The organism is Brevibacterium sp. HMSC24B04 (assembly GCF_001806835.1).
Lineage (GTDB): Bacteria > Actinomycetota > Actinomycetes > Actinomycetales > Brevibacteriaceae > Brevibacterium > Brevibacterium ravenspurgense.
Genome location: NZ_KV786094.1, coordinates 1 through 55,301 on the forward strand (window position 1 = coordinate 1; position 55,301 = coordinate 55,301).

52 protein-coding genes are annotated in these 55,301 nt (G+C 63.3%); 34 read left to right on the forward strand and 18 right to left on the reverse strand.

Annotated features, from left to right (window positions below; genetic code table 11):
• Window positions 1–43 precede the first annotated feature (43 nt).
• Window positions 44–652 (forward strand): amino-acid N-acetyltransferase, encoded by a 609-nt coding sequence (locus HMPREF3092_RS06950; RefSeq protein WP_083274310.1) that lies wholly within the window; start codon window positions 44–46, stop codon window positions 650–652.
• Here the strand turns inward: HMPREF3092_RS06950 and HMPREF3092_RS06955 are convergent.
• Entirely contained in the window at window positions 615–1,658 is a 1,044-nt protein-coding gene (locus HMPREF3092_RS06955) for an HhH-GPD family protein (RefSeq protein ID WP_070424342.1), read from the reverse strand. The two genes, HMPREF3092_RS06950 and HMPREF3092_RS06955, sit on opposite strands and share 38 nt — an antisense overlap.
• Before the next feature lie 61 nt (window positions 1,659–1,719).
• Here HMPREF3092_RS06955 and HMPREF3092_RS06960 point away from each other — a divergent pair, with 61 nt between their 5' ends.
• Entirely contained in the window at window positions 1,720–2,418 is a 699-nt protein-coding gene (locus HMPREF3092_RS06960; RefSeq protein ID WP_141737982.1) for a hypothetical protein, read from the forward strand.
• Window positions 2,419–2,519: 101 nt separating this feature from the next.
• On the forward strand, window positions 2,520–3,038 hold the full coding sequence (locus tag HMPREF3092_RS06965; RefSeq protein ID WP_061940773.1) for a gamma carbonic anhydrase family protein: 519 nt from the start codon (window positions 2,520–2,522) through the stop codon (window positions 3,036–3,038).
• 78 nt (window positions 3,039–3,116) lie between these two features.
• Here HMPREF3092_RS06965 and radA read toward each other — a convergent pair whose 3' ends face one another.
• Entirely contained in the window at window positions 3,117–4,466 is a 1,350-nt protein-coding gene (gene radA / locus HMPREF3092_RS06970; protein WP_070424344.1) for a DNA repair protein RadA, read from the reverse strand.
• A gap of 183 nt (window positions 4,467–4,649) precedes the next feature.
• On the opposite strand from radA, the gene HMPREF3092_RS06975 reads away from it, so the two are divergent.
• Together HMPREF3092_RS06975 and HMPREF3092_RS06980 are read left to right on the forward strand one after the other, a co-directional pair.
• Entirely contained in the window at window positions 4,650–6,656 is a 2,007-nt protein-coding gene (locus HMPREF3092_RS06975) for a BCCT family transporter (RefSeq protein WP_070424345.1), read from the forward strand.
• A 120-nt stretch (window positions 6,657–6,776) separates the two neighbouring features.
• Window positions 6,777–7,490 carry a GOLPH3/VPS74 family protein gene (locus HMPREF3092_RS06980; RefSeq protein WP_070424346.1) on the forward strand — a complete coding sequence of 238 codons (714 nt, stop codon included), beginning with the start codon at window positions 6,777–6,779 and terminating at the stop codon, window positions 7,488–7,490.
• Window positions 7,491–7,499: 9 nt separating this feature from the next.
• On the opposite strand, the gene HMPREF3092_RS06985 is transcribed toward HMPREF3092_RS06980, so the two are convergent.
• Complete coding sequence (locus tag HMPREF3092_RS06985; protein ID WP_070424347.1) at window positions 7,500–9,095, reverse strand: cation:proton antiporter family protein; 1,596 nt, start codon at window positions 9,093–9,095, stop codon at window positions 7,500–7,502.
• Window positions 9,096–9,319: 224 nt separating this feature from the next.
• Here HMPREF3092_RS06985 and HMPREF3092_RS11510 point away from each other — a divergent pair, with 224 nt between their 5' ends.
• The gene (locus HMPREF3092_RS11510; protein WP_083274305.1) at window positions 9,320–9,943 is read left to right on the forward strand and encodes an NINE protein; all 624 of its coding nucleotides are present in this window, start codon (window positions 9,320–9,322) and stop codon (window positions 9,941–9,943) included.
• A 192-nt stretch (window positions 9,944–10,135) separates the two neighbouring features.
• Here the strand turns inward: HMPREF3092_RS11510 and HMPREF3092_RS06995 are convergent, their stop codons facing one another.
• Genes HMPREF3092_RS06995 through nadC form a run of 3 tightly spaced genes read right to left on the reverse strand, consistent with a single transcriptional unit; the run spans window position 10,136 to window position 12,303 of the window.
• Window positions 10,136–10,777, reverse strand: coding sequence for a hypothetical protein (locus HMPREF3092_RS06995; protein WP_070424348.1), 642 nt, complete (start codon window positions 10,775–10,777; stop codon window positions 10,136–10,138).
• A 46-nt stretch (window positions 10,778–10,823) separates the two neighbouring features.
• A complete protein-coding gene (locus HMPREF3092_RS07000) occupies window positions 10,824–11,360 on the reverse strand; it encodes a DUF4916 domain-containing protein (protein ID WP_019174565.1) in 537 nt (178 codons plus the stop codon).
• Window positions 11,361–11,400: 40 nt separating this feature from the next.
• On the reverse strand, window positions 11,401–12,303 hold the full coding sequence (nadC, locus tag HMPREF3092_RS07005) for a carboxylating nicotinate-nucleotide diphosphorylase (protein WP_070424349.1): 903 nt from the start codon (window positions 12,301–12,303) through the stop codon (window positions 11,401–11,403).
• 247 nt (window positions 12,304–12,550) lie between these two features.
• Between nadC and HMPREF3092_RS07010 the strand changes: the two genes are divergently transcribed.
• The 5 genes from HMPREF3092_RS07010 (at window position 12,551) to HMPREF3092_RS07030 (ending at window position 18,173) form a co-directional block, all read left to right on the forward strand.
• Window positions 12,551–14,047, forward strand: coding sequence for an MmgE/PrpD family protein (locus tag HMPREF3092_RS07010; protein ID WP_070424350.1), 1,497 nt, complete (start codon window positions 12,551–12,553; stop codon window positions 14,045–14,047).
• Window positions 14,048–14,152: 105 nt separating this feature from the next.
• Entirely contained in the window at window positions 14,153–15,058 is a 906-nt protein-coding gene (gene prpB, locus HMPREF3092_RS07015; RefSeq protein WP_019174568.1) for a methylisocitrate lyase, read from the forward strand.
• Complete coding sequence (locus HMPREF3092_RS07020; RefSeq protein WP_019174569.1) at window positions 15,055–16,176, forward strand: bifunctional 2-methylcitrate synthase/citrate synthase; 1,122 nt, start codon at window positions 15,055–15,057, stop codon at window positions 16,174–16,176. The genes prpB and HMPREF3092_RS07020 overlap by 4 nt, the downstream gene beginning before the upstream one ends.
• Window positions 16,177–16,279: 103 nt before the next feature.
• Window positions 16,280–17,071, forward strand: a complete 792-nt coding sequence (locus HMPREF3092_RS07025) for an enoyl-CoA hydratase/isomerase family protein (RefSeq protein WP_070424351.1) — start codon at window positions 16,280–16,282, stop codon at window positions 17,069–17,071.
• 196 nt (window positions 17,072–17,267) lie between these two features.
• On the forward strand, window positions 17,268–18,173 hold the full coding sequence (locus HMPREF3092_RS07030) for a polysaccharide deacetylase family protein (RefSeq protein ID WP_062022048.1): 906 nt from the start codon (window positions 17,268–17,270) through the stop codon (window positions 18,171–18,173).
• A 13-nt stretch (window positions 18,174–18,186) separates the two neighbouring features.
• On the opposite strand, the gene HMPREF3092_RS07035 is transcribed toward HMPREF3092_RS07030, so the two are convergent.
• Window positions 18,187–18,390, reverse strand: coding sequence for a hypothetical protein (locus tag HMPREF3092_RS07035; protein ID WP_070424352.1), 204 nt, complete (start codon window positions 18,388–18,390; stop codon window positions 18,187–18,189).
• Window positions 18,391–18,427: 37 nt separating this feature from the next.
• Here HMPREF3092_RS07035 and HMPREF3092_RS07040 point away from each other — a divergent pair, with 37 nt between their 5' ends.
• Genes HMPREF3092_RS07040 through proC form a run of 3 tightly spaced genes read left to right on the forward strand, consistent with a single transcriptional unit; the run spans window position 18,428 to window position 21,251 of the window.
• Entirely contained in the window at window positions 18,428–19,435 is a 1,008-nt protein-coding gene (locus HMPREF3092_RS07040; protein WP_070424376.1) for a Ppx/GppA phosphatase family protein, read from the forward strand.
• 48 nt (window positions 19,436–19,483) lie between these two features.
• Window positions 19,484–20,395: a sugar phosphate isomerase/epimerase family protein gene (locus tag HMPREF3092_RS07045; RefSeq protein WP_070424353.1), complete on the forward strand. Its 912-nt coding sequence runs from the start codon at window positions 19,484–19,486 to the stop codon at window positions 20,393–20,395.
• Window positions 20,396–20,423: 28 nt separating this feature from the next.
• Window positions 20,424–21,251: a pyrroline-5-carboxylate reductase gene (gene proC / locus HMPREF3092_RS07050; RefSeq protein ID WP_070424354.1), complete on the forward strand. Its 828-nt coding sequence runs from the start codon at window positions 20,424–20,426 to the stop codon at window positions 21,249–21,251.
• Window positions 21,252–21,309: 58 nt separating this feature from the next.
• Here the strand turns inward: proC and HMPREF3092_RS07055 are convergent, their stop codons facing one another.
• Window positions 21,310–21,987, reverse strand: coding sequence for a potassium channel family protein (locus HMPREF3092_RS07055; RefSeq protein ID WP_019174580.1), 678 nt, complete (start codon window positions 21,985–21,987; stop codon window positions 21,310–21,312).
• The gene (locus tag HMPREF3092_RS07060) at window positions 21,980–23,386 is read right to left on the reverse strand and encodes a TrkH family potassium uptake protein (RefSeq protein WP_061940717.1); all 1,407 of its coding nucleotides are present in this window, start codon (window positions 23,384–23,386) and stop codon (window positions 21,980–21,982) included. The genes HMPREF3092_RS07055 and HMPREF3092_RS07060 overlap by 8 nt, the downstream gene beginning before the upstream one ends.
• Window positions 23,387–23,492: 106 nt before the next feature.
• Between HMPREF3092_RS07060 and HMPREF3092_RS07065 the strand changes: the two genes are divergently transcribed.
• The 13 genes from HMPREF3092_RS07065 (at window position 23,493) to ccsB (ending at window position 37,162) form a co-directional block, all read left to right on the forward strand.
• A complete protein-coding gene (locus HMPREF3092_RS07065; protein WP_070424355.1) occupies window positions 23,493–24,689 on the forward strand; it encodes an acetoin utilization protein AcuC in 1,197 nt (398 codons plus the stop codon).
• A 172-nt stretch (window positions 24,690–24,861) separates the two neighbouring features.
• Window positions 24,862–24,960: a 30S ribosomal protein bS22 gene (locus HMPREF3092_RS11000; protein WP_019174583.1), complete on the forward strand. Its 99-nt coding sequence runs from the start codon at window positions 24,862–24,864 to the stop codon at window positions 24,958–24,960.
• A 130-nt stretch (window positions 24,961–25,090) separates the two neighbouring features.
• Window positions 25,091–25,357: a glutaredoxin family protein gene (locus HMPREF3092_RS07070; protein ID WP_061940711.1), complete on the forward strand. Its 267-nt coding sequence runs from the start codon at window positions 25,091–25,093 to the stop codon at window positions 25,355–25,357.
• Between the two features lie 102 nt (window positions 25,358–25,459).
• Window positions 25,460–27,946 carry a glutamyl-tRNA reductase gene (gene hemA, locus HMPREF3092_RS07075; RefSeq protein WP_083274306.1) on the forward strand — a complete coding sequence of 829 codons (2,487 nt, stop codon included), beginning with the start codon at window positions 25,460–25,462 and terminating at the stop codon, window positions 27,944–27,946.
• Window positions 27,933–29,540 carry a bifunctional uroporphyrinogen-III C-methyltransferase/uroporphyrinogen-III synthase gene (locus HMPREF3092_RS07080; RefSeq protein WP_231863945.1) on the forward strand — a complete coding sequence of 536 codons (1,608 nt, stop codon included), beginning with the start codon at window positions 27,933–27,935 and terminating at the stop codon, window positions 29,538–29,540. Before hemA ends, HMPREF3092_RS07080 begins: the two co-directional genes overlap by 14 nt.
• Entirely contained in the window at window positions 29,540–30,535 is a 996-nt protein-coding gene (gene hemB, locus HMPREF3092_RS07085) for a porphobilinogen synthase (RefSeq protein ID WP_070424356.1), read from the forward strand. The genes HMPREF3092_RS07080 and hemB overlap by 1 nt, the downstream gene beginning before the upstream one ends.
• Window positions 30,532–30,993, forward strand: coding sequence for a MarR family winged helix-turn-helix transcriptional regulator (locus HMPREF3092_RS07090; protein WP_070424357.1), 462 nt, complete (start codon window positions 30,532–30,534; stop codon window positions 30,991–30,993). The genes hemB and HMPREF3092_RS07090 overlap by 4 nt, the downstream gene beginning before the upstream one ends.
• The gene (gene hemL, locus HMPREF3092_RS07095; protein WP_070424358.1) at window positions 30,993–32,330 is read left to right on the forward strand and encodes a glutamate-1-semialdehyde 2,1-aminomutase; all 1,338 of its coding nucleotides are present in this window, start codon (window positions 30,993–30,995) and stop codon (window positions 32,328–32,330) included. Before HMPREF3092_RS07090 ends, hemL begins: the two co-directional genes overlap by 1 nt.
• Window positions 32,327–32,989, forward strand: a complete 663-nt coding sequence (locus HMPREF3092_RS07100) for a histidine phosphatase family protein (RefSeq protein ID WP_070424359.1) — start codon at window positions 32,327–32,329, stop codon at window positions 32,987–32,989. The genes hemL and HMPREF3092_RS07100 overlap by 4 nt, the downstream gene beginning before the upstream one ends.
• The gene (locus HMPREF3092_RS07105; protein WP_070424360.1) at window positions 32,986–33,621 is read left to right on the forward strand and encodes a TlpA family protein disulfide reductase; all 636 of its coding nucleotides are present in this window, start codon (window positions 32,986–32,988) and stop codon (window positions 33,619–33,621) included. Before HMPREF3092_RS07100 ends, HMPREF3092_RS07105 begins: the two co-directional genes overlap by 4 nt.
• A 2-nt stretch (window positions 33,622–33,623) precedes the next feature.
• Window positions 33,624–34,430, forward strand: a complete 807-nt coding sequence (locus HMPREF3092_RS07110) for a cytochrome c biogenesis CcdA family protein (RefSeq protein ID WP_256174399.1) — start codon at window positions 33,624–33,626, stop codon at window positions 34,428–34,430.
• Window positions 34,430–36,037, forward strand: a complete 1,608-nt coding sequence (locus HMPREF3092_RS07115; RefSeq protein WP_070424361.1) for a cytochrome c biogenesis protein ResB — start codon at window positions 34,430–34,432, stop codon at window positions 36,035–36,037. Before HMPREF3092_RS07110 ends, HMPREF3092_RS07115 begins: the two co-directional genes overlap by 1 nt.
• Window positions 36,038–37,162, forward strand: coding sequence for a c-type cytochrome biogenesis protein CcsB (gene ccsB / locus HMPREF3092_RS07120; protein ID WP_070424362.1), 1,125 nt, complete (start codon window positions 36,038–36,040; stop codon window positions 37,160–37,162).
• 350 nt (window positions 37,163–37,512) lie between these two features.
• Here ccsB and HMPREF3092_RS07125 read toward each other — a convergent pair whose 3' ends face one another.
• Window positions 37,513–37,950, reverse strand: a complete 438-nt coding sequence (locus HMPREF3092_RS07125) for a PLD nuclease N-terminal domain-containing protein (protein WP_176745707.1) — start codon at window positions 37,948–37,950, stop codon at window positions 37,513–37,515.
• Between the two features lie 44 nt (window positions 37,951–37,994).
• On the opposite strand from HMPREF3092_RS07125, the gene HMPREF3092_RS07130 reads away from it, so the two are divergent.
• Window positions 37,995–38,261 (forward strand): DUF4229 domain-containing protein, encoded by a 267-nt coding sequence (locus HMPREF3092_RS07130; RefSeq protein WP_070424364.1) that lies wholly within the window; start codon window positions 37,995–37,997, stop codon window positions 38,259–38,261.
• A 25-nt stretch (window positions 38,262–38,286) separates the two neighbouring features.
• Here the strand turns inward: HMPREF3092_RS07130 and HMPREF3092_RS07135 are convergent, their stop codons facing one another.
• From HMPREF3092_RS07135 to HMPREF3092_RS07145, 3 genes are all read right to left on the reverse strand, one after another.
• A complete protein-coding gene (locus tag HMPREF3092_RS07135; protein WP_070424365.1) occupies window positions 38,287–39,225 on the reverse strand; it encodes a 1,4-dihydroxy-2-naphthoate polyprenyltransferase in 939 nt (312 codons plus the stop codon).
• Window positions 39,215–40,384 carry an AMP-binding protein gene (locus HMPREF3092_RS07140; protein ID WP_176745708.1) on the reverse strand — a complete coding sequence of 390 codons (1,170 nt, stop codon included), beginning with the start codon at window positions 40,382–40,384 and terminating at the stop codon, window positions 39,215–39,217. Before HMPREF3092_RS07140 ends, HMPREF3092_RS07135 begins: the two co-directional genes overlap by 11 nt.
• Before the next feature lie 204 nt (window positions 40,385–40,588).
• Complete coding sequence (locus tag HMPREF3092_RS07145; protein WP_070424367.1) at window positions 40,589–41,506, reverse strand: 1,4-dihydroxy-2-naphthoyl-CoA synthase; 918 nt, start codon at window positions 41,504–41,506, stop codon at window positions 40,589–40,591.
• 87 nt (window positions 41,507–41,593) lie between these two features.
• On the opposite strand from HMPREF3092_RS07145, the gene HMPREF3092_RS07150 reads away from it, so the two are divergent.
• Window positions 41,594–42,760, forward strand: a complete 1,167-nt coding sequence (locus tag HMPREF3092_RS07150) for an o-succinylbenzoate synthase (protein ID WP_083274308.1) — start codon at window positions 41,594–41,596, stop codon at window positions 42,758–42,760.
• 41 nt (window positions 42,761–42,801) lie between these two features.
• Here HMPREF3092_RS07150 and HMPREF3092_RS07155 read toward each other — a convergent pair whose 3' ends face one another.
• The 3 genes from HMPREF3092_RS07155 to HMPREF3092_RS07165 all read right to left on the reverse strand — a co-directional run bounded on the left by HMPREF3092_RS07155 (window position 42,802) and on the right by HMPREF3092_RS07165 (window position 46,081).
• Window positions 42,802–43,467: a hypothetical protein gene (locus tag HMPREF3092_RS07155; protein WP_070424368.1), complete on the reverse strand. Its 666-nt coding sequence runs from the start codon at window positions 43,465–43,467 to the stop codon at window positions 42,802–42,804.
• Window positions 43,468–43,484: 17 nt separating this feature from the next.
• Entirely contained in the window at window positions 43,485–44,981 is a 1,497-nt protein-coding gene (locus HMPREF3092_RS07160) for an alpha/beta hydrolase (RefSeq protein ID WP_070424369.1), read from the reverse strand.
• A gap of 131 nt (window positions 44,982–45,112) precedes the next feature.
• Window positions 45,113–46,081 (reverse strand): CPBP family intramembrane glutamic endopeptidase, encoded by a 969-nt coding sequence (locus HMPREF3092_RS07165; RefSeq protein ID WP_070424381.1) that lies wholly within the window; start codon window positions 46,079–46,081, stop codon window positions 45,113–45,115.
• A 34-nt stretch (window positions 46,082–46,115) separates the two neighbouring features.
• Here HMPREF3092_RS07165 and HMPREF3092_RS11515 point away from each other — a divergent pair, with 34 nt between their 5' ends.
• Window positions 46,116–47,990, forward strand: coding sequence for a thiamine pyrophosphate-binding protein (locus HMPREF3092_RS11515; RefSeq protein WP_070424370.1), 1,875 nt, complete (start codon window positions 46,116–46,118; stop codon window positions 47,988–47,990).
• A 47-nt stretch (window positions 47,991–48,037) separates the two neighbouring features.
• Here the strand turns inward: HMPREF3092_RS11515 and HMPREF3092_RS07175 are convergent, their stop codons facing one another.
• Window positions 48,038–49,381, reverse strand: coding sequence for an isochorismate synthase (locus HMPREF3092_RS07175; protein WP_070424371.1), 1,344 nt, complete (start codon window positions 49,379–49,381; stop codon window positions 48,038–48,040).
• A 98-nt stretch (window positions 49,382–49,479) separates the two neighbouring features.
• On the opposite strand from HMPREF3092_RS07175, the gene HMPREF3092_RS07180 reads away from it, so the two are divergent.
• The 3 genes from HMPREF3092_RS07180 (at window position 49,480) to HMPREF3092_RS07190 (ending at window position 52,657) form a co-directional block, all read left to right on the forward strand.
• Entirely contained in the window at window positions 49,480–50,187 is a 708-nt protein-coding gene (locus tag HMPREF3092_RS07180; RefSeq protein ID WP_062022121.1) for a demethylmenaquinone methyltransferase, read from the forward strand.
• Complete coding sequence (locus HMPREF3092_RS07185; protein WP_062022124.1) at window positions 50,184–51,506, forward strand: geranylgeranyl reductase family protein; 1,323 nt, start codon at window positions 50,184–50,186, stop codon at window positions 51,504–51,506. Before HMPREF3092_RS07180 ends, HMPREF3092_RS07185 begins: the two co-directional genes overlap by 4 nt.
• A gap of 80 nt (window positions 51,507–51,586) precedes the next feature.
• Window positions 51,587–52,657: a polyprenyl synthetase family protein gene (locus tag HMPREF3092_RS07190; RefSeq protein WP_070424372.1), complete on the forward strand. Its 1,071-nt coding sequence runs from the start codon at window positions 51,587–51,589 to the stop codon at window positions 52,655–52,657.
• Between the two features lie 29 nt (window positions 52,658–52,686).
• On the opposite strand, the gene rarD is transcribed toward HMPREF3092_RS07190, so the two are convergent.
• Window positions 52,687–53,742, reverse strand: a complete 1,056-nt coding sequence (rarD, locus tag HMPREF3092_RS07195) for an EamA family transporter RarD (RefSeq protein ID WP_070424373.1) — start codon at window positions 53,740–53,742, stop codon at window positions 52,687–52,689.
• A 119-nt stretch (window positions 53,743–53,861) separates the two neighbouring features.
• Here rarD and HMPREF3092_RS07200 point away from each other — a divergent pair, with 119 nt between their 5' ends.
• Complete coding sequence (locus HMPREF3092_RS07200; protein WP_256174400.1) at window positions 53,862–55,250, forward strand: FAD-dependent oxidoreductase; 1,389 nt, start codon at window positions 53,862–53,864, stop codon at window positions 55,248–55,250.
• Window positions 55,251–55,301 lie beyond the last annotated feature (51 nt).

Genomic DNA, 55,301 nt, shown 5'->3' on the forward strand with positions numbered 1-55,301 from the left:
CCGCGAACGGAACACCGTTCGCGGGCCCTTCTACACTGAGAGCATGTCCGCCAACGCACCCGCAGACCCCATCGCCCGGCAGCTGTCAGCCGCCTATTCGCCCATTCGGCTTGAAAGCGGCCTGTTTCTGCGCCGGGCACGCACTACTGACGCCGCGAAGATCAATGCGCTCACCCTGCCTCTGGTCGATGAACGCGTCCTGGTGGCAAAGGACATGGTCAGCTACTTCGAAGCGCTGCAGCAGTTCCGGGTGATTGTCGACATTGCCGAAGACGGCACGGAAACCCTCGCAGGCTGTGCTGCCCTGCACGTGTTCTGGGACGAAATCGCAGAGGTTCGCACGGTTGCAACGAGTCCGGACTACCGCCGCAGGGGAGTGGGCCGCACACTCATCACGACCCTGCTGGAAGAAGCCCGCATCATGGGCATCAAAAAGGTCTTCTGCCTGACATTCGAAACCGAGTTCTTCACCAGCCTCGGCTTTGAGCAGATTTCGGGCATCCCCGTGTCTCCGACCGTGTTTCAGGAGCTCCTGCACTCAACTGACGAAGGAACCGCCGAGTTCCTCGATCTGGCCCGCGTCAAACCCAACACCCTGGGCAATAAGCGCATGATCATTGATCTGACGGAGACTGCGCCTGCGGAAGCGTAAGAACGCTGCCGCGCTCTCCTGACTGCTCTGCCGTCTGACGGCACAGCAGCCCATCGGCCTCAAGGTCATCTACGAGGCGCGCAATCCTTTCACCGTCAGCCAGCCGACGGACCTTCGCTATGCCGTCCTGCACTTTCTCCGGCAGCAGGGCGGCCGCATCCACATCGAAATCCACGGTGTCCGCAACAAGCAGATCCGCTCGCACCGGTGTGCCGTGAGAGGTGCGCAGCAGACCCATGATTGCCCCGCGCAGCTGACGGTCCGTGCCATGCCAAGCCTGCGTTTTCGGTTTGCGTTCGGGGCTTGCGGGTTTGCCCGCAGCAACCCACGCGCACTGAGCCAGCAGCGGACACTCGTCACACCGCGGATTGCGGGAAGTGCACACCAAAGCGCCGAGCTCCATGGTCCCCGCGTTCCAGCGGACCGAACGCTGCGGTGATTCCGGCAGCAGTTCGCGGGCCCACGCTGTTTCGGTTTTTGTCGCGTTGCCGGGGTGTTCGTGGCCGTCGACTGCGCGGGCAAGAACCCTGCGGATGTTGACGTCCAGAATCGCTGTGCGCGCACCGAAGGCGAATCCCGCAACGGCAGCCGCCGTGTACGCCCCGATCCCGGGCAGGCCCAGCAGCACCTCCTCTTCGTGCGGCACCCGGCTGCCGTAATCGGCGACGATTGCCTGAGCGCACTCCTGCAGCCGCAGAGCACGCCGGGGGTAGCCGAGCGTGCCCCAGGCGACCAGCACATCCGCGGTCGAGGCGGATGCCAGATCCGCTGGGGTGGGCCACTTCCGCATCCACTCGGTCCAACGAGGTGCCACTCGGGACATGGGGGTCTGCTGGGACATCACCTCGGACACCAGAACACCCCAGGCGGAGGTGCCCGGCTTCCGCCAGGGCAGGGGGCGTTCGTGCTGGGCGAACCAGTCGATGACAGCGGTGTGCAGAGCCTCGAGATCGGCCGGTCGGCGGTGTGTCCCACGGACGGAATCGGTGTGGCGACGTACGCTCAAAGGGATGACTCCTTCCAATGCTCCGAGGCCGGCAGCGCCTGTGCGCCGCCATCCTCCCGAAGTGTACCGACGCCGCCGAATGACGGTGCTGGGCTTGGCTGTGCTCATCCTCGCCCTGTTCATCGTCGGAATCGTTCTGCTCGTGCAGGCTCTGTCAGGTTCAGGCGAGCAGACCGCCAAACCTGCCGACCAGCAGGAAGCGGCTGCTGGGAAGGCCGAAGAGGAACAGCAGGAGCAGGCTCCCGGGCCCGAAGGCGATGAGGCCAGCGGCACGTGTCCTGTCGACCAGGTGACTCTCGCTGCGGGAATGGACAAAAAGGAGTACAAGCCCGGCGATAAAGCCACCATGACTCTCAACGTCAAGAACGAACACTCGGCCGCCTGCCAGATTGAGGTCGGTTCTGCTTCGCAGCAGTTCATCATCCAGCAGGATGACAAGACAGTGTGGGATTCAGCGTGGTGCTCCTCTGAAGGGCAGGACGAACAGCGTGTGTTCGCGCCGGGAACCGCGAAGAACACCACTCTGTCCTGGTCGCTGGTGCCCACAGACAAGAACTGCAACAAAACCGCCGACAGCTTTGAACCCGGCGAATACCAGTTGGTTGTGAAACTGGGTGAAGTCACAAGCCCACCGCACCCCTTCACCGTCATTGACGAGCCCGAAAAGGACAGCGACGAAGACGGCAAAGACGATAAAGCCGACAAAAAGGACGGCAAAGCCAGCAAGAAAGACAACAAGGCCGACAGCAAAGACAGCTGATTCTGCTGTTGCCGCTGACGCTGTCAGCTGATCTGGAAGACACGTGACCGAAAGGCACGTGTCTTTCTGCTTCTGTGCTCGCGTCTGGCTAGGATGGTGACATGGCACACATCATTCCTCTGGACAATGGCGTCCCGAAAGCTGACGACGCCGCATTTCTCGCTCCCACGGCCACCCTTTCCGGTGACGTGATCATGGCTGAAGACTCCAGCGCCTTCTACGGGGTTTCAGTCCGCGGTGATACCGCGACGATTTCGGTAGGAGAGCGCACCAACCTGCAGGACAATGTGGTTCTGCACGCTGACGAAGACTATCCCTGCACTGTGGGCAATGACGTCACGGTCGGCCACAGCGCGGTGGTTCACGGCTGCACAATCGGTGATCGCACGCTCATCGGCATGTCCGCCACCATCATGAACGGGGCAGAGATCGGCAAGGACTGCCTGGTGGCCGCCGGTGCGCTGGTTCTGGAAGGCACCAAGGTTCCCGATGGGTCGCTTATTGCGGGTGCTCCCGCCAAGGTTCGCCGTGAACTGACCCAGGAAGAGCTCGACTTCCTGCCGCAATCAGCCGCGCACTACGTGCAGACTGCCCGCCGTCACGCGAAGGCGATCGACTGACAACACCGACACTGTGACGCCGGCAGGCAGTGTTCACTCCTGCCGGCAGCATGCACAAAAGGCTCAGCGCAGCCGCGCTCAGCTGTAGGCGATGTCGACAGCATCGCGAAGCGAGGTGCATTCTGCGACGCGCATGCCCTGCGGCACAGTGATGTCAGTGAGTGATCCCTTTGCGACGATGGCGCGGCTGAAGCCCAGGCGGGACGCTTCGATCAGTCTTTGCTGAATTCCGGGAACCCGCCGAATTTCACCGGACAAGCTGATTTCACCCACCGCGACCAGCCTGTCTTTGGGCGGCTGGCCCGCGTATGCGCCTGCCAGGGCCAAACAGACCCCGAGGTCGACTGCGGGCTCTGACAGTTTGATGCCGCCGACGGTCGACACATAGACGTCGTGGCGGCCGCTGATGCTCTGTTCCAAACTGCGGCCGACAACAGCGATGTTCATAGCCACGCGGGAAGAATCGAGTCCGTTGACCACCCGGCGGGGCGAGCCGCCGCCCTCCTGTGGGTCGACGAGAGCCTGGATTTCCACGATCATGGCGCGTTTGCCCTCAAGCGCAACCGTCAGGCACGTGCCGGGCGAGTTCGATGATCCGACGAACATCTGGGCCGGATCGACAACACTGCTGATGCCGGTTTCGTCCATGTCGAACAGGCCGACCTCGTCAGTGGTTCCGTAGCGGTTCTTCAGGGCGCGCAGAATTCGCATGCGCGAATGCCTGTCGCCTTCGAAGCTGCACACGACATCCACCAGGTGCTCCAAGAGCCGCGGCCCGGCAACATTGCCGTCCTTGGTTATATGGCCAACAAGGATGGTGGGCAGTCCGCGCACTTTGGCTTCGCGGATCAGGGACGCCGCGACTTCCCGAACCTGGGTGACGCCGCCGGGAACACCGGACACTTCTGATGAACCAACCGTCTGCACGGAATCGACGATCAGCAGGTCAGGGGAAACCGCTTCGATTTGGCCCAGCACCGTGGCCAGATCGGTTTCTGCTGCCAGCAGGAGGTGCTCCTGCACCGCACCGATTCGCTCAGCGCGACCGCGCACCTGCCCCTGCGATTCTTCGCCCGTGACGTAGAGGACCCGCTGCCCGGCCGCCGCGGCCTTGCCGGCAACATCGAGCAGCAGAGTGGACTTGCCGACGCCGGGTTCTCCGGCCAGCAGAACAACCCCGCCGGGAACAAAGCCGCCGCCGAGCACACGATCGAGCTCATCTACCTGCGTGGAGCGCGCACGGGCCGAGGCGGGGTCGATTTCAGTCATGGGCTTAGCAGCTGTCAGCGCTGTGGGCTTAGCCGCTTTCGTCTTGGCAGAGGCTCCCAGCTGGACAGCTTCTTCCAAAGTTCCCCATTCCCCGCACTTGGGGCAGCGGCCCAGCCATTTGGGGCTCCGGTAGCCGCAGTCCGTGCATTCGTAAGTCATATGCACAGCGTGCCATGAGGCACTGACACAGAGGGAATCAGACCGGCCTGACCTCCACCTCGACAGCGGCCGGAAGCCGGGTTGTTGTGCCGGGATGCGTCGCTTTGCAAAGACCCTGCGAAATCCGTGTGTGTAGTGTGGATATCTGACCAGTCACCAGTTGACAGCAGAGGAGAACGAAGGATGACCGCCGACAACTCGGCCAATCCGACACCGGACGACTCCACGGCTTCGGATCGCTCAGCGGATTCCACACGGCCAGATCAGTCCGACGGCCCAGCCGGATCAGTCCGATCTCATGATCGAGTTGCGCTGGAGGACCGGCTCAGCGAATCTCAGAACGCAGCGCTGGTCGACCCGCTTGACCCGGAAGCGGGCGAAATCCGTCCCATTGACAACGAGGCCGCCGACCTGCGAATCTTGGGTCAGCTTCGCGCACAGGGCGTGAAAATCGGCCGCGGCTTCATCACCCCGCGCGTCTTCTGGCCCTCGCTCATCATCACAGCAATCATCACGATCGCCGCGATCGCCCTGCCCGATGTCACCGGCACTGTTCTGACCACCGCGCAGGAGTGGATCGTCAGTGCGCTCGGCTGGTGGTACATGCTCGTGGTGGCCATCTTCATCGTCTTCGCCCTGTACTTCGGGCTGAGCAAGTACGGCGGAATCAGACTGGGACGAGACAACGAAGAACCCGAGTTCGGCTTGATCCCCTGGTTCTCCATGCTCTTCGCAGCGGGCATGGGTGTGGGCTTGGTGTTCTACGGTGTGGCTGAACCGCTGATCTACGCGACATCAGACCCTAAGCCCGGCTGGGAAGGCGGGCCCGAACAGCTGGCCAAACACGGCATGGCCCAAACCTTCATCCACTGGGGCCTGCACCCGTGGTCGATCTACGCCATCATCGGCCTGGCCCTGGCCTACGGCATTCACCGCCGCGGACGCCCCGTGTCGATCCGCTGGGCACTCGAACCGATCCTGGGCAAGCGCGTCCACGGCTGGCTGGGCGATGCCGTTGACGTCGTCGCGGTCATGGGAACCATCTTCGGCGTCGCCACGTCGCTGGGACTGGGCGTCCAGCAGATTGCTGCTGGTGTGCAGTCGATGGGGCTGATCAGCGAGGTGAGCGAAACGCTGCTGGTCGTGCTCATCGTGGTCATCACCCTCCTTGCTACGACATCCGTGGTCAGCGGCCTGGGCAAGGGCATTAAGTGGCTCTCGACCGGAAACCTGACCCTGGCCGGAGTCCTGCTGATTTCGATCATCATTCTGGGTCCGACCGTGTTCATCTTCCGCAACCTGGTGGAATCACTCGGCTTCTACCTGGCCGATTTCTTCAACATGACGATGGACACCGCCACCTACACCGGCGATGACGGGCAGACCTGGGCTTCCTCCTGGACCCTGTTCTACTGGGGCTGGTGGATTTCGTGGGCACCCTTCGTCGGTGTGTTCATTTCCCGCATTTCTCGCGGCCGCACAATTCGCGAATTCATCATGGGCGTCATCTTCGTGCCCACAGCGGTCGGCTTCCTGTGGTTCTCGGTGATGGGTTCGACCGGCATTTTGCGCCAGCTGACGGTCGGCGACCTGTGGGATAAGGCCTCCGGCGAAGGCGTTGTGGCCGAAAGCGCGCTCTTCCAGGTGCTGAACACGCTTCCGCTGGGAAGTGTGCTGTCGGTCATCGCGATCATTCTGGTGACGATCTTCTTCATCACCTCCTCAGACTCCGGTTCGCTGGTGGTGTGCATGCTGTGTTCGGGCGGCCACCCCAACCCGAAGCTGTGGACGCGTGTCCTGTGGGCGTTCCTTGAAGGTGCGATCGCCATCGCCCTGCTGCTGTCCGGCGGTCTCGAATCGATTCAGGCGGGTGCGCTCGCCACCGCTCTGCCGTTCAGCATCATTCTGCTGCTGATGTGCTTTGCCACCCTGCGTTCGCTCAAGCTCGACCAGAAGCTGGTCGAGCGTCAGCGTCTGCTTGGCCGCGCGCAAGCACTCACCGAGCACGTGCGTGAGGCTGTTGTCGACGACCTTTCCGAAGGCGGACTGGTGCCGGACGAAGACTGGTCTGACCGTATGCGCCGCGAATGGGAAGAGAGCCTGGACAACCGGATTGACTACCGGATCGAGCGTACGGCACCTGCTCTGCTGCCCATGCGCAAAAAGAATCCGCCGCAGTCCGAGGACTGACGACAGGAGCGGAAGTCATGAGAAAAGGCACGAGGGTCAGCTCCACCTCGTGCCTTTTCCTCATCCGGGTCTTCTCTGAAGACCCCTGTTCTTTTGAGCTCAGCTGAGTACAGTTGGAACATGAGCCTGCTCGTTGATGACCTCATTGTTCTGCTCAGCAAACCTGAAGGCCCCGTGGCCGTTGGCAAAGATGTCGATGCGATGCTCGCCGGGGCGGTGTTCTCTGATCTCCTCGTGGCTGGTGCTGTGGCCGTGCCGGAACCGGACCAGAAGAAACCGCGGGTGGAAATCATAGACGGCGCGGCACCCGCGGATCCGTTTCTTACGGCTGCGCTTGCCCGACTGACGGAAGCGCAGGACAAAAGCACAAAGCCGCTGACCACGCAGAAGGCAATTGAAGCACTCACCAAGGACCTGCACGGTTCGCTCATGGAGCGGCTGCAGAGGCAGGGGACTGTGCGTTCAAAGCAGAAGAAGTTCCTGTTCATTCCGGCCGGCACCGCGTGGCGGTTGGCTGATGGGGTTACGGGTGATGAGCTGCGGCAGTCAATTACACGTCAGCTGGACACCGGGCCCATTGCCACTGCACCGAAAGTCGATGAACACACGGGCGCGCTTCTGGGGCTGCTGGCTGCAGGAAAGAAAGTGGACCACGCGATAGACGGCTCTGCCCCGAACCGCAAGGAGCTCATCAAGCAGGCGCGGGAAGCCGCAGAAAAGTCAGCCGCCGACAGTGCGGTGCGCAAGGCCATCAAGAAGGCCGCAGACGAAGCCGCCATTGTGGCAGCCAGTGCCGCCATTGCAGCCTCGACCACCGTGGTCACCAGCTCCTGACTCCCGCTGTCACTGCTCCTTGGTGCGGGCGTGCGTGATGAGGGTGCGTTCGGCAAGGCTTTCACCGGCGCCGTCCTGCAGGTGGACAACCACGTCGAGGCCCAGTTCGTTGAGCTCTTCTACATCTTCGATGTACATGGCCACCGATGCGATTGTGGTGTCCTCAGTGTCAACGTGAGAAGCGTGGATTTCCTTCACGGCGTCGACATTGGCGTGCTGTGCGGGCATGGCGAGCATGATCATGTCGATCTGGTGGGCGGCTTTGACGCGCGCCCAGAAATCAATGTCGGTAGCGTCACCTTCCACCACGTTGCAGCCCTTCCCCTGAAGTTCGCGCACGCGCACGGGGTCGTGCTCGACGCCCAGAACCTGTTCATCGCCGAGAATCCCCGTCAGCTCCGCGTAGCAGGCCTGACCCACGCGCCCCATACCCAGGATGAGCGCCCGTGCCTGGCCCAGTTCGATGGGCCGGTCTTCAGGGTGGATGAGGTGGGGCGGACGCGTCGGCAGGCGCTGAGCCAGGTGCGTTGCAGGGGAAACCGACTGCGGGTTGAGCACAGCGGACACGATGAAGCTCAGAGAAACCGCCAAGACGAGTGAGAGCATCCAACGGGTGTCCAGCCAGCCGCTGTCGACTCCCATAGCGGCGATGATGAGCGAGAACTCCGAATAGTTCGCCAGAAGAAGCGCTGCCAGCACGGCTGTGCGGTTGCGCAGGCCCAAGTACCACAGGATTGCCCAGAACAGGATTGCCTGTACGGGGATGAGCAGCAGAAGCAGGAATGCATCGACCAGGTTCTGCATGGTGGGCAGGCCCATGAAGCCCACATTGACGAAGAACGCCACCAGCATGAGCTCCTTGAACGTGAACAGAGCGTGTGACAGCTGTTCGGCACCGGGGGAGCGGGCCAGGACGAGGCCCATGATGAGAGCTCCCAAGCTGCCTGACAGGCCGAAGAACTCAAACAGCGCGTAGCCGGGAATGAGGGCCATTGCGATGCCGAAGAGCGCGCCCAGTTCGCCGTGGCCGAGCTTGTACCAGCGGCGGGTGGCGACCATGAGAAGCGGAATGATCACCACCAGGCTCAGCGACCACGCGCTGGGTGCTTCGCCGCGCAGAATGCTGATGAATATGACGGCGGCGATGTCCTGCATGATGAGGATGCCCACACAGATATTGCCGTAGAGGGACTGTTCGTCACCGCGGTCCTGCAGGATTTTGATGACCACGATCGTCGATGAGAAGGCCAGGACCACGCCGATGCGCACTGCGACCTGAAGGTCTGTGGGACCGAAAGCGCCGAGAATGTTCAGGGCTGTGATGAAAGCGGCGCTTATCGCGGTCATGATCACAATGTGAGCGCCGGCGGTGAACCACACCGCTTTGTCTGTGAGTGCCTTCAGGTCTAAGCGCAGGCCGATGGCGAAAAGCATGAGCGTGACGCCGATGTCAGCAAGAACCTCCATCGCCTGCATCTGCTCCACCCCCTGCGCATTGAGGATGAACCCGGCCGCGAGGAAGCCGATGAGCGGAGGAAGCCGGACAGCCCAGGCGGCGAGGCCGCACAGAAACACCGTGGCTACATAGACGATAAGCAGATCCATGATTCACAGTTAACTACTTTTTGTCCCGGCATGTGCTCGGTCGGTGTCGTGTTGTGTTCCGTTTCAGAGTCAACAGCGACCCAATAGGCCAGCCGTGAGCGCAGTTTCAAGGGCGTGAAAATCTAGGCGGCTGCTGTCATGTTTATGTAACCTGACTGTGACGCCAGGTACATTTTGTCCCGGTAATTTTGTCCAGTCATTCATCAACCCTGACGGAGGAGAACATGGCTCAGCCGCCCTACGACCCATACGGCAGCAATCCGGAAAACGCAGAAGGCAACGCTGCTTTCGGGCAGGACAGCGGTTCGCCGTACGAACAGCCGCAGGAACCGGCCGCCCCGCCGGCACCGGAAGCTGCTCCAGCGAGCCAGCCGACTGATGCTGGACAGACGGCAGCCCACGACCCGTACAGCCAGCCGGCGGCGGAGAGCCAGGCTCAGCAGTCCCCCTACAGCCAGCAGGCTGCTCCCAGCCAGCCCGGCGCCGGATACCCGGGGCAGGACCAGCAGGCTGCCCCCAGCCAGCCCGGCCAGCCCGGCACTCACCAGGCCGGATACGGTCAGCCCGGCCCAGGTGCCGGCGCACCTGGTGCTCCCTACGGCTATGACCCGGTCTCGGGTCTGCCCTACAGCGAAAAGTCCAAGCTGGTCGCCGGTCTGCTCGGCATCCTCTTGGGCGGTTTCGGTGTCGGCCGTTTCTACACCGGCCACATCGGCCTGGGTGTTGCGCAGCTGATCGTCACGTTCGTCACCTTCGGTCTCGGTTCGCTGTGGGGCCTGATCGACGGCATCATCATGCTGGCGGGCAACGCCAAGGACTCCAACGGCCTGCCGCTTCGCCCCAACTGATGCGCAGCTGATCGTCACGCTCGGCCAGCAGCTGGGCGCATAAAGGTGTGAGCCGCGAACACAGTGTTCGCGGCTCACACTTTTTGCGTCTGCGGGGCTGTTTTAGGCGCCGACCGATGTGCCCAAGAACGCGCCCACGAGGTAGGTGTGCTGACCGGGACGGTGATCCAGTCAAAGAAGTCATCCGAACGTTCAGCGAACCCTTACAGAGTCGAGCCCAGGGCATGACGAGATGCGGTCTATTGTCTCCACGTCAGCGGCTACGACGGTGAACGGCGCATCCCAATGCGAATCGAGCATCCAGAATCTGTCATCGGCCCACATCAAGTTAGGCCACTCGATCCAACCATCAGCTGTACACAGCGACTCCATCAGCTCAAGACCCGTACCAGTGAACTGGCACATGAGGAACCGTTCACCGCCGACAGCCACAAGTCGTTGATCAGATGCGATGATCCGACCTTCCGCGTTGCGATGCATACCGGTGTGCGGTGAGGACGGAGTAACAAGAACATCCGCGCTGAAGCCAAGGTGCACAGATGTCCGAACGGGGCACAGAATCTGCAGCAGGATCTTCGCTTGAGCATGATCCAGTTCTCCAGTGGCAGGTGAGAATCGATTCCGTCCCGCTGAGAGTTCGATTGCGTCCGCACCCAGGGATTTGTCAGCCTCCTGCCATTCGAGCGGGTGGCCGTTCTCGTCCTCAAAAGGGTGGAGAATCGCCGCAGCTGACATGTTGCCGAAATCTGGTATTCGTGTGGTCAGGCTCAGTCCGAGCACATCGACCTGCAAAGGCTCTCGGCTCGTCAACCATGCCGCATCGTCATAGGTCATCTGAAGATCTCCGATCGGCAGTCACCCGCTGCGCAGAAGCCGTCGGCTACGGCAGAACGCCGCAGTGGGCCAGCGCCAGTTTCACGATGGCGTGCTGGCCGTGGGCCATGTCTTCGGCCACAGTGTCGGCCAGTGCCTGGGCGGGCGTGTACCAGTCGACTGACAGCGCGTCTTGGCTGGGCTGGCATTCGCCGGTGACGGGAACCGTGTAGCACAGCGCAATCGCGTGCTGCCGCGGATCGTAATAGCGGGACTCACCCTCGGTCGGGAAGTACTCCGCCACGTGGAACGGGGTGAGGGACTCTGGAAGGCGGGGGAGTGCCAGCGGGCCCAGATCGCTTTCGAGGTGCCGCTGAAGGGCCGCTCGCAGGGGCTCGTGATACTTGACGCGCCCACCCACGAGTTCGCGTCCCAGCCGGCCTTCCGACTGGCGCATGAGCAGGCCGATGCGTTCGACTTCGCCGGCCTGGCCCAGCAGCAGCGGCACGGCGTGCACGTAGGTGATCGGCAGGCGACGGCGAAGGTAGGCCAGTTCGTCTGCGGAGAACCAGTTGTCGTCGTAGTCCAGAGCTGTGCGCGTCATGGGGCCATCGTAGCGGCAGAAACCGCTCCGATGGGGTGGTTCAGTCGAGTGCGTCAAGTCCCAGGTCGAGGTTGACAACAGAGTGGGTGAGAGCGCCGACTGAAATGACGTCGACGCCGGTGGCCGCGATGTCGGCAATCGTGTTCAGGTTGACGCCGCCGCTGGCTTCCACAACGGCGCGGCCGGCCACCTGCTCAACTCCCTTCCGCAGCTGATCGGGAGTGAAGTTGTCGAGCATGATGGTGCCGATCCCAGCTGCAACCACCGGTTCGATCTGTTCGTAGCGGTCGACTTCCACCTCGACGTGCACGGTGTGGCCCAGTTCGGCAATGCCAGCGCGCAGTGCCTCCGTGAGCGCGTCTCCTTCGCCCAGCAGCGACAGGTGGTTGTCTTTCAGCATTACGGCGTCAGACAGTCCGCGGCGATGATTGTGCCCACCACCGCAGCGCACGGCGTAGCGCTCCAGGAACCGCAAGCCCGGGGTGGTCTTGCGGGTGTCCGCAACCCGAACAGAGCCCTGCTTGCTTGAGCTGCGCGCAAAGCCGCGCTGCGCCTCGTCAGTGAACTTCTTGGTGACAGCGGCAATTGCGCACATGCGCTGCAGCAGGTTCAGGCCCAGGCGCTCGCCCAACAGGACCGCGCGTGCCGGCCCTGACATTCGGATCAGGTGGTCGCCGGCGGTGAACTCCTGCCCGTCGGCAACGAGCACCCCGACCTCGACCTCTGCGGTCCTGCTTTCTTCGGCAGCGGCCGCCATGACTTCGGCGAAGACTCCGCCATCGGCCATCACTCCGGGTTCGCGGGCGGACACAACACCCGTGAAGCGAGCAGATTCGGGAATGAAAGTCTGCGCCGTGATGTCGCCGGCCGGTGCGTCTTCGGCAAAGGAGCGCACAATGAGGTTTCGCAGTTCGAGGCGGCTGATGGCGGGAGTGCTTGTCATTTCGGCATCCTTTCGACGCTGGCTGGTTCCTGGGCCGCGGGAGGCTGTTTCGCTGAACACACGCAGACTACGGGATCCGCACCGCGCATGGGTTCCGGCGCGTCCGAGAAGTGAGGCCTAGGTCAAAGTGTGTGGCCGGTTGCACAGTGCGTTGTCGGTCACGCTAGACTTATCTTGATATCAAGATACTTTCGGGGTGCGCACCCCCGCGCACCTTCGCGACCATGGTCGACCCAGAGGAGAACCCATGATCAATCACGAAGTACGCACGTACAAGAGCTCGGAAAAGCTGGCACACGAAGACCAGCTCGCCTACAAGATGGCCGAAGTCGCCGTCGACCCGGTTCCGGTCGACGCTGACGTTCAGGACATGGTCATCAACCGCGTCATCGACAACGCCGCCGTTGCCGCCGCATCGGTTCACCGTAAGGCCCCCACCTCGGCACGCGAACAGGCTATGCCGCACAAGCTGGCCCCCGGTGCCAACATCTTCGGTCTGGCCACCGACTACCGCGTGTCCCCCGAATGGGCAGCATGGGCAAACGGTGTTGCAGTCCGCGAACTCGACTTCCACGACACCTTCCTCGCGAAGGACTACTCGCACCCCGGTGACAACATCCCGGCCGTCCTCGCAGTCGCCCAGCACAAGGGCATCGGCGGCAAGGACCTCATCAACGGCATCGCCACCGCATACGAAATGCAGGTCGACCTGGTCAAGGGCATCTGCCTGCACGAACACAAGATCGACCACGTGGCACACCTCGGTGTCGCTTCGGCAGCCGGCATCGGCGCCATGCTCCACCTGGACAAGGAAGTCATCTTCCAGGCTATCGGCCAGGCTCTCCACGTGACCACGGCAACCCGCCAGTCGCGCAAGGGCGAAATCTCGTCTTGGAAGGCGCACGCACCCGCATTCGCCGCCAAGATGGCAATCGAATCGGTTGACCGCGCAATGCGCGGCGAAGGCGCTCCGAACCCCATCTACGAAGGCGAAGACGGCTTCATCGCATGGATTCTGTCCGGTCCGGAAGCCCGCTACACCGTCCCGCTGCCGGGCAAGGGCGAAAGCAAGCGCGCCATCATGGACACCTACACCAAGGAACACTCCGCCGAATACCAGGCGCAGGCGCTCATCGACCTCGCCCGCAAGATGGGCAAGCAGATCGATGACTTCTCGAAGATCAAGAAGATCACGATCCACACCTCGCACCACACCCACTACGTGATCGGAACGGGCGCAAACGACCCGCAGAAGATGGACCCGAAGGCTTCGCGCGAAACCCTCGACCACTCGATCATGTACATCTTCGCCGTCGCCATGGAAGATCAGGGCTGGCACCACAACGACTCCTACGCACCGGAGCGTGCTGGACGCCCCGAAACGGTCGAACTGTGGCACAAGATCGAAACCCGCGAAGACCCCGAGTGGACCCGCCGCTACCACTCGACCGACCCGGACGAAATGGCATTCGGCGGACGCGTGGAAATCGAATTCGAAGACGGCTCGACCCTCGTCGACGAACTCGCTGTCGCAGACGCTCACCCCAACGGTGCACGTCCGTTCGAGCGCGCTGACTACATCAAGAAGTTCCACACGCTTGCCGACGGCATCGTGTCGGACTCCGAACAGAAGCGCTTCATCGACCTGGCTGAGAACCTCGCCGAGCTCGACGGCAAAGCAATCGGCGAACTGTCGTTCGTCGTCGACGGCCTGGACAAGACCACCACATCGGGCATCTTCTGATCACTGACCCCAGTCACTGATCGCAGATGACAGGCGCCTGCCGCGTCCACAAGGACGCGGCAGGCGCACACCGAAGCCCACTGGAAACCATCAGAAGGGAAACACATGCTTGGAGCAACCACTCCGGCACACAAGCGCCGCGAAGAGTTCCGCCGGCTGTTGGCCGGAGACAAAATCGTTCAGTTCCCCGGAGCCATCAACCCGATCAACGCTCAGATCATCGAGCAGGAGGGCTTCGAAGGCGTCTACATCTCCGGCGGTGCTTTCTCCGCTGACCAGGGCCTGCCCGATATCGGTCTGACCACGCTGACGGAAGTCGCCGAGCACGGTCGCGCCATTTCCCGCGTGACCAACCTGCCCACCTTCATCGACGCCGACACCGGCTGGGGCGAAGCAATGAACGTCGCCCGCACGGTGCAGGAAATGGAAGACGCCGGAATCGCCGGCATGCACCTGGAAGATCAGGTCAACCCCAAGCGCTGCGGCCACCTGGACGGCAAAGAGATCGTCAGCACGGAGGAAATGGTCAAGCGCATCTCCGCTGCCGTGCGCGGCCGCCGCGACGAGAACTTCGTCCTGTGCGCCCGCACCGACGCTCGCGCGGGTGAAGGCCTCGACGCCGCAATCGACCGCGCGAAGGCCTACATCGACGCCGGTGCGGACCTCATCTTCCCCGAAGCTATGCGCGACCTCGGCGAATTCGAAAAGTTCGCCAAGGCCGTCGACGTCCCGATCCTTGCCAACATGACCGAGTTCGGCAAGAGCGAACTGTTCACCACACAGCAGCTCGAATCGGCCGGCGTGAAGCTCGTCATCTACCCCGTCACCACGCTGCGCCTGGCAATGGGCGCCATCAAGCGCGGTCTGCAGGTCATCCGCAAGGAGGGCACGCAGGAAAGCCTCGTCAGCACCATGCAGACCCGTGCTGACCTCTACGAAACGATTGACTACTCGGCGTACAACGAGTTCGACGCCCACGTCTTCAACTTCTCACAGGAGGGTCATCAGTGACCGAACAGGAAATCAAGAAGGGCCTGGCCGGTGTTGTCGTCGACACCACCGAAATTTCGAAGGTCGTTCAGGAAACCAACTCGCTGACCTACCGCGGCTACCCCGTGCAGGAACTGGCCGCCAACTGCAGCTTTGAGGAAGTTGCCTACCTCATTTGGAACGGCGAACTGCCCAACGCTGAACAGCTCGCTGAGTTCACCAAGCGCGAACGCAGCCAGCGCGACATCGACCCCAAGCTGGTCGACCTGATCCTGGGTCTGCCGAAGGACACCCACCCCATGCACGTCGTGCAGACCGCGGTGGCCTACCTCGGCGCCGTTGACCCGCAGGCTGAAGACAACAGCCCGGAAGCCGACCGCGCGAAGGCCGAGCGCCTCTACGCTCAGCTGCCGACCGTTGTGGCCATCGACCACCGTCGTCGTCACGGGCTCGACCCGATCGCTCCGAAGGAAGACCTGACCTACGCGGAGAACTTCTTCCACATGGTCTTCGGCGAAGTTCCGGCGAAGGAAGTTGTTCGCTGCTTCGACATTTCGCTCATCCTCTACGCCGAGCACTCCTTCAACGCATCGACCTTCACCGCTCGCGTCATCACGTCGACGACCTCCGACATGCACTCCTCGGTCGCCGGTGCGATCGGTGCGCTCAAGGGCGCCCTGCACGGCGGTGCAAACGAAGCCGTCATGGCGACCCTGGCTGAAGTCGGCACGGCTGACAAGGCTAAGGAGTACATCGACAACGCGCTTGCCAACAAGCAGAAGATCATGGGCTTCGGCCACCGCGTGTACAAGAACGGCGATTCGCGCGTTCCCACCATGCGCGCAGCGTTTGAAGACATGGTCAAGGTCAAGGGTGCGAACGAACTTCTGGACCTCTACAACACGTTCGAAGAAGAGTTCGTGTCCCGCAAGGGCATCTACCCGAACCTCGACTACCCGTCGGGTCCGGCCTACCACCTGATGGGCTTTGACACTGAACAGTTCACGCCCATCTTCGTCATGGCCCGCATCACCGGCTGGACGGCGCACATCATGGAGCAGACCGCGAACAATGCTCTGATCCGCCCGCTGTCGGCCTACTCGGGCTACGACCAGCGCGAGGTTCCCACCGACCGCTGACCCAAGCAGCACACTCGAGGCGGAGTCCGGCTTTCCTGGGCTCCGCCTCGTGTGCATATCGGCACCTTCCGCACACACAGAACTTGCCAAACAGAGGAGAGAAATGACCGGTCAGCAGCCCACCCCCGCAGAAATTCCCCTGGTGGACGGCTTCGAATACGGTGTCGAAGACGGCATTGCCACACTCACGATTTCCCGCCCGGAGAAGCGCAACGCGCTGTCGCGTGAAATGTGGTTGGCGCTGCCGGAGATCCTCCAGGCAATCGATGCAGACCCGAACGTGTCGGTGCTCATCATCACCGGTGCCGGCGGCCACTTTTCGGCAGGTTCGGACATTAACGACCTCAACGTGCCGCTGCACGAATTCTGGAACACGAACGCAAACGCCGAAGCCGCGATTGAAAACGTCGACATTCCGACGATCGCCGCGATTGAGGGCAACTGCGTTGGCGGCGGTACGGAAATCGCTGCCGCGTGCGATGTGCGGATTGCCAAGCCCGGCTCGATCTACGGTGTGACAGCAGGCCGGCTGGGACTCGTCTACCCGCCCGGACCCACGCGCAGGCTCGCGTCTGTTCTGGGGGAGTCTTTTGCCCGCTACATTCTGCTCACAGCAGACATCGTCGACTTCGACCGGATGAACAACCTGGGCTTCTTCCACGAAGTGTCCGACGACCCGCTGGCCACGGCAATCGAAAAGGCCAAGACAATTGCGGGGCGGTCTGCTCTGTCGCAGACGGCCGCCAAGCGGATTCTGCGTGGAGAGGACCTCACGGCTGCCGAGGGCAGCTGGCTGGCTGAAAGCTACTCCTCTGAGATCAGCAGGGGACAGGAGGCGTTCTTCGAACGCCGCCGTCCCGATTTCACCATCAGCAGGACGGATTTCCCCGACTGATTGAGGTGCCGGGCGGGGCCGAGTGCGGCCCGGTTGATGCTTTTGCCCCGACAGGTCAACGGGCTTCGACACCCGAGGTATGGCCGGTGTCATACTGAGTGTTAACCGGCTCTCATCTGCCGGTCGCTGATGAGTTTTCGCTCGTCAGACAGGACTAGCTCACCAGCGGTTCTGCCGGTGGGCGAAGGGAGGCCCCATGGCGAAGAAAGACATTCTGGTTAGCTTCGGCATCGACATCGACGCGGTGTCCGGATGGCTCGGCTCCTACGGCGGACAGGACTCACCCAACGACATTCAGCGCGGCATCTACGCCGGTGAAATCGGTGTTCCCCGCCTGCTGAAGATGCTCACGAAGCGGGAACTTCCCGCAACCTGGTTCGTGCCGGGACACTCGGCTGAAACCTTCCCCGAACAGGTCAAGATGATCGTCGACGCCGGACACGAAATCGGCGCACACGGCTACAGCCACGAAAACCCCGTGGACATGACCGCCCAGCAGGAACGCGACGTCATGGAGCGCTCCCTGGAGGTCCTGAGCAAGCTCTCCGGAAAACAGCCGAAGGGCTACGTCGCTCCCTGGTGGGAAATGTCAGCCCGCACAGCGGACCTTCTGCTGGAATTCGGCTTTGACTACGACCACTCGCAGAGCCACGGAGACTTCGTCCCCTACTACGCGCGGACCGGCGAAAAGTGGACGAAGATCGACTACTCCAAGCAGGCCTCCGAATGGATGGTGCCGATGGAATACGGCACCACCGTCAACCTGGTGGAGATCCCTGCCAACTGGTACGTCGACGACCTCCCGCCGATGATGTTCATCAAGGGCAGCCCGAACTCGCACGGCTTCGTCAACCCCCGGTCGATCGAAGAGCTGTGGAAAGACCAGTTCGACTGGGTGTACCGGGAACTCGACTACGCGATCTTCCCGATCACTATCCACCCGGACGTCGCCGGCCGTCCGCAGGTGTTGCTCATGCTCGAGCGTCTGATCGACTACATCGGCGGTCACGACGGCGTGCGCTTTGTCGACATGCAGACCATGGCGACGGACTTCCGCGAACGCTACCCGTACGACAGTGACGAGCGCCCGCCCATGTGGTGAACTGACGCTTGCGTCAGCGCCGCCGCTCGCTGCGCTTGCGGGCCCACGCCTCGCGCAGCGAGCGGCCGGCCATGACGACGCCGGGCAAGAAGAACGCCAGTGCGGCAAGCAGGAGGAACAGCCGCAGGTCTCGCAGCTGAGGCAGTCTGGAGAACACAACAGCTGCGACGGTCATGATGAAAGTCGCCACAATCCACGGTGCTCGGGTGTTCTGCATACCTTCGATAATAGGGCCGCGCGGTAATATGCTGACCATGCGCTTAGCCGTCCTCGATATCGGGTCCAACAGCATTCACCTTCTTGTGGTCGACGCTCACGAGGGTGCCCCGCCGCTTCCGGCGTCATCCCACAAGGAAGTTCTGCGGCTGGCCGAACACCTCAAAGACGACGGTTCGCTGTCGAAATACGGAGCCAACAGGCTGCTGCACTTCTGCCGCGAAGCCATCGTCGTAGCCGAAGAACAGGGTGCTGAGCGAATCCTGGCCTTTGCCACCTCGGCACTGCGCGAAGCCCCCAACGGGCAGAAGCTCATCGACAGAATCCACGAAGAGACCGGCTTGATCCTCAATGTCATGTCCGGTCAGGACGAAGCGCGCATCACGTTCCTTGCGGTCCGCCGCTGGTTCGGCTGGTCGGCCGGCAAGATCCTGCTGATGGACATCGGCGGGGGCTCATTTGAACTGGCTGCAGGAACTGACGAATACCCGGATGCCGCAGTTTCGGTTCCACTGGGCGCCGGCCGCATGCTCAACCACTACCTGAGCCACGAACTTCCCAACCCGGAAGAAATCGCGCAGCTGCGCAGGCACGCCCGCCACACCATCGGCAAAGTGGCCGGTCAGATCAACCGGGTCGGCAAACCTGACCACATCGTCGGTTCGTCCAAGACCTTCCGCTCCCTGACCCGCATTGCCGGCGCCGCCTCGTCCAGTCACGGCATCTACGTGCCGCGCTACCTGTACAGAAAAGACATGCCCGGCATAATCGATGCTCTGGCCTCCCGCACCCCGGCCGAACGTGCCGAGCTGCCCGGTGTTTCCGAAAACCGCGGGGGACAGGTGCTCGCCGGCGCGATCGTCGCCGACGCGGCGTTCACCATCTTCGGTGTCGAAAAGATGGCGATCTCACCGTGGGCTCTGCGCGAGGGCATCATCATGCGCCAGCTGGACCTGCTGGACACGGCAGAGCACGTTTCGGTCCGCCACACGCTCGACGGCGACGAAACCCCCACCACCACAAACGGCAACCAGGCGGTCAGGTAAAACCACAGCGGCCTGCTCCGGTGAGAAGAGTGTGCCTAGACTGAGAGCGTGACAGACAAGACACCTCGTAAGGCGTTCACGAAGAAGAACCGCGCCCGCGCAGACTCCCTGCGCCACCGCGCCTATTTCGAGAACAACCCCGTCTACGAACACGGAGCTTCGCACAGCTCCGAAGGGCGGATCCGCGTGGGGCTGTCGTCATCATCGGTGTACCCCATGACGGTGGAGAACACGTTCAACATCGCGGCCGCACTGGGCTATGACGGTGTCGAAATCATGATCACCGACAACCCCGGTACCCAGAGCGCTTCGCACATTCTGGAGCACTCCCAGCGCACCGGCCTGCCGGTGCTGTCGCTGCACGCACCCACACTCCTGCTGCTGCCGCGCGTGATGCACAAAGACAACTGGGAAAAGCTGCGCCTGACCGCAAAGCTGGCAACCGACGTGGGGGCCGAAACCGTTGTCCTGCACCCGCCTTTTCGGTGGCAGGGCGACTACGCGCGCGGCTTCGTCGACGGGGTGCGCCGCTTGACACAGGAAACCGGTGTGCGCCTGGCCGTGGAGAACATGTACCCGTGGCGGGCGGGCGTGCGGGAACTGCAGATCTACTACCCGGACTGGAACCCGCTGGACGAAGACTACGACCACATGACGTTCGACTTTTCACACGCCGCGACAGCCGGAATGAACGCGCTGGAAACCCTGCAGGGCATCCACGACCGCGTGCGGGTGCTGCACGTGACAGACGGCGCGGGTTCCCTCATGGACGAACACCTGGTTCCGGGGCGCGGAAAAATGCCGGTCAAAGAGTGCCTGCAGTACTTGGCGAAGGTCAACTGGTCGGGTGAGGCCGTCATTGAAGTCAACACGCGCTTTGTGGCCAAGAAGTCCACGCGCATGGAAATGCTCGCGGAGTCCTTGGCGTTCACCCGGAAGCATTTGGGCCTGAACGACTAGGGCGAGGTTGGAACACGAAGGAGCAGACATGGCTGTCACAGTTGCGATCATCGGAGCGGGAAGCATGGGGTCGTCCCTGCTCAAAGGCATGTCGAGCACGGATGCGCTCAGTAATGAGAACGTTCGCGCCACCACGCATTCGCACGCTTCGGCGCAGAAGCTGGCGCAGGAACTCGGCATCCGCGCCATTGCTGCCGAAGACAACGCGAATGCCAACGCTGAGGCCGTGCAAGGTGCGGACTTCGTGTTCCTGGGCGTGAAGCCCTGGTCGATCCGCGAAACAGCTCAGAGCTTTGCAGATGCGGTCAGCGAAGACACCGTCATTGTGTCTATGGCCGCCGGGGTGTCGCTGGAAACGCTCGCCGCCGCCTTCCCGAACAACCCGGTTGTGCGGATCATGCCGAACACGCCTTCTGCCATCGGCAAGGGGGTCATCACGGTGTCTCCTGATGGCAAGGCTCCCGAGGTGAAGGTCGAGGAGCTCACGAAGCTCCTGTCGGGTGCCGGGGAGGTCTTCACGGTTCCCGAATCGGCTATCGGCGGCATGATCGGCATTTCAGGTTCGGGTGTCGCCTACTTCTTCCTGCTGGCAGAAAAGCTCATCACCGCCGGTCAGGAACTCGGTTTGGATGAAGACACCGCCCGCCGCATGGCTGTCGCCACCGCTGAAGGTGCGGGTCTGCTGCTGGCCGGTGACCCCGACCCCGCAAAGCTGCGCGCTGCTGTCGCCCACCCCGGCGGAACAACCGCCGCTGCGGTTGACTCCTTTGAAGCCGACGGCTTCGAAGCGAGCGTTGTCCGTGCGGCACGGGCCGCAGCTGAAAAAGCCGCTGACATGGAGCGCGAAAACAGCTGACCGGAGCCCCGCTCAACCGAGCTTGCGAGCACCCGGTGCTGGCGCCTCGGGTGCCCAGTTACGGGCGGCCGGCGAAGCGGCCCAGCAGCTCCACGTGCCCGGCGACGATCAGAACATCGTGTTCGCCGATGCGCGAACTCGGTTCCGCATAGGTAAAATCGCGGCCGGGAGACTTGATGCCCACAACCGTGACCCCGTAGTCGTCGCGGATCTTCGATTCGCCGAGTGTAAAGCCCTGCACTTCTTTCGGCGGCCGCATTTTCACGACCGCAAAATGGCCGTCGTCGAACTCGATGAAGTCGAGCATGCGCGACGACACAAGGTGAGCCACACGCGCACCGGCTTCAGATTCCGGGTAGAGCACGTGTTCAGCGCCGATGCGGTGCAGAATCTTGCCGTGCGAATTCGAAATCGCCTTCGCCCACACCTGCTCAACACCGATGTCGACGAGGTTCGCGGTCGTGAGCACAGACGCCTCGATCGACGTGCCGATGCCGACAACAGCGGTCGAAAAGTCCTCGGCACCCAGCTGGCGCAGCGCTTCGAGATTGGTGGCGTCGGCTTCGACAATGTGGGTGAGCTTGCCCGTGAACTCCGCGACCTTGTTCGGGTCGCGCTCAATGGCGAGCACCTGCCGGCCGAGCTTCATCAGGTTTTCAGCGGTCGAAGCGCCGAAACGGCCCAAGCCGACGACAAGCACAGAGGAGTTGTCGATCTTCTGTTTGCGCTTAGCCAATGATCGGCCTTTCTTCCGGGTGGCGGAAATGGGTCAGCGAGTCGCGCTGGGACAGAGCGGCTGCCAGTGAGATCGTACCCAGTCGGCCCAAGAACATGAGGAGGCTCAGAATGTACAGCGCGGGCTCCGGGGCCCTTTCAGTGAACCCGGACGACAGCCCGCACGTGCCGAAAGCGGATATGACGTCCATGAGCGCATCATCGAGATCTTCGTGCGTCATGGCCAGCATCGCCATGGTTCCGCCGATCACGATGATGAACCCGGCAATCGTCACGGAGATCGCCAGGCGAACAGCCGAAGGGTCGATACGGCGCTTGAAGGCCACAGCGTCACGGGCACCGCGCGCTTCCGCCCACGCTGCAAGCACGAGCACAGCCAGGGTGGTGACTTTGATGCCGCCGGCAGTTGACGACGAACCGCCGCCGATGAACATGAGCACATCAAGTGCCAAGTGGCTGGCGTCTGACATGGAAGAGACATCGACGGTGTTCATGCCCAAAGACCTGGCGGTCAGCGACATGAAGACAGACTGGAAGCCGTAGTTGACGAAACCGCTTCCGGCCATCGTCTTCTCATTGCCCCACTCGAAGATCGCAATGAGAACACTTCCCACGGCCAGCAGAATGAGCGAAGTCGTCAGAGTCAGCTTGGTGTGGAGGTCCCACTGGCGGGGGCGATTCCACAGGACGCCCATGATGAGCACAACCGGGAAGCCCAGCGAACCGACAAACGCCGAAAACATCACCACGGAGACGATCCAATAGTCATCAGCGAAGGCGATCATGCCCGAATCGTGAATCGAGAAGCCAGCGTTGTTGTAGGTGGAAATGGCGTAGAAGGCCGCGTTGGCCGCAGCGTCGCCCAACTGGGTGCCGCGGCGCAGAAAGCCGATGAGCAGGCCGAAGAACACAACCGTTTCCACAATGAGGACCGTGCTGATGACAGTGCGCAGCAGGGTGCCCATCTGGCCGAGATTGAAGGTGTTCGTTGCCTGTGCGGCGATGAGCCGCTGACGCACCCCGAGCTTTTTCGACACGAGCATGCCGAGCATCGACGCGATCGTCAGAATGCCCATACCGCCGACCTGCACACCGGCGGCGATGATGACAAGCCCGAAATCCGAAAAGTACTCGTGCAGGGTCACGGGGGTCAGCCCGGTCACACACACGGCCGAGGTGGCAACGAACAGACTGTTGACGAACGAAAACTCAGACGGGTCCCGGTGGGCTGCCGGCAGACAGAGAAGCGCCGTGAAGAAAGCGATGACGATGATGAACGCGACCATCGCCAGCCGGGCGGGGGACTGTTCGGCGACTCTGTCGACAAAGTCGCGCGCAGCACGGGCCGGCAGCGCTGCCGCAGTGAGCAGACTGCGCTTCTTTTCGCCGTTCTTCTTCACAGTGAGTCAGCATAGTCTCACGCGCACGTACGCGCCCAGAAACACAGGGGACAGTGTGGGTGGGCCGCTGTGCGTGAACCGGATCACGTTTGGCTACAGTACGAGTATGAGCAGAGAAGAAGTTCTGGTGATGTGGGATGAATCCCTCACCGAATACAATTTCGGCCCTCATCACCCCATGCACCCGCTGCGGCTGGACCTGACGGCCAAACTGTCGCAGGACTTCGGACTGTTCGACGCATCCAACATTCACATTGAGTCCGTTCCGCAGGTCGACGAAGAAGCGCTCGCCCGTCTGCACACGCAGGAGTTCATTGACGCCGTCAAAGCGGCGGGAGCCTCCTCCTCGATTTCGGAAGAAGACCAGCAGGTCTACGGGGTGGGAACAGAAGACGTTCCCCGCTTCGATCAGATCCACGAAGCTTCCGGCCGGCTCTTCCAGGCCAGCATCGAAGCGGCCAAGGCGATCACGTCCGGCCGGTATAACCGCGCAGTCAACTTCTGCGGCGGAATGCACCACGCGATGCCCGGCAAAGCCGCCGGCTTCTGCGTCTACAACGACTGCGCGGCGGCAATCCAAGAGTTCTTGGACGCAGGCTACGAACGTGTGGTCTACCTCGACCTTGATGCCCACCACGGCGATGGAACCGAGCACTTCTTCTGGGACGACCCCCGCGTGCTCACCATCAGCCTGCACGAAAACGGACGCTTCCTGTTCCCCGGCACCGGCTACGCAACTGAAATCGGCGGGATGAAGGCAGCTGCCAGCGCCGTCAACATCGCCCTGCCGCCGCGCACTTCCGACGCCGACTGGCTGCGCGCGCTCGACGGTGTCGTGCCCCAGGTGATCCGCGAATTCAAACCGCAGGCAATCGTCTCCCAGCACGGCTGCGACGGGCACAACCTCGATCCGCTCACGCACCTGCGCCTGTCGGTTGACGCTATGCGCCGGGCCACAGAGTGGGTACGCGATCTCGCAGAAGAGCACGCGGACGGCAAGTGGCTGGCGGTTGGCGGCGGCGGATACGCCATCATCGACGTTGTGCCGCGCGCATGGACGAACCTCGTGGCAATCGCCGGCGGCATCGAACTCAAGCCCGCAACAGAAATGCCCGACCGCTGGCGCGACTACGTCTACAGCCTCACCGGCCGCGGCGCCCCCAAGCGGATGACCGACGGTTCCGACGCCGCTTTCTCCGCGTGGGAGCGCGGCTACGATCCCGAATCCGACCTTGACCGAACCGTCATGAGCACGCGCAAGAACATCTTCCCGTTCTACGGACTCGACGCCTACTACGACTGATTTCGCCGCCCACAGTGTGCCCGCGGTGTGGGCCCTTATACCAGACCGCGAGCCTTGAGTTCATATGACCGGTTGTTAAAGTTTGGGTTTCCACCCGGTTGCCCGTTAGGATTGAGCGGTTAAGTCAGCCCGCTGTAAGCGGGGGAAATCGTCGGAAACGCGAGGGTTAAACGTGGGTTCGGTAGTCAAGAAGCGTCGTAAGCGTATGTCCAAGAAGAAGCACCGCAAGCTGCTTCGCAAGACCCGCCACCAGCGCCGCAACAAGAAGTAATCAACTCCGCACGTCCCCGTCGAAGCGATCCGGCGGGGTTTCGTGCTGAATGAACCGGTGCGGATTTTAGCCGCACCGCGGACGCGCCGCACCCAGGGCAGGTGCCCGGGAGCAGCGCGGGAAGGCTCATATGGGCGTCGTTGTTGAGTTCCTCACCCGTCAGCAATGCGGTCTGTGCGACACAGCCCGCGAAGTCGTCGACGGCGTGCTCGCAGACTTGCCGGAATCCATCGATGTGCGGCTGAGCGTCATCGACATCGATTCCGATGCACAGCTGCAGGCCAAATACGACTGGGACGTTCCGGTTGTTCTCATCAACGGCCGTCAGCACAGCTTCCACCGCGTGGACCCCAAGCGGTTCACGCAGGCTCTGCGCGCAGCGCACGAACGCTGCTGAACGGGAATGAAACAGCGCTCAGGCGCCGTTGTGCTCACGGGAGTCCGGTGAGCGTGAAAACCGCGATCGACGGGAGTCGTTCGCAATGAGGGAGCAAGACCATTGACACTGCTGGTTCTGGGAATATCCCATCACTCAGCACCTCTTGACGTGCTTGACGCGCTCGCCTTGGACGCTGAGCGCGCAGACCTGCTGCGCCGATCGGCGGCAGAGCGCGATTTCGTCAACAGCGCCGTTGTGCTGTCCACCTGCAACAGGCTCGAGATCATCGCCGACGTCACGTCCTTCCACGGCGGACTGGCCGACCTGGGCACGGCCCTGGTCGACGTCAGCGGACTTCCGTGGTCCGAACTCTTCTCCCACACCTACGTCCACTTCGACGACAAGGCCCAGGAGCACCTGTTCCTGCTGGCGGCAGGTCTTGACTCCATGGCCCTGGGGGAGACCCAAATCCTCGGCCAGCTGCGCGCATCCCTGCACGAAGGCGAACGCGGCGGTTCAGTCGGCGGAGGTCTGAGCGAAGCTCTCCAGTCGGCTCTTGAAGTCGGCAAGCGCGTGCACTCAGAAACCAAGCTGTCGTCCGTTTCGCTGTCACTGCTCGACACCGCGCTGGCAGAAGCCGAAGGCCACGTTGGTGACCTGGCCGGTGCAAACGCCCTCGTCGTCGGTGCCGGTGCGATGTCCGGGCTGACGGTCAAAACGCTGAAAGATCACGGGCTGAAGCGCATTCGGGTCATCAACCGCACCCTCGACAAGGCTCTGCGTCTGGCTCAGTCCGTTGACGGTGAAGCCGTCGAACTGACACAGGAAAACCTGGTGCGCGAAATCGCCCAGGCGGACGTCATCGTGTCGGTCACCGGCGCCCGGGGCACTGTGCTGGACGAAGACACCGTCATCGCCTCGCTGCAGCAGGACCTCGACCAGAAGCTCAACAAGTTCTTCATCGACTTGGCGCTGCCCTATGACATCGCGGTGGAAGTCGGCGAACTTCCGCACATCCGGGTGCTCAACCTCGACGGCATCAGCCGTCTCATTGCGGCCAATGAACACGCGCAGTCTGAATCTGTGCTCAGCGTGATCGCAGAAGCCCGCGCCCTCATCGAGCAGGCCATGGTCGACGACGCAGCGCGCCGCGCAGCCCGCCGGGTCTCACCGACCGTCACAGCGCTGCGCGAACAGGCCATCATGATCGTCGACGCTGAATTCGAGCGCCTGAAGAACAAACTCGGCGCATCTGTCAGCGACGCGGCAATCGCCGAAATCAGCAAAACCCTGCACCGCACGGCCGACAAGATCATCCACACGCCGACCGTCAAGGTGAAAGAACTCGCTTCTGCGGATTCCGGTGTTGACTACGCGGCCGCGCTCAACATGCTGTTCGACCTGAGTGCGCGCACCCGCGAACCCGAAACGGACCGCCGCGCCAGCAAGGTCGGCTCTGTCGCACAGACGGAAGAGGGCAGCAGCGGCCACATCGAAGCCGACGGCACAACGCCGGTGGCCGACCACACCCTCGACGTGGTCGAACCCGAACACTTCACGGGCCGCACCATTCGCCTGGGCACCCGCCGCAGTCAGCTGGCGCGCAGCCAGTCGACCGCGATCGCTCAGCAGCTGGCCGCCCGCACCGGCTGGCGCATCGAGATCGTCGAAGTCGTCACAGAAGGCGACGTCAACATGACGCCACTGGCCCGCCTGGGCGGTTCCGGCGTCTTCGTGTCCTCGGTGCGCACCGCCCTGCTGACCGGCAAGGTCGACATTGCGGTCCACTCGCTGAAAGACCTGCCCACAGCCCCAGCCGCAGGAATCGAGATGGCGGCGGTGCCACCTCGTGTGGATCCCTCCGACGTGCTCATCGCCCGCAACGGTCTCAGCCTGGTCGAACTGCCGCCCGGCTCGGTCGTCGGCACCGGTTCACCCCGCCGCGCCTCCCAGCTGCGGGCCGCCCGCCCCGACATCACCGTCACTGGAGTCCGCGGCAATGTGGGAACCCGCATCAACCACGTGACGGAAGGCCGGCTCGACGGTGTCGTCCTGGCAGCCGCGGGTGTGCGCCGTCTGGGTCGCCTGGGCGAAGTCACCGATTTCCTCGACTCCTCGGTCATGCTTCCGGCCCCAGGCCAGGGAGCCCTCGCCGTGGAATGCCGCGCACCCGATGCTGCGCACGGCGATTTCGACCAGGAGATCCGCGAAGCCCTCGAAGGCCTTCACGACCCGGCTACGAGCCTCGCCGTCTACGCCGAACGCGCCATCCTCGAACGTTCGCAGGCCGGCTGTTCGGCCCCCATCGGCGCTCTGGCCTCGATTGACGGAACCGCGCTGACACTCGCAGCGGTCATGGCCGATGACGAAGGCAAGCTCAGCCGGCTGTCCACAATCGCCACCCTGCCGGACGAAGTCACCGACAACATGGTCGAACTGTCCCGCGGAATCCAATCGGAATCGCGCCGGATTGCCCGGGAACTCGGCTATCGGACAGCAGACGAACTTCTCAGCACCCTCGGTGCTGTACCCGGCACGGCAAGCGGTGCCAACGCCCCAGAAACGAATCTTGTTATGACTCCCGGAGGTGACCGTGACCAGCGGTGATTCTGTGCAGAACCGCCCGCAGCGGACCGTGCCCAAGGTGTTCTTCCTGGGTGCTGGCCCCGCCGATCCCTCCCTGCTGACCATCCGCGGTGCCGAGCTTCTGGCATCTGCGGCCGTTGTCGTCCACGAAGACGAACTCCACCGGGACATCATTGAGACCTACGTGCCGGAAGACACGCTGCTGCGTCCCGTTTCGGAAATGGGCGTGCAGCCGCACACCCGCGGCCGCCGACTGGGCGAACTCGCCCAGGAGCACGGCATGGTCGTACGACTGGCAGCCGATGACGGGCTGCTGTTCACGTCGACCACCGCCGAGGCGCAGGTTCTGTCGGGCAGTGACGTCGGCTTTGAGATCGTCCCGGGTGTCGGGGCGTCGTCGTCGGCCGCCGCGTTCACGGGAACACCCCTGACGAACGCAAACGTCCGTTCGGTGCGCTACGTGTCTGCAACTGACATGACCCGCAGCGATGTTTCGCGGTTTGCCAACACCGGTCATGTCATCAGCGGCACTGTCACCGACACCATCACGGCTGTTGAGGGCATGCTCGGCGACGAATGGGAAGCCGACACTCCCGCACTGGTTGTCGCCGGTGTGTCGACCGTCCACCAGCACTCAATCGAAACCACGTTGGGTCAGCTGCCGGACCGACTGCGCGAAGAGTTTGACGCCGACACGGTTGTGCAGACGATCTTCGGCGCGGTTGTTGAGCAGCGCCGCGAACTGTCGTGGTTTGAGTCCAAGCCGCTGTTCGGGTGGCAGGTTCTCGTACCCCGCACACGCGAACAGGGAGCCGAAACCGTCGAGGCGCTCGCCGAGTACGGTGCCGAGGGCACGGTGGTGCCGACCATCGCCATCCAGCCTCCCCGTTCACCTCGCCAGATGGAGCGGGCAATTCACGCTCTTGTCGACGGCGACTACCAGTGGCTGGGCCTGACCTCGGTCAACGCGGTCCGCGCGGTCAAAATGTGGCTTGCCGATCTCGGCCTGGACGTGCGCAGCCTCGCGGGCGTGAAGGTTGCCGCTGTCGGCGACAAGACCGCTGAAGCCCTGCGCGAGTGGGGCATCGAACCGGAGCTTCTGCCCAGCGGCGAACAGTCTGCCCGCGGCATGCTCGAAGACTGGCCGGTGTTTGACGACGAAGAGGGCTTCAACAGGGTCCTCCTGCCGCGTGCCGACATCGCCACGGACGTGCTCGTGGAGGGCCTGACGGAACGCGGCTGGAAGGTTGACGACGTCACCGCCTATCGCACCGTGCGCGCCGCCCCGCCGCCGAAGCCCATCCGCGAGTCCATCAAGGGCGGTGACTTCGACGCCGTGCTGTTCACGTCGTCCTCAACGGTCCGCAACCTGGTGGGCATCGCCGGAAAACCCCACCCGTCTACTGTTATCGCAGCCATCGGGCCGGCCACGGCTCAGACGGCACAGGATCACGGCCTGCACGTCGACGTCCTGGCAGACGAAGCCAGCCTCCCGGTGCTCATCGCCGGTCTGTCTGACTTCGCCCGCAAACGCCGCGATGACGCGCTGGCCGAAGGAATTGTTCCGGTCCGCCCCTCGCAGGACCGCAGGAATTCACGAAGGAGCAGAGGCTGATGTCTGACAGGTCCCTCCCAATCGGTGCGGTTCGTCCGCGTCGTCTGCGCCAGTCGGCGGCTATGCGCCGGCTGACATCGGAAACGAAGCTGCAGCCCGAGGACCTCATCGAGGTGCTGTTCGTCAAGGAGGGGCTCGAGGCTCCCGTTGACCTGAGCTCGATGCCGGGCGTGCGCCAGCACACTCTTGACTCCCTGGTTGAGGCCGCTGAACGCGCGGTCGAGGCGGGGGTTGGGGGCATCATGCTGTTCGGCATTCCGCTTGAATACGACGAGCGCGGATCTCAGGCTGATGACCCGAACGGCATTCTCAACGTTGCCGTGCGCCGGGTGAAGGACGCCGTCGGTGATCGCACCGTCGTCATGACGGACCTCTGCCTGGATGAATTCACCAGTCACGGCCACTGCGGTGTGCTCGACGAACACGGCGATGTCGACAACGACGCCACGCTGGAGCGCTACGCCTCGATGGCTGTTGCCCAGGCTCGTGCCGGCTCAGATGTTCTGGGGCTGTCGGGCATGATGGACGGCCAAGTCGGCGCTGTGCGCGAAGCTCTTGACGAAGCCGGCTTCACGAACACCGTCATCATGGCCTACACAGCCAAGTACGCCTCGGCGTTCTACGGTCCGTTCCGCGAGGCTGTTGATTCGCAGCTCTCCGGTGACCGTCGCACCTACCAGCAGGATCCCGCGAATTCGCGCGAAGCACTGCACGAGCTCCAGCTCGACTTGGCCGAGGGTGCAGACATCGTCATGGTCAAGCCTGGTCTGCCCTATCTGGACATCCTGAAAGATGTCGCAGAAGCCTCGCCGGTGCCGGTGTGGAGCTACCAGATCTCCGGTGAGTACGCCATGCTGGAGTTCGCCTCGGCAGCCGGTGCGATTGACCGCAAACCCGCGGTCTTGGAATCGCTCCTCGCATTCAAACGCGCAGGGGCTGACGCAGTTATGACCTACTACGCGACACAAGCCGCTGAATGGCTTAATGAACAATGACTTCCACACGATGGCTGGATGAAACGCAGCAGCGTTTCTGGAGGGCAATGCTGCAGGGGCAATCGCTTCTGCAGACCGTCCTTGACCGCGAACTGCGCGAACTCGCTGGCATTGCGCTGGCTGACTACGAAGTTCTCGTCATCGTGTCGGAATCACCCGGCCACACCAGACGCATGGCAGAAATCGCCGAAGAAGTCGGCGTTTCCCGATCCCGCCTGTCTCACACCGTCGCTCGGCTGGAGAAGCGCGGCATCGTCAAGCGCACCTCGACGCGGGGTGACGGCCGCGGTGTCAACTGCAGCATGACCGACGAAGGGTGGGAGCTGATGCAGAAGATCGCCCCCATTCACGTCGAAGGCGTGCGCGAGCACCTCATCGACCTCATGTCTCCCGGAGAGACCCAAGTATTGGCAGACGTCTTCACCCGGGCAGCTGAACATCTGAGAAAGGCAGTGTGATGACCCAGCCCACGCAGAAGTCCCAGGAACTCTTTGAACGCGCCCTGAAAGCCATTCCCGGAGGTGTGAACTCGCCGGTGCGCGCTTTCGGCGCTGTCGGCGGAACCCCGCGGTTCATGCACTCTGCCGAAGGCGCACTGCTGACTGATGTCGACGGCAACGAATACGTTGACCTCATCGGCTCGTGGGGACCCATGATTGTGGGCCACGCACACCCGGAAGTCCTCAGCACGGTTCAGGAAACCGCTGCGCGCGGCTTTTCGTTCGGCACCCCCTCGGTTCCGGAAGTTGAACTGGCCCAGGAGATCTCAAACAGGGTTGCTCCGGTTGACGAGGTGCGGCTGGTCAACTCCGGTACGGAAGCCACCATGTCGGCTATCCGCCTGGCCCGCGGCTGCACCGGCCGCGACAAGATCGTGAAGTTCGCCGGCTGCTACCACGGGCACGTCGATTCGCTGCTCGTCGCTGCCGGTTCCGGTCTTGCCACCTTTGGTCTGCCGGACACCCCAGGTGTCACGAAGGGCACCGCGGAAGACACCATCATCCTCGACTACAACGACCAGGACGGTCTGCGCAGGGCCTTCGAAGAGCACGGCAGTGAAATCGCCGCTGTCATCACGGAAGCCTCCCCGGGCAACATGGGTGTCGTCCCGCCGCGTGACGGCTTCACCAACCTCATCCGCTCGCTCACCAAGGAACACGGCGCACTCATGATCTCGGATGAGGTCATGACCGGCTTCCGCGTTTCCGAAGCCGGCTGGTACGGCTACGAAAGCGAAACCCTGGGCTACCCCGATGGCCCGGCAGACCTGTTCACATTCGGCAAGGTCATGGGCGGCGGCTTCCCGATCGCAGCCTTCGGAGGTCGCCAGGATGTGATGGATGCGCTCGCTCCCAAGGGCGGGGTCTACCAGGCGGGCACGCTCTCCGGTAACCCGGTGGCCTCGGCCGCGGGCCTTCGCACTCTGCAGCTGACCCGCGAACTCGACGTCTACCCGACGATCGAGGCCGCCGCCGATGTTCTGCGTCCGGCAATCACGGAAGCACTGAGCGCAGAGGGCGTTCCCCACACCATCCAGTCGGCGAACTCCATGTTCTCGGTGTTCTTCACCGACCGCGAAGTGCGCACCTTTGCCGATGCCCAGGCACAGAACACCGCTGCCTACTCGGCGTTCTTCACTTCGATGCTCGAACAGGGCGTCCACCTGCCGCCGAGCGCTTTCGAAGTGTGGTTCCTCTCAGCAGCTCACACCCCGCAGATCCTTGACCGCGTGGTCTCCGCACTGCCTGCCGCAGCCAAGGCGGCAGCCCAGGTGACAGACGGGGAGTCCGCATGACCACCTCGCGCATCCACCTGGTCCGCCACGGCGAAGTCGACAACCCCGACGGCATCCTCTACGGGCGGCTGCCCGGCTTCGGGCTGACAGCCCGCGGACGCCAGATGGGCGAGCGGATCAGCGACTACTTCGCTGACGATCGCTTCAACGTGCGCGGCTTGGTGCGCTCGCCGCTGCTGCGCACCGCCCAGACGATTGCGCCGCTGGCACAGTCGACCGGGCTCGAACCGGCAGTTGACGAGCGCGTGATCGAAGCGGGCAACCGCTTTGAAGGTCAGAAGGTCAACCGCTCCTCGGTTTTCGCACCGGCCAATCTGCCGCTGGTGTGGAACCCGCTGCGCCCGTCGTGGGGAGAACCGTACATCAGCCAGGTGCGCCGCATGCAGGCTGCGATTTTCACTCTGCGCAACAGGGTGGAGGCCGTGGCAAAGGCAGAGGGTCTCGATGTGGTCGACGGTGTCATCGTCAGTCATCAGCTGCCCATCTGGATGTCGCGCATGGCGGCCGAGGGCAGGTCCTTGGCACACGATCCACGCAACCGCGAATGCAATCTGGGTTCTGTGACCACTCTGAGCTTTGACGGCGCCAAGCTTGTCGGAGTTGACTACACCGATGTCAACGCCGACCTGCAGCCTAAGAAAGCGGTGGCAGGAGCATGAGGCCCGCATCGTCATCAGCAGTGCGCACCGGAATTCGCAAGCACACCCGCCGTGCAGTGGGCGCTGTTTTTGCCTGTGCGCTGGCGGCTGGGCTCGCGGCGTGCAGCAACACAGAAACCGGGGGAGTGGCCGAACAGGCAGGCTCCCAGCAGGGCTACGTGTCCGGCAGCGGAGTCGTCACGCAGATTCCGAAGAGTGAGCGCACAGATCCGATCGACCTCGAGTTCACTGTGCTGGACGGCCAGAAGACCTCGCTTGCGGACATTCGCAAAGACGGCACCATCACGGTGATCAACCTGTGGTACGCCGCATGCCCGCCGTGCCGCAAAGAAGCTCCGGAACTCGAAGAGGTTGCCGAGAAGTACAAGGGCAAAGCACAGCTGATCGGCGCAAACGTGCGTGATCAAGAAGCTGCCGCGCAGGCTTTTGTCGAAAACTTCAATGTGTCCTACCCCGTCATGCTCGACAGCAACGGCGAAATGGTCGGATTGCTGTCCGATGTTCTGCCGCCGCGAGCAACCCCGTCGACCGTCGTCCTCGATTCCGAGGGCCGGCCGGCCGCACGTGTTGTCGGCGCCGTTGAAGCATCCACGCTCAGCGGTCTCATTGACGATGCGATGAAAGAAGACTGACGGTGCAGGCAGCCGAGGTGGTGCATGCCTCTGGACTCGTGCAGGCCGCTGATCTTGGTTCGGCTTTCGCGCAGACAGTTCTCAACGGACCGCTGCTGCTGGCCATGGCGGTCGCGGCGATTGCCGGGGTTGTGTCATTCCTGTCGCCCTGCGTGCTGCCGCTGGTGCCCGGTTATATCGGCTATGTCACCGGGATGACCGGGACAACGGTCGAACAGAAGCGCACCTCGGCAGTACTCGGCGGGGTCGGTCTGTTCGTGCTGGGCTTTGCAGCTGTTTACGTTGCCCTGGGCGCAGCTTTTGGGGCGCTCGGCAGTCTGCTCCATGACTGGATCGACATAGTCACCCGCGTTATGGGCGTTGTCGTCATCCTGGCCGGTGTTGTCTTCTTGGGCGGTATTCGCGCTTTTCAGACCAATAAGCCGATTGCCAAAAAACCCAAGGCCGGACTGTGGGGTGCGCCGCTGCTCGGGGCGGCGTTCGCACTCAGCTGGGCGCCCTGCATCGGCCCCACACTGGCGGCGGTGCTGGCCCTGTCAACGGGCTTCGGTGCTGACGGCGGCACCGGTCGCGGGATGCTTCTGACCTTCACCTACTGTGTGGGGCTGGGCCTGCCCTTCCTGATCGTGGCCTACCTGTTGAACAAGGGCATGGGGCGCCTGGCATTCCTCCGCAGGCACCAGCGGAGCATCGTGATCTTCGGCGGTGTCATGCTCATCCTGCTGGGCCTGCTCATGATCACCGGGGTGTGGACCATCATCATGAACAACATGCAGAACCTCATCGGCGGATTCGAAACGGTGGTGTGATGACTGACAAACCGACGACACAAGACGCGACCGCGACAAGCACTGCGGCGCGAAAGTCGTCCCAGAAAGCGCCGGACATCGGTTTTGTCGGCATGCTCCGGTGGGCGTGGCGCCAGCTGACCACCATGAAGTTCGCACTCATCCTGCTGCTTGTCCTGGCACTGGCGGCGATCCCCGGATCGCTCCTGCCGCAGCGGATCCAGGACCCGGCGAAGGTTCAGAACTTCATCATCGACAACGGCCGGACCGGCGAAATCCTCGACAAGTTCCAGATGTTCGACGTCTATTCGTCGTTCTGGTTCTCCGCCGTCTACATTCTGCTGATGATCTCGCTGGTGGGCTGTGTTCTGCCGCGAACCAAACAGCACTGGAAAGCCATGCGCTCCCAGCCGCCGAAGGCCCCGCGCAGGCTCACCCGGATGCCCGGCTACCAGACTTTCGTCAGCACCGCGCCGGCTGAGGAGATCCTCGACACCGCACAGGAGTACCTGAAGAAGAACGGCTATCGCACAGTCAACCGCGGCGACCACATCGCCGCCGAACGCGGATACCTGAGAGAAACCGGCAACCTGCTCTTCCACCTCGGCATTCTGGGCGCGACGATCGTCATGGCGATCGGCGCGATCTTCGGCTACGGCGGCCAGCGCGTGCTTGTCGAAGGTGACACGTTCACCAACTCGCTCGTGTCCTACGACTCCTTTGAGCCCGGCCGATACTTCGACGCCGACAACCTGACGAACTTCCGCCTGCGCCTGGACAGCTTCGACTCGAAGTTCGACTCGACCAGCGAAGGCGCCCAGTTCGGTCAGCCGCGCGCATTCGAAGCCGTCATCACGGAAACGAAAGACGGCGTTTCAACCAAGCACAACCTCAAGGTCAACGAGCCCATCCGCGTGGGCGGCGCAGGCGTGTACCTGACCGGCAACGGCTATGCGCCAGTCGTGACAGTGCGCGACGCACAGGGCAAGGTGACCTACTCCGGACCCGTGGTGTTCGTGCCCGAAGACGGCGTCTACACATCCCGCGGTGTCATCAAAGTTCCCGACACAGGGGCCGGCAAAGACCAGCTGGGCTTTTCCGGCATCCTGCTGCCGACAGCCGGCGTCAACGACAAGGGCGAGCTGTACTCGCAGTTCGCAGAGCTGCGCAACCCCGTACTCGTCATGAACCTCTACAAGGGCGACCTCGGCCTGGATACCGGCATTCCGCAGAACGTCTACGAACTCGACACCGCGGGCATGGAAGCCGTCAACGGTCCCGACGGTCAGCAGTGGATCACCCAGATGCAGCCGGGAGACACGGCAGAGCTGCCCGACGGGCTGGGCACAATCGAGTTCGAGCGGATCGCGAAGTTCGTCAGCCTCGATGTGCGCCACGACCCCGTGCAGGGGCTCATGCTTGTGGTGACCACGGTGATGTTCATTGGCCTTGCGCTGGCAATGTTCATTCCGCGCCGCCGCATGTGGGTGCGCGTGCGCGACGGAGAAGTCGAAGTCGGCGCTCTTGCCCGCAGCGAAGACCCACGCGTCAAGCAGGCGGCAGAACGCTGTGGCGTAGAATTGAAAGACAGACTTTCGTCTGCTGATCACCAATCCGCGGAGGGATAAGTGGAAGTCAACGTCACGCTCGCCAGCTGGTCAATGCTTCTGATCTATTCAGCTGGTGCGGTCTATGCGCTCGCCTTCATCGTCTACGCTTTTGACCTTTTCGGAGGCAAGAAGAAGCGCACTGGGAAGGCTGCCGGCTCGGCTGGTTCTTCGGCTGGTGCGGCGAAGGGGCCGGCGAAAGGTGCGAAGCGCACAGCGCGTACGCGCACCTCGGCTGATGCTGACTCCGCTGGAGACGGCGGTGCTGTTGGCACGCTCGTGCAGGAAAACCTCGACGGGCCTGCTGACCGGGTGTACTCCAACCGCGTTGACGATGCGGGTGACGGCAGCGGTCACGGCGATGGTTCTGCCGCCGATGCCAAGCGTCGCGTGTTTGCCAATGTCGGCACGTCCCTGACGGTTCTGGCGTTGCTTCTGCACATTGCTTCGATTGTCACGCGCGGCATTTCGGTCATGCGCGCACCGTGGGGCAACATGATGGAGTACGCGCTGATCGCCAGCGCTGTTGCCGGTGTTGTCTATGTTGTGACGCTGCGCTACAAGGACGTTCGCTACCTGGGCACATTCGTCACCGGGTTCCTTCTGGTGTCAATCGGCCTTGCGACGACGGTCTTCTACACCCCTGCGGCTCCGCTGGTTCCGGCACTGCAGTCGTACTGGATTCTGATTCACGTGCCGATCGCCATCCTGTCGACCGGCCTGCTGACGGTTTCCGCGGCGCTGGCGACGGTGCAGCTGCTGCAGGGTGCGCGTGAAAAGCGAGTTGCCGCCGGCCGCGATGCCGGTTGGCTGTCGTTCCTTGAGCGCATGCCGCGGGCCGCATCGATCGAAGCTGTGTCCTACCGTCTGGCCGCGGTCGGCTTCATCACGTGGACCTTCACCCTGATTGCCGGAGCCATCTGGGCTGAAGTCGCCTGGGGCCGCTACTGGGGTTGGGATGCCAAAGAGATCTGGACGTTCGTCATCTGGGTTGTCTACGCCGCATACCTGCACTCGCGTGCAACCCGCGGCCTGCGCCTGACGACGATCGCCTGGCTCAACCTGATCGGCTTCATCACGATTATCTTCAACTTCACGATCGTGAACGTGTACTTCAACGGCCTGCACTCATACTCGGGTCTGTGATTCTCTAGCCTGTCCAGTTTCACTAGCTGGCGGCACTGCGACGGGTGCATCTGCTTTGTGCGGATGCACCCGTTCTGTTTTGGCATGGGTGGGCCGGCTGGCCACATCCGTTAGCCCGCATCCGCGCTCCGCCGACATCCACCCGTTAGCAACGAAAACACCGGTTAGCCGCATGCGCACACCGTTTAGCAACGGATCTGCGCTTTAGCAGTTGTTGCCAAGCCGCAGATTCCGGCTAAGCGGTGTGTGGGTGCTGAAAAGGGCACGAGGTGCCGGTCGGGTGCCAGGGGAGTGGCACCTCGTGATTTGGGAAAGTTCGCGAGGTGCAGGCGGGGTTGGCGAAATGCCGCTCAGCTGTCGTTGCGGGGAGAGTCTTCCTCGGGCTCAGGGCGGTCGTCCTCCGAACCGTTGCCATCACCCTTCGAGTATGTGCGCGGTTCGGATCCGTTGCCGCGGAGTTTTTCGGCCCTGCGCTGTTCTTCCTGCTGGCGCTGCAGTTCGCGCAGGCGACGCAGTTCAAGGTCGTCGGAGATCTTCTGGAGGTACTCCGGGTCGTTGTCAGGTGCGGCTGGCACAGCCTTGCCAGCATCGGCTTTCTGTGCGAGGCCTCCGCGTCCGAACAGGTACCACAGCACAATTCCCACAATCGGCAGGAAGAGGATGATCGCAGCCCAGGCCGCCTTCGGCATCATCTTGACCCGAGAGGATTCAAAGGAAATGCAGTCGAAAAGGCTGTACAGGGCAAGAGCCGTGTAAATGACGATGATTGCGATCAGCAGGCGGGCCATGCACCCCATGGTAATGGCACCCACCCGACTACAATGTAGGCACCATGCTTGATTTCCTTCTGTACAACGCCGCCCGGATCGGTCTGCTGGCCGTTTCTGTTGCTGTCATCTGGTACTTCAGCGGCCCCAGCCTGCTGTCGACTGTCGTGGCCGTCATTGTCGCAACCCTGCTCAGCTACCTGCTGCTCAACGGGATGAAGCAGAAGGCCGTCCAGTCGATGACGGAGTGGACCGCCCAGCGCAGGAATCGCGGCCCCAAAGCCGGCAGCGACGAAGCGATCGAAGACGAAATCGACGAACAGCACCGCTGAACTCACCCGCGGGCAGCACTCTTAATCAGAGTGCAAGCCCCAAGCTCAGCAGCACCGCGTAGACGAGAGCGGCCAAGCTGGTGTGCTTAATAGCCGGAACGAGTGCCTGACCGGTCCGCTGGTGCACCAGAGCGCGCACCGGCTTCATCACGAGGACGACCGAGGCAATTGCCAGAAGTGCGCCCGAATAGCCGGTGAGGATCGGCACGATCAGCAGCGGATACGGCAGGAACACAAGTGCCAGATAGGCGATGCGCGAACGTCGGTCGCCCAGAAGCACCGCGAGTGTGCTCTTGCCTGCCTCGATATCGGTGGGGATATCGCGCAGATTGTTCACCATGAGCACAGCGCACGCATAGAGGCCCACGGCAACGGCTCCGGCCCAGGCGGCAGCACTGACACCGCCGGCCATCGTGTACGTGGTGCCGAGAGTCGCCACGAGCCCAAAGAAGATGAAAACAAAGACTTCGCCCAGGGCCATGTAGCCGTAGGGGTGTTTGCCGCCCGTGTAGTACCAGGCTGCAAGAACCGCGGCCACGCCCACCAGGAGCATCCACCAGGCGGCCGACAGGATCGTCAGCAGGAGCCCCGCAAAGCCGGCAATGCCAAAACAGATGAAGGCTGCCCGTTTGACCTGTTCGGGTGGGATGAGCCCGCTGGCGGTCAGTCGCATAGGGCCCACGCGGTCGTCGTCGGTGCCGCGAATGCCGTCGGAATAGTCATTCGCGTAGTTCGAGCCGATCTGCAGGGCCAAAGCCACAATGAGGGCCAGAAGCGCCTTGAACAGAAGCATCCAGCCGTTGACGTTGTCGTCAACCGTGGGGTCTACCGAGCCGATCACCAGGTCAGACAGGCCGCCCAGCTGACCCACCGCCGCACCAGCGCCGAGGACGACGGGTGCGAATGCCAAAGGCAGCGTCCGAAGCCGTGCTCCAGAAATCCACAGCTGCGCCTTATTCGCCACGTTCGTCCGTCCTCGTATCCGTTGAATCTTGAATCATTACGGGTGCTGACTCTGTCAGGTCAGCTTCTTCTGCACCAGCTGGCCTCACCTCTGCCAGGGCACGTGCAGCATCGCCGTACACCATCCGCTCCGCAAGCACGCGTGCCGCCGCACGGTCGGGTTTTCCGATGCCCTTGGCCGGAATCGCATCGACGGGGAGCACCCATCGAGGGATTTCAGCCGGGCCCAAAAGGTGCCGGAATCTGGTCTTCAGACTTACTGCCGAGTTTCGATAGTACTCCGCGCCCGGACCGCGCACGAGGAGAGCTCCAAGTTGTCCCCATTCGCGGTCCTCAACGGGTACCAGAAGAACCTCATCAATCCCGTCATCGGCCAGTTCAGAAAGCAGCACCGCCTCGACAGCCAGGGGAGACACGTTAGTGCCGCCGGACTGGAAGACATCGTCGACCCGCCCGGTAATCGACAGCACTCCCGCACTGTCGAGGCGCCCCATGTCCGAGGTGAGGAACGTGCGCCTTCCGCTGATGTCAGCAGTGAAACTGGGGTCTGGTTTGGGCGTAATCGAGTCGGGTTCCACCTCGACGTAGCCGTCGGCGACGACGGGCCCGCTCAGGGCGACCCGTCCGTCATCCTCAATGCGCACGTCAACCTGCGGGAACGCGCGGCCGTCATAGACGCACCCGCCGCCGGTCTCAGACATGCCGTAGGTGCGGACAATCCTCAGACCAGCCTGCCGTGCGGCCTGAGCCGTGTGGGGGTGCAGTGAGGCCCCACCCACGAGCAGCGCATCGAACCGGGCGGCCTGCCCTGTTGCCCGCGGATCACGCAGGATGCGGGTCAGCTGGGTTGGAACCAACGAGGCGTAGGCGGGTTCTGACTGACCGGCACCGAAGAATTCCTCGGCTTGGTCAGCAAAACGTTCAGCCGTGAAGTGCCCGCGGCCGTCAAACGGTACGGTGCCAGAGCGCAGCGAACGAAAAATCACCTGGGCGCCGGCAATGTGGTCCGGTGCCAAGCACAGAAACCAGCGGCCAGGCCCGGACAGGGCGTCCTCGGTCGCCGCCGCTGACGCCTGCAGCGCCTCAGCTGACAGCGCCACGCCCTTCGGGCGGCCGGTCGAACCGGAAGTGAATACAACCAGCGCCGGCGGTGCGCTCACAGCGCCCTCAGTCGCCCCGTTCCCAGGTGAGTCGGCGCTGCCAGCGCTCCCGGCGCCTCGCCAGCTGGAAAGCGGGTAGGCGGTCAGGTGCTTGACACCACCGCCTGGCAGCACAGCAATGTGCCGGCCTGCCAGCGCGTCAGCAAAAACGCGGCTGGCCTCAGCCGGTGTGGGTGAGGGGAATGCGGTGGGCACGAACTGCCGTCAGTAGTACCAGGGGAACGGTGTCCAGTCGGGGTCGCGCTTCTGAAGGAAGCTGTCCCGGCCCTCAACGGCTTCGTCCGTCATGTAGCCCAGGCGGGTGGCCTCGCCGGCAAACACCTGCTGGCCCATGAGTCCATCGTCCACCAGGTTGAACGCGAACTTCAGCATGCGCTGAGCGTTGGGGGACTTGCCCAAGATTTCGCGAGCCATCTGCAGGGCGGCCTCTTCGAGATCAGCGTGGTCGACGACCTCGTTGACAGCACCCATATCGGCCATGTCCTGCGCCGAGTACGTGCGGCCCAGGAAGAAGATTTCGCGTGCCTTCTTCTGGCCGACCATCTTCGCCAGGTACGCAGAACCGTAGCCCGCGTCATAGGAGCCGACATCAGCATCGGTCTGCTTGAACTTGGCGTGCTCGCGGCTGGCGATCGTCATGTCGCACACCACGTGCAGCGAGTGACCGCCGCCGGCTGCCCAACCGGGCACAACTGCGATGACGATCTTCGGCATGGTGCGAATGAGACGCTGAACTTCAAGAATGTGCAGACGGCCTGCACGTGCCGGGTCGACCGATTCGGCCGTTTCACCGGATGCGTACTGGTAGCCGGAACGACCGCGAATGCGCTGGTCACCGCCGGAGCAGAACGCCCAACCGCCGTCCTTGGGGCTGGGGCCGTTGCCGGTCAGCAGCACCGCGCCGACGTCGGATGTCTGGCGGGCGTGGTCGAGGGCGCGGTAGAGCTCGTCGACCGTGTGGGGGCGGAAGGCGTTGCGCACTTCGGGCCTGTCGAAGGCGATGCGCGCCGCGCCGATGTCCGCACCGTTTTCGTCAATGGCCCGGTGGTACGTGATGTCGGTGAAGTCAAAGCCCTGGACTTCACGCCAGCGGCTGGGGTTGAAGATTTCCGAAACGCTCATGCCCCCACTCTATTAGGCACACCTGACTCCGCCGCACATAACGGCCGAACACCGCCGTCTGCGGCCCGCGATCGCTACTCTGGGGCCATGTCGTATTCGCTGTCTGCCGCCCATCTGCCCGCTGATCTGCCTTCTGATTTGCCTGCTGACCCGCGCGAGTTCTTCACGGATGTTCGCGTGGTCGAACTGCCGATGACCACCCGGTTTCGCGGCATCACATCGCGTCAGGTGTGCCTGCTGCGCGGACCGGAAGACTGGGCCGAGTTCAGCCCCTTCCCCGAATACGGGCCACAGGAGGCTCACCGCTGGCTGGCCGCGGCCATCGAGTTCTCACTCAACCCGCACGGGCCCGCGGGTCTGCTGACCCCGGGGACCTCCACCTCGTCAGCCTCACCTGCCAAAGCTCACGAGGTGCCGCCGGCACCCGCTTATTCCGGACGATTGTCGGGGGCCCGGGTGCCGGTCAACGGCACCGTCCCCGCGGTCAGTGCGGAAGACGTTCCTGGGGTGCTTGACCGCTTTGACGGCGTGGACGTTTTCAAAATCAAAATCGCCGAACACGGTGCTGCCAGCAAAGACGCTGACGTGGCGCGCGTGCGGGCAGTCCTGGCAGCAGCCCCGAACGCGAAGATCCGCCTGGACGCCAACGGCAAACTCAGCATTGACGAAGCCGTGGCACACCTGTGGAAACTGAGCACCCTGGACGGTTTTGTGCAGCGGCTGGAGTACGTCGAACAGCCGGTTGCGAACGTCGAGGACATGGCGCGGCTGCGCGAACGACTGCAGGCCGACAGCGAACTGTGCGGCATCAGGATTGCGGCGGATGAAAGCATTCGCCGCTCTGATGACCCTCTGCGGGTCGCACAGCTGGGCGCGGCCGATCACATTGTCGTTAAGGCCCAACCGCTGGGCGGGGTTGCCGCCGCGGTCAGGATTGTTCAGTCCTGCGGTCTGCCGGCCACCGTGTCGAGCGCACTGGAGTCATCGATCGGCTTGGCTGCGGGGGCTCAGCTGGCGCTCGCCCTTGCACAGCTCGGTGGGCAACGTGAACCTTGGGCTGCCGGTCTGGGCACTGCATCCCTGTTGGCTGCCGATGTTGTTGATCACCCGCGCAGGCCTCACGGCGGCACCATCAGCACCGACCCGATGGACGTGAGCGTTCAGCTGGCCGAAGACCACCAGGCCCCGGCAGAAGCGGAAGAGTGGTGGCTTGCCCGCCTGGCCGCCTGCTGGAAGCTGCTGCGGGAAGCATAAGCCCATCCAGCCCAGGCCCGCCCAGCTCAACCCAGCCGAGATCAGTCGAGCTTGCTGACGATGCTGCTGATGGTCTTCGCGGCGGTTTCCGGTTTGCCGCCATGGCTGATGACTGCCGCGACGACCGTATTGTCCTTTGCCGCGGTGATGGTGGTGATGGCGAGCTTCTGCCCGTGGAAGTCAACGTCAGCAGACGTCGATACAGCGTCGTCAGCCCCGTCGACCTCGACGTCCTCAACCGTGACACTGGTTTCAACCGTTTCGTCGGCGATTGTCACTTTCATGGTTGAGCAGTCCTGCCCGGCTTTGCGCGCGTTTTCAACGACGGATGTGAGCTTGGTGCCCTCCGCGTTGGCGGCTGCGAAGTAGGATGCCGAATCCGTTTTTGCGCTCAGTCCGGCGTCTGTGCCCAGATCTGCACCCTGAGTGGCATCGAGCAGCACACGGCACTGTTCTGGTTCGACGGATGCGCTTTCGAGAAGCTGTCCGGGATCGGCGTTTTCGGGACTGACTTCGGACGGCTCCATTCCTGCGGCTTCCATGGCCCGGCGCAGGTCTCCGGTGGAGTGCACGGCTTCATCTGCGCCCTGTTGGGAGTTGCTGGCCGTTGTCTGCTCAGCTGCCGGACCGCTCTGCTCGTTCCCGGCTTGGCCGCATCCCGTCAGTGCGAGTGCGGTGACTGCCAGACTTGCTGTGAGCCGCTTCATCCGGATCCCTTCTGTTGTCAGCCGCCGCCTTTGGGCAGCTTTTTTGGTTTGCGTGAGCGTTCCATGGTTGCAGATTTGTCTGAGTCTTTTCTCTGCCCCCGGATGATGACTTCTGTCACCGCGGCCTGGCCCCACGTGCGGAAGTGCTTTGTGCGGTTGCCGGGCACGATCGGGTCGTGCAGTGCCGCTCCCATCTGTCCGGTGATCGAAATGGCTCCCGAGGCGTCGGCCCGGGTTGTGTACGGGTTGACTCCCAGCGGGCTCCTGACGGTGATGGATGCTTCCGCGCCGGGCATGAACATGGGCGGGGAGGTGACTCGGAAGGTTCCGGCGCCGTTGAGTGTGAAGCCGGAGGGGCTCACATCGCCGAAGGTGACGATTTGCGGGCGGCGGCGCGATATTTCGACTTTCCACCCGTAGATCTCAAAGACGGGCAGACCGCTGATGAAGGTGAAGGGAGCTCCGTCGGCCACACTCGTCCAGAATCGCGGCCGGGGATCGCGGCTGGGTGTGCTGGTGGGGCTGCGGTCGAGGTCCGCCTGTGTGGCGTGGGCAAGCCACGCCTTGAGTTCGCGCTGCCAGGCAAACCAGTTGTGCATCCCGGTCTCGCGGGGAGCCCACGCGTGTTTGATGCCCAGTTCGCTGAGCCTTTCGGCAAAGCGTCCGCCGTGGTTGTGCAGGTGGGCTTCCATGACGTCGGCGCTTTCGCTGCTGTTTTCGGCGTCGTCGGGAGTTCCGGATCCGGCTGACAGCCAGATGTCGAGTCCGCGGAGGTTTTCTGCGAGGTCGTACGGTGAGTTCGCCTCCCATCGGGCATCGCCGTCTTTGAACGAACCGAACAGCGAATCCGCGGGTGCTCCCGCGCGCAGTGCGAGGATTTCAAACAGCGGGGGAGCGGCCTGTGGGATGAGCGGGGAGGAAAACGCAGCTGCGGCAGCGTAGAGGTCGGGCCGCCAGGCGGCGTACTTCATGGCTCCGTAGCCGCCCATGGAAAGCCCCGCGGCCACGCGCAGTTCGGGGCATGTCGAATAGAGGTCGCCTATCAGCATGGGCAGTTCGCGCACATGGAATTCGGGCCAGTCCTCGACATGGCCGGGTGTCAGTTCGTGACGCGAGTAGACGGCCGCCCCGGCGTCGGGCATGACCACGAGGAAACGGCTGCCGCGGGTGTGCAGTTCCGCCCGCCCCAAGTCCGTCCACGAACGGAAATCATCGCCCCCGCCGTGGAACAGGAACAGCGGCACAGCGTGCTCCTGCGGGATGCCGGGCAGAAGAACTCGCACGCCGACTGTCCTGCCGAGTGCCGGCGAGTAGACGAAGAACTCCCGCAGTCGGCGTGAGAGTTTGCGCTTTTCGCGCACGTGAACGTGGGCGGCTTCGAAGCCGGTGGGCTCAGGGCCGAGAAACGATGTTGATTCGCTGTACGCCGGGTAGAGGCCGGCCGCACTGCGGCGGGCTGTGAGTGCTCGCACCGCGCGTGCTCCGACGGACATTCGCAGACTGCGCTTCACCATGGACCACCTCCGCAGCCCTCAGGCTACGGCGCATGCGTGAACTGGAAGTAACGGTCACCTTGGACTGTCCTTGGAACCGCACTGGCGGCGGCAAAATCTGCGCTGCCCCGGAAGCGGTCAGCAGAGTGCCCTCAGCGTTTGGCGGCTTTTCTCCTGCGGATGACAGCTTCGCGCGGCACGAGGGTTCCGTGCTTGCCAGCCAGAAGCAGCAGCCCAATACCGGCCAGCAGACCGAGGACGGCCGTGATGACGGAGCCTTCCAGGCCCATCGCCCCTCCCGTCAGCCATGGCGAGCCCGACCATTCAACCTGGAACAGGCCCACCGCCTCGCCCGTCCCGGAAACCGGGGACACGAAGATGAACGCCTGCACAAAGTTCCACGCGGCGTGAATGGCGATCGCCAACCACAGGCGGCGGGTCAGGAGGTAGGCCCCACCCAGCAGGAGCCCCGCCTCGATCGCAATGAAGATCGCACCCGACAGCGTGGCATCAGGGTTGCCCAGGTGCACAAGGCCGAAGATCGCGCTGGTGATGAGCAGGGAGGGCACCCAACCCCACCAGGCGTCGAAGATGCGCAGGAGGAAACCGCGGAACAGCAGCTCCTCCGTAAACGCCGGCCCAAGACCAACCCCCAGGGCCAGGACAAAGGCCGGCAGAAGCTCCTCGCGCGGCGTCATACCGGTGATCCGGAAGCCGCCGAACAGCGCGATAACACCAACGGAAACACCGAGAACAGCAGTAGCGAGACCGGCACCCATGAGGATTTCCGTCACCTTGTTCTTACCCCGCAGGCCGTGGCCGGGAGCGCCCGCAATGAACCGCATGATCAGCAGGTACAGGACGAACATGGTGAGGCCGCCTGCCAGGAGACCGAACCCGAAGCCGTACGAATCCGTGGCCTCTGGGCCCAAACCGGCGGTCAGAGAGTCCAGCCGCCCAATCCCCACAATCGCCGCGTAGACGAGAATCGTCACCACCTGTGCAATGACAAAAGCGGCGATGCCGGCAACCAGCTGCCAGATTCGGTGGGAGTCGGGACGCTTGAAATCTGGGATCTCTGGCGTCGGCGCGTCCGCATAGGGGTTGGGAGGGTAGACCATGAGGGCCATTCTAGAGTCTGGTTGAATCGGGTGCGTGAATACTTCCACAGCAGCTGCCCGCGCGATCGCCCTGAACCTCATCCAGTGCGGTCTTGAGCACGTTGTTATTGCTCCCGGTTCCCGTTCGGCACCGCTGACCTACGCCTTCGCCGAACTCGCCGACGCCGGGCTGGTGAACACCCACGTGCGCATTGACGAACGCGATGCCGCGTTCTTCGGGCTGGGGCTGGCCAAGGGGCTGCGCCGGACGGCGGTGGCTGAAGCGGCTGTGGCAGAGGCGGCCGCCGTTGAAACCGGCAGTGCCGCTGGGGACACCGCCCCGCGCACACCGGGGCTGGTCGCGGTGGTCACCACATCGGGAACCGCGGTCGCTAACCTCCACCCAGCGGTGCTGGAGGCCTCGTACTCGCGGCTTCCGCTGCTCATCCTCAGCGCTGACCGGCCCGAGCGGCTGCGCCGCACGGGAGCCAATCAGACAATCGACAAGCAGTCGCACCTGCTGAGCGATGTTCGGCTGCGCTTTGATGTTCCAGTCGAACCTGACGAGGCGTCGCTCACCTCCGCCGTGCACGCGGCGGCTGCCGCTGCGGTCGGCTCTGAGGGGGCCGGTGCGGGCATGAACGCCCCCTACGCCATGAGCTCCGGACTGCGCGGATTGTCCACACCGGGACCGGTACAGTTCAACGTGCAGTTCGACGGGAAACTCACGCCGGAGGCAGAAGACATGCCGTGGCGTCCGGAAGTCGGCGAGGCCGAGCGCTTTGAACACCGCCCTCACGTACACGCCGGTTTCGCACAGGCTCTTGAAATGCTCAGCCGTCCGGGAACCGTGCTGCTGGCCGGCAACGACAGTGACTACGGCGCGCGCAGGGTCGAAGAGCTCGCAGTGGCCTTCGGGGTGCCGGTTTTTGCCGAACCCTCCTCACCCTTGTTCCACCTGTCAGTCCCCGGCCACCCGGGGGTTCTCGATGACAAACTGGCCGAAACCATCACGGGTGTTGTGCGCACCGGCAGGCTCACCCAATACCGCCAGGACCAGCGACTGCTTGCGAGCATTCCCACAGCAGAAATCCAAGCTGACCTCGACTGGGCGCTCGCAGACGAATACGCCTCCTACCTGGCCTCGGCCGGGCTCACCGGCCAGGCCGCCGACGCCGACACGCAGCGGTGGGCCCGCAGCGCCGCCTCGGAATCCCACATCCAGCGGGCCGCGGGTGTGCGCGAAACCCTGCTGAGCCGCAGCACAGGTGAGATCGCAGATCAGCTGAGCGTCACCTCGGACATCCACTCCCAGCACCGTGCAGCAGCAGCCAAGTGGCACGAGGTGCCGCCCACCTCGGCAGAACAGCCCGCCGGAGCGGCGGTGGTCGAGGAGATTGTCCGCGGGGCCGCCCACAATGCTGCCGAACACGGCAGCGTGGCTCAGGTTTTCCTCGCCAGTTCGAATTCGGGCCGCTACGCTTCCGCGCTCGCCGGCAAGGAGGCCGTGGAACATGTGCAGATGAGCGCAAGCCGGGGACTTGCGGGAATTGACGGGCTGATCGCGACAGCGACCGGGATGGCGCTGACCGGGCCTGTATCGGCGGAGTGCCCGCTGCGGCTGATCATCGGAGACATTGCCGCCCTGCACGACGTGGGCGGACTGCTGCGCGAAAGCGCGGATGAGGGTCTGCCCACCCTGCAGATTTTCGTCCTCAACGACGACGGCGGAGCGATTTTCGGCGGTCTGGAACACGGTGCCGAACACCTCAGCGGACATTTTGCGCGGTACTTCGCCACCCGGCACGGACGGAACTTCCGCGCGCTCGCGGAAGCCTATGACTGGCCGTATCAGCAGGCGACGGTCGATGGTCTGCGCCGCCTGGCGAAGGCCGGCAGCGCTGGACTTTACGAGGTGCCGCTGGACTGAATCTGCTGCGGGGCGTTTGTTGAGGCTGAGCTGTCCGCGGTGGTCCGTTAGGGGCGGCTGAGGCCGAGCGCCTGCAACATGGGGCCAAGCTTCGCCCATGACTCTGCGAGTTCTGACTGCGGGTCTGAATCCGGCATGATTCCGCCGCCCGCCCACAGCCGAATGCGGGTGCGCGATTCCAACTGGCCGCAGCGCAGAGCGATGCCCAGCTGGCCGTTGCCCGCACCGTCAATCCATCCGACGGGCCCTGCGTAGCGACCGCGGTCAGCCCGTTCGATGCGTGCGATTTCGCGCATGGCCTCGTTGCGCGGCACTCCGCCGACCGCAGCTGTGGGGTGAATGCTCTTGGCCAGATCGATGATCGACGGGCGGTCCTCTGGCCGGCCGGACGGGGAATCGAGAGTGCCGTGGGCATCGCTGGCCAGGTGAATGACATTGGGCAGGGTCAACAGATACGGCTGTTCGTCAACGTGGAGGTCGCTGCTGTAGGGCCGCAGGCACTCTTCCAGGGAGCGGGTGGCGTAGACGTGCTCCTGGGAGTCTTTCGCACCGGCGAGCTGCTGGCGGGCCTGCGCAAGTTCAGCTTGGGCGTCATCGCGCACCTGATAAGTGCCGGCAAGAACGCGAGAGCGCACAACGCCGTCCTGCACGCCCACCAGAAGTTCCGGTGTCGCCCCGATCAGGCCGGCCACATTGAATGTCCACGTGGCGGGGTAGGCGGCGTTGAGTGCGCCGAGCACCGCACGCACATCGATGTCGTGCTCTGTATCGACAACCGCGTCGCGAGCAACAACGATCTTCTTGAACTGGCTGCCGGGCGCCCGCATGAGTTCGACGGCTTCGGACACATTGCGGATGTGCTGTTCCTGGCTGATGTGCCCATCGTGCAGGGAGGCACCCGTAACCGGGGTCAGAGCTGCGGCTTCAAGCGTGAAGTCGTCATCGGCGCCGCTCTCCGGGGAAATGGAGGTCAACCATACGCGTTGGTGCCTGCGGCCCATGATAAAGCGGGGGATGTCGATGACGGAATCCGTGTCGGAATCATCCGTGAAGGAAATTGCCGTGAAGCCGACCAGGCCCGATCCCGGCAGATTCACCGAGTCTTCGACCAGAGCGCGCTGTGCCACCGCACGCCACTGCTGTGACAGCTGGTCGAAACGTGTGCGGCCTTCAACGGTTTCACCGCCTGTGGCGCGCAGTCGTGCAACCCGGCCGAAGCCCACCAGACCAGAGTGGCCGCGCACCCAGCAGTTGAACGTGTCTTGGGGCAGCTGTGCCAAGAATTCGTGTACGGTCGACGGCAGACCGTGGGCAAAGGGCGCCGGCGCGTGGGGGTCAACACCGTCAATGAACCACGAGCGCACCCGCAGGGAAACTGAATCGCTGAGCACACGGCCAGTCTAATGAGGGGCACTGACATCGGCGCTGCCACGGTGCTTGTGCCGGCCCGATTAGCTCCCCGCGGGGCGGGGCTGAGATTATGAGACACATGAATCGCGCTCACCTGGATAAGAACAAGGCGGACGTCGCATCGATGTTCGACGCTGTTGCCGAACGCTACGACATCACCAACGACGCCATGACCTTCGGCATTTCGCGCTGGTGGCGCGTGGAGATCACCCGATCGGTCGACCCGAAGCCCGGTGAGCTCATCCTCGACCTGGCGGCTGGAACCGGCTCCAGCTCGGTGCCGTACGCCCAGCGCGGAGCCACCGTCATCGCCGGTGACATCAGTGAGGGAATGCTTGCTGTGGGCCGGCGCCGTCATCCCGAAATCCAGTTCCAGTACGCCGATGCGACGGACCTCGACTTCGACGACAACACCTTCGACGTCGTCACCATCACCTACGGCTTCCGGAACGTGCAGGAACCGCAGAAGGCGCTGAAGGAAATGCTGCGCGTTCTCAAACCCGGCGGCCGGCTGGTCATCGCGGAGTTCTCCACCCCGACGTTCACGCCGTTTGCGCGCTTCTACAAGGAGTACATCATGCGGGCTCTGCCGGCCGTGGCAAAGGCCGTGAGCTCGAACCCAGAAGCCTACGTGTACCTCGCTGAGTCGATCCGCGCGTGGCCGGCCCAGCTGCCGCTTGCCCACATGATCCGCGACGCAGGCTTTGATCAGGTCAAATACCGCAACCTCACCGGCGGCATCGTCGCCATCCACCACGCTCTCAAGCCCTCCGGTGATGCACTGTGAAAAACGTCGATGCCGATGTCGTCATCGTCGGCGCCGGGCCCGCTGGATCCGCGGCGGCCGCACACTTGGCTCACGCCGGGCTCGATGTGGCGCTGCTGGAGAAGACCGCGTTCCCGCGCGACAAAATCTGCGGTGATGCGCTGACACCCCGTGCGGTCAAAGAGCTCGGTCACCTGGGCTTCTCGTTACCCGATGAGGCGGGCTGGCACCGCAACCGCGGCCTGCGGCTGATCGGCGGGGGCCACCGAATGGAAATCCCGTGGCCGGACGTGACGGGCTTCCCGTCCTACGGTCTGACGCGCGCTCGCATGGACCTCGACGAACAGCTGGCCCGGCATGCCGAAAAGCAGGGTGCTGTCCTGTACCAGCAGATGTCAGCGGAAGAACCCGTTTTCGACAACGGGTGGATTGCCGGCATCCGCGCAGTTCCCGCTGACGCCAAGGGCAGGAAGCTGCGTGCTGACAAGGACGGTGAGGCAGCGGAGGAAGTCTTCTTTCGTGCTCCCATCGTGATTGCGGCAGACGGCGTGAGCGCCCGCACCGCAGTGCAGATGGGCCACCGCAAACGCGACGATCGACCCATGGGCGTGGCAGTGCGCACCTACTACGACTCACCGCGGCATGACGACCCTTTCATCGAATCGTGGCTTGAGCTGCGCAGCCCCGACGGGGAACCCATGCCCGGCTACGGGTGGCTCTTCCCCTTGGGAGACGGAACCGTCAACGTGGGGCTCGGCATCCTCAACACCAGCCCGCAGTTCGGCAAGGTCAACTACCAGAACGTGCTCAAGGACTGGATTGCCGCAATGGGCGGCGAATGGGGCATCGGCGGTGCGGACGGCACCGAGGGAATGCGCCAGCCCATCCGCTCCGCCGCGCTGCCGATGGCGTTCAACCGCACCCCGCACTTTGACCGCGGCGTCATGCTGCTGGGCGATGCCGCGGGCATGGTCAATCCGTTCAACGGCGAGGGCATCGACTACGCCTTCGAACAGGCACGGATTGCCGCTGAGATCATCACCACCTACCGCGGCTTCCCACAGGCGGCCTACAGGAACAAGCTCGCCGGGTTCAGCAAAGCCGTCAAGGACGAGTACGGCAGCTACTTCACGCTGGGGCGGGGCTTCGCCCACCTCATCGGCCAGCCGAAGGTCATGGAACTGGGACTCAAATACGGTATGGGTTCGCGCCACCTGATGAATTTTGCGGTCAAACTGTTGGCTAATCTTTACGAAGACGATCCGCGGGCACACCGCGACCTGCACGACCGCGCGGTTCAGGCACTCATCACCGCTGTGCCGGCCACCTCGAATCAATAGCGGAGTGAACGTAGACTGAGTGGTCGTAGACCCACGGCACAGCCGAAACGACTGACAACCTGAGGAAAGAGAAGACGACGATGGCACCTTCTGGCGAAGCCAGCGCGCCCTCCGCACAGCCGGGGACACAGCCCAAACCGGGTGCTTTCGCCGCTGTCGGCGCTGATCTCAGCGCCAACCTCGATCGTCAGCTTCAGCAGGTTGAGACGCTCCTCCACGAAACCGTGCGCCAGACCAGCCGTCTGGCTGACGAATCGTCCCGTTATCTTCTGTCTGCCGGCGGCAAGCGCGTACGCCCGTCGCTGGTTCTTCTGGCCGCGCAGTGGGCAGCTCAGCTGACCCCCGGGGCTGACGCTGACAGCTTTGACGTTGTGAAAGCCGGTGCCGTTGTCGAACTGACGCACCTGGCCACGCTCTACCACGATGACGTCATGGACGAAGCTCCCGTTCGCCGCGGAGCCCCGGCAGCGCACCACGTGTGGAACAACTCGGTGGCCATCCTCACAGGCGATGTTCTTCTGGCCCGGGCCTCCAGCCTGTGCTCTGAACTGGGGCCGCGTGCTGTCCTTCTGCAGTCCGACACCTTTGAGCGCCTGGTTCTGGGCCAGCTCAGTGAGTACACCGGCCCAGAAGACGAGGCCGACCCGATTGCGCACCACATCCGCGTCCTGTCGGACAAAACCGGCTCGCTCATTGCCGCGTGCGGTGAGTTTGCGGTTCTGGCTTCCGGCGGTTCGCCCCAACTTGTGGAGCCTCTGCGCGAGTACGGCGAAAACGTCGGCGTTGCCTTCCAGCTGGCTGACGACATCATCGATCTGGCTTCAGACGAAGCCGATTCCGGTAAGACTCCCGGCACTGACCTGCGCGAGGGCGTGCCCACAATGCCGACGCTGCTGCTGCGCCGCGAAGCCGCGGCGGGGGATTCCGAAGCGCAGCGGATCATCGAGCTGCTGGATGCCGACCTGTCCTCGGACGAAGCTCTTGAGGCTGCGCGCACGGCACTTGTTGCCCACCCCGTGATGGAGGCGGCACGTGCTGAGGCTCGCCGTTGGTCGGCCAAGGCCGTTGACGCTCTGCGCGACCTTCCTGACGGGCCCATCAAGTCGGCTTTCGAACTGTTCGCCGCCGGTGTGGTCAACCGGGTGGGCTGATCTCCTCAGCTCTCGCGGCATAGCCGACTTCAGCCGGCAATCGGTTCGTCCACGTTTGCAGCGGTGTGCAGCACCGCCCGCTTTGCCCGGCGTGCGCGATTGCCGGCGTGAATCGAATCCGCACCGATGAGTGCGACCGTCACCCAGATGATGATGAAGCCCCACCACTGTCCGCGCGACATGTGTTCACCGAAGATCAGCAGCGCGGTGAGGAACTGCAAGGTTGGGGTGATGTACTGCATCATGCCAACCCAGCTGAGCGGAATCCGGCGTGTTGCCGCAGAGAACAGCAGCAGGGGAATGGCGGTGATCGGTCCCATGAGCACAAGCAGGACGGTGTGCCAGGCGCCTTCCGTCGTGAAAGTGCCGAGCCCCTGTGATTCCACGACAGCGAGCATGGCGATGCTGGGGAGCGTGAGGATGAAGGACTCGATTGTCAGGCCTTCGAGTGCGCCGACGCGGGAACCGACCTTGGACTTCACAAGACCGTAGAGGCCGAAGCTGACGGCTACTGCCAGGCCCAGCCAGGGCACGATGCCCTCGGAGATTGTGATCACGAGAACCGAGACGAGCCCCAGTCCCATTGCGGCCCACTGCAGGGGCCGCAGGCGCTCACGCAGGAAGATGATGCCAAGCGCCACTGTGATCAGCGGGTTGATGTAGTAGCCGAGCGCGACTTCTGTCACGCGGCCGGCTTGTACGCCGAGGATGAACACCAGCCAGTTGATTCCTACAAAAAGAGATGCGGCTGCCAGAGTGCCGAAGATCTTCGGGTTGCGCGCAAGCTTCCACGTGCGCCCTAGACCGCGGACAAAGGCCAGCAGCAGCGCGCAGAACACCAAGCACCAGATGATCCGGTGGGCCAGGATTTCGAAGGCGCCTGCCGGGGCGGCTGCCGCGAAGATGAGCGGCATGCTGCCCCAGAACAGGTAGCCGCCGATGCCCAGAATCAGCCCGTCGCGGCGGCGGCGCGCTTCGTCAAGGGGAAGCTCGGTGCTTGCGGCGGGGGCTCCGGTGGGGGCGCCGTCTGCGGGCGTCGTTGCCGCAGCGGCCTGAATCGGTGAAGAAGCTGAGTCGTCGGTCACATTCGCGAGTGTAGACCCGCGTGCTGCCGGGAAGGCAAGTCTTCCTTAATAGAGCACAGCTTCATTTCCTAAATCGCGGTGCGTACAATTGACCGTCGGATATAGGGAAAGGTGATACTTTGAGTCGTCCTCTGCGCTTGGCCATTGTCGGTGCTGGTCCGGCGGGTATCTACGCCGCTGATCTCATGACCAAAGAAGAACGTGACTTCGATGTCAGCATCGATCTTTTCGAGCGCCTGCCGGCGCCCTTCGGTCTTGTTCGCTACGGTGTCGCACCCGACCACCCCCGCATCAAAGGCATCACGAACGCGCTCATCCGCGTAATGGACCGCCACCAGCTGCGCCTGTTCGGCAACGTTGACTACGGCACGGACATCACGCTGGAGGAACTGCAGGAGCACTACGACGCGGTCATCTTCTCCACCGGCTGCTTCATCGACACGAAGCTGCCGATCCCCGGTGTGGACCTTCCACGGTCCTACGGTGCCGCAGAGTTCGTCAACTGGTACGACTCCCACCCGGACGTGTCACAGGAATGGCCGCTGGAAGCTGAAAAGGTTGCCGTCATCGGCAACGGAAACGTCGCTCTGGACGTTGCGCGCATCCTCGCCAAGCAGGCTGATGACCTCCTGTCGACAGAGATTCCCGACCACGTGTACGAAGGTCTGAAGAAGAGCGCTGTCACCGACGTGCACATCTTCGGCCGTCGCGGTCCGGCGCAGGCGAAGTTCACCCCGCTGGAAATCCGCGAACTCGGTCAGGCGGACGACGTCGACATTGTGGTGTACCCGGAAGACTTCGAGTTCGACGAAGGCTCCATGGAGGCCATCCGCACATCCAACCAGGTCAAGCAGGTCACCAAGACCCTCACCGACTTCACATTGCGCGAAGACACCGGCGCTAAGCGCCGCCTGCACCTGCACTTCCTGGAAGCTCCGGTCGAAATCGTCGGCGACGAAGAAACCGGTGTGACAGCCCTGCGCACGGAGCGTCAGGAACTCGACGGATCCGGCGGTGTCAACGGCACCGGCAAGACCACCGACTGGCCGATGGACGCCGTGTACCGCGCGGTCGGGTACTTCGGCACCAAACTGCCGGAGCTGCCGTTTGATGAGCGCCGGGGTGTCATCACGAACATCGAAGGCCGAGTCATCGACGGTGAATCAATGGCCACCGCACAGGCGGAAGACCACATTCCTGGCCTGTACACCACCGGTTGGATCAAGCGCGGTCCGGTCGGCCTGATCGGCCACACGAAGGGTGATGCCCTGGAGACCATCGGGCACATCATCGAAGACTACGAAGCAGGCCGCCTGCCCGAGCCTGCCAAGCCGGAAGAAGACGCCATCGTCGATCTGCTTTCCGAGAAGGGCATCGACTACATCGACTGGGAGGGCTACCACCGCATCGAAGCCGCCGAAAAGGCTGCCGGTGAACCTCACGGCCGTGAGCGCATCAAGCTGGCCACGCGCCAGGCAATGGTCGACGCGGCCAAGAAGATGGCCTAGTTCAGACCAGATTTCCCGAACACAGAGGGCGAGGCGGAATTCCGCCTCGCC

What these genes read in the sequence shown, in the direction of transcription:
- HMPREF3092_RS06950 (WP_083274310.1), top strand. Translation starts at nt 44, where the DNA reads ATGTCCGCCAACGCACCCGCAGACCCCATCGCCCGGCAGCTGTCAGCC.
- HMPREF3092_RS07035 (WP_070424352.1), bottom strand. Translation starts at nt 18,390, where the DNA reads ATGCAGAACACCCGAGCACCGTGGATTGTGGCGACTTTCATCATGACC.
- HMPREF3092_RS07065 (WP_070424355.1), top strand. Translation starts at nt 23,493, where the DNA reads ATGAGCAGAGAAGAAGTTCTGGTGATGTGGGATGAATCCCTCACCGAA.
- proC (WP_070424354.1), top strand. Translation starts at nt 20,424, where the DNA reads ATGGCTGTCACAGTTGCGATCATCGGAGCGGGAAGCATGGGGTCGTCC.
- HMPREF3092_RS07180 (WP_062022121.1), top strand. Translation starts at nt 49,480, where the DNA reads ATGAATCGCGCTCACCTGGATAAGAACAAGGCGGACGTCGCATCGATG.
- HMPREF3092_RS07145 (WP_070424367.1), bottom strand. Translation starts at nt 41,506, where the DNA reads ATGAGCGTTTCGGAAATCTTCAACCCCAGCCGCTGGCGTGAAGTCCAG.
- HMPREF3092_RS07115 (WP_070424361.1), top strand. Translation starts at nt 34,430, where the DNA reads ATGACTGACAAACCGACGACACAAGACGCGACCGCGACAAGCACTGCG.
- HMPREF3092_RS07070 (WP_061940711.1), top strand. Translation starts at nt 25,091, where the DNA reads ATGGGCGTCGTTGTTGAGTTCCTCACCCGTCAGCAATGCGGTCTGTGC.
- HMPREF3092_RS07090 (WP_070424357.1), top strand. Translation starts at nt 30,532, where the DNA reads ATGACTTCCACACGATGGCTGGATGAAACGCAGCAGCGTTTCTGGAGG.
- prpB (WP_019174568.1), top strand. Translation starts at nt 14,153, where the DNA reads ATGCTTGGAGCAACCACTCCGGCACACAAGCGCCGCGAAGAGTTCCGC.
- hemB (WP_070424356.1), top strand. Translation starts at nt 29,540, where the DNA reads ATGTCTGACAGGTCCCTCCCAATCGGTGCGGTTCGTCCGCGTCGTCTG.
- HMPREF3092_RS07190 (WP_070424372.1), top strand. Translation starts at nt 51,587, where the DNA reads ATGGCACCTTCTGGCGAAGCCAGCGCGCCCTCCGCACAGCCGGGGACA.
- HMPREF3092_RS07025 (WP_070424351.1), top strand. Translation starts at nt 16,280, where the DNA reads ATGACCGGTCAGCAGCCCACCCCCGCAGAAATTCCCCTGGTGGACGGC.
- HMPREF3092_RS07000 (WP_019174565.1), bottom strand. Translation starts at nt 11,360, where the DNA reads ATGACGCGCACAGCTCTGGACTACGACGACAACTGGTTCTCCGCAGAC.
- HMPREF3092_RS06975 (WP_070424345.1), top strand. Translation starts at nt 4,650, where the DNA reads ATGACCGCCGACAACTCGGCCAATCCGACACCGGACGACTCCACGGCT.
- hemL (WP_070424358.1), top strand. Translation starts at nt 30,993, where the DNA reads ATGACCCAGCCCACGCAGAAGTCCCAGGAACTCTTTGAACGCGCCCTG.
- HMPREF3092_RS06965 (WP_061940773.1), top strand. Translation starts at nt 2,520, where the DNA reads ATGGCACACATCATTCCTCTGGACAATGGCGTCCCGAAAGCTGACGAC.
- HMPREF3092_RS06995 (WP_070424348.1), bottom strand. Translation starts at nt 10,777, where the DNA reads ATGACCTATGACGATGCGGCATGGTTGACGAGCCGAGAGCCTTTGCAG.
- HMPREF3092_RS07150 (WP_083274308.1), top strand. Translation starts at nt 41,594, where the DNA reads ATGTCGTATTCGCTGTCTGCCGCCCATCTGCCCGCTGATCTGCCTTCT.
- HMPREF3092_RS06985 (WP_070424347.1), bottom strand. Translation starts at nt 9,095, where the DNA reads ATGGATCTGCTTATCGTCTATGTAGCCACGGTGTTTCTGTGCGGCCTC.
- nadC (WP_070424349.1), bottom strand. Translation starts at nt 12,303, where the DNA reads ATGACAAGCACTCCCGCCATCAGCCGCCTCGAACTGCGAAACCTCATT.
- HMPREF3092_RS07160 (WP_070424369.1), bottom strand. Translation starts at nt 44,981, where the DNA reads ATGGTGAAGCGCAGTCTGCGAATGTCCGTCGGAGCACGCGCGGTGCGA.
- HMPREF3092_RS07010 (WP_070424350.1), top strand. Translation starts at nt 12,551, where the DNA reads ATGATCAATCACGAAGTACGCACGTACAAGAGCTCGGAAAAGCTGGCA.
- radA (WP_070424344.1), bottom strand. Translation starts at nt 4,466, where the DNA reads ATGACTTACGAATGCACGGACTGCGGCTACCGGAGCCCCAAATGGCTG.
- HMPREF3092_RS07130 (WP_070424364.1), top strand. Translation starts at nt 37,995, where the DNA reads ATGCTTGATTTCCTTCTGTACAACGCCGCCCGGATCGGTCTGCTGGCC.
- HMPREF3092_RS07100 (WP_070424359.1), top strand. Translation starts at nt 32,327, where the DNA reads ATGACCACCTCGCGCATCCACCTGGTCCGCCACGGCGAAGTCGACAAC.
- HMPREF3092_RS07105 (WP_070424360.1), top strand. Translation starts at nt 32,986, where the DNA reads ATGAGGCCCGCATCGTCATCAGCAGTGCGCACCGGAATTCGCAAGCAC.
- HMPREF3092_RS06980 (WP_070424346.1), top strand. Translation starts at nt 6,777, where the DNA reads ATGAGCCTGCTCGTTGATGACCTCATTGTTCTGCTCAGCAAACCTGAA.
- HMPREF3092_RS07165 (WP_070424381.1), bottom strand. Translation starts at nt 46,081, where the DNA reads ATGGTCTACCCTCCCAACCCCTATGCGGACGCGCCGACGCCAGAGATC.
- HMPREF3092_RS07155 (WP_070424368.1), bottom strand. Translation starts at nt 43,467, where the DNA reads ATGAAGCGGCTCACAGCAAGTCTGGCAGTCACCGCACTCGCACTGACG.
- HMPREF3092_RS07030 (WP_062022048.1), top strand. Translation starts at nt 17,268, where the DNA reads ATGGCGAAGAAAGACATTCTGGTTAGCTTCGGCATCGACATCGACGCG.
- HMPREF3092_RS11510 (WP_083274305.1), top strand. Translation starts at nt 9,320, where the DNA reads ATGGCTCAGCCGCCCTACGACCCATACGGCAGCAATCCGGAAAACGCA.
- HMPREF3092_RS07040 (WP_070424376.1), top strand. Translation starts at nt 18,428, where the DNA reads ATGCGCTTAGCCGTCCTCGATATCGGGTCCAACAGCATTCACCTTCTT.
- HMPREF3092_RS07125 (WP_176745707.1), bottom strand. Translation starts at nt 37,950, where the DNA reads ATGGCCCGCCTGCTGATCGCAATCATCGTCATTTACACGGCTCTTGCC.